Source organism: Burkholderia sp. AU38729 (assembly GCF_020419725.1).
Classification (GTDB): Bacteria; Pseudomonadota; Gammaproteobacteria; order Burkholderiales; family Burkholderiaceae; genus Burkholderia.
In genome coordinates, this window is the sequence record NZ_JAIZQO010000005.1 from 225868 (window position 1) to 281648 (window position 55781).

A 55781-nucleotide genomic window follows, 5' to 3' on the forward strand; every position below is an offset into this window, starting at 1 on the left:
AGCAACCATTCGTTCGCGGTCGAGCGCTACATCAACACGGTCAACGGGCCGCGCCTGTTCCAGTTCCGCAACAAGTTCGTGCAGAGCGGCAGCGGCGTCGAGGAGCAGTTCCTGATCTGCTCGGGCATCGACATCACCGAGGAGCGCAGCGCGCAGCAGCGGCTCATCGAGCTCGCGAACACCGACGTGCTGACCGGCCTGCCGAATCGCCATGCGATCAGCGAGCGCATCCACGCGGCGATCGCCGCCGAGACCGCCGCGACGCGCGGGCAGGTCGGCATCCTGTTCCTCGATCTCGACAACTTCAAGCGCGTCAACGATCACTACGGACACATCACCGGCGACCGGCTGCTGCAGGACGTGTCGGCGATCATCAGCGGCTGCCTGCCGTCCGGCGCGACGCTCGCGCGGCTCGGCGGCGACGAATTCCTCGTGCTGTTCGAGCACGGCACGCGGCCGCTGCTCGAAGCGACCGCGCAGATCATTCTCGAACGGCTGCGCACGCCGATTCATCTCGGGCTGATGGAGGTCTACACGAGCTGCTCGATCGGCATCGCGATGCATCCGCAGCACGGCGACTCGCTCGAGACGCTGATCCGCAGCGCGGATACCGCGATGTACGTCGCGAAGGAAGAGGGCAAGCATACGTATCGCGTGTTCTCGCTGGAGATGAACCAGAAGGTCGCGAAGTACATGTGGCTCGACACGAACCTGCGCAAGGCGCTCGAAGAGGAGCAGTTCGTGCTGCACTACCAGCCGGTCGTCGATATCGCGACCGGCGACGTGCACGGCGTCGAGGCGCTGATCCGCTGGCAGTCGCCCGATCGCGGGCTCGTCGCGCCGGTCGAGTTCATCCGCTTCGCGGAGGAGTCGGGCCTGATCGCGCCGCTCGGGCGCTGGGTGATGCGAACCGCGGCCGCGCAGGCCGCCGCCTGGAAGGCGAAGGGGCTCGGCATCCGGATCGCGGTGAACGTGTCCGCGCGGCAGTTGCAGGACATGAACATCGTGCACCAGCTGGCGTCGATCCTCGACGCCGCGGGCCTCAAGCCCGGCCTGCTCGACATCGAGCTGACCGAGAGCTGCTTCATCGAGGACGAGGATGCGGCCAACGGGCTGATGCGACAGTTCCGCCAGCTCGGCGCGGAGATCCATCTCGACGATTTCGGCACCGGCTATTCGTCGCTGTCGCAGTTGTCGCGCCTGCCGCTCGACGCGATCAAGCTCGACCGCAGCTTCATCACGGGCATCGACCGCAATCCGCGCTCGCAGGCGCTGGTGCGCTCGGTCGTGTCGCTCGCGAAGGCGCTGAATTTCGCGGTGGTCGCCGAGGGCGTCGAAACGCATGCGGAAGCCGAATTCCTCAAGCAGCTCGACGTCGATCATGCGCAGGGCTACTACTACGCCCGCCCGATGCCGGCCCAGGCGTTCGAGGCGTGGCTCGCGGAGACGAGGAAGCTCAGGCTGATCGCCTGAGCTTCGTTCACGAACAGGCGCCGCCGGCGAGCGGCGGCGCCCGTCGCATTACACCGTGCGCAGCTTCGACACGCGCCGGTTCTGCAGCATCACGAGGCGTTCCATGTACGCGAGGTCCTTCGGCTCGATCGTGAACGCCGCATGCACCCAGGCTTCCGTGATGTCCATCAGCTCGGAGCGCGTCAGCTGGAACACCCGCTCGCGTGCGCGCAGCATCGCGCGCACGCCGTTCAGCTTCGGCTTGGTCACGTCGATGAAGGTGCGCGTCGCGAGATACGCGTCGCCCGCGTCGAACGTCTGATCGACGAGACCGCGATCCTCGTACCACTCGGCGGCGTGCGCTTCACCGGTCGAGATCAGTTGCTCCGCAATGCCCCGATCGGCCTTGCGCGCGACGAGCGAATAGCCGCCCATGCCCGGGAACAGGTTGAACGCGATCTCGGGAAACCCGAGCTTCACGCCCTTCTGCGCGAGCACGTAGTGATGCGCGAGCGCGGCCTCGAAGCCACCGCCGAGCGCGCTGCCCTCGACCATCGCGATCGAGATCGAGCCGGTGCCGAAGCCCGTGTAGATCTCGTACACGCCGTCGATGCACGAGCGCGCATAGGCCATCAGCAGGTCACGCTTGCCGCTGCGGATCGCGTCGACGAAAAAGCTCAGGTCGCCGCCGACGTTGAACAGCTCGGGGACGAGCGAGCCTGTCACCCAGAAGTCGAACGGCAGGCCCGAATCGCGTGCGACGCGTGCGAGATGGATGATGTCGGTAACGAGTTGCTGGTTGAAGCACGGCCGCGGCTCCGATCGCAGCATCATCCACATGACATTACGTCCCTCTTCATAAAAGGCAGTCAGTTGCGTGAGTTCGCCGGCTTCATAAAACGGGCGGCACGCGGGATGGGATTGGAGTTGCATGGTATGTCCTCGTGAGATGTGGTTTTTGAAGACCGTCGCGCCCGGTGCCGAGCGGGAGGCGAGTGTCCCGCAGGGCGCCGGGCGCGAGGCATCGCCATTGTTGCGCGCGCACAAAAGTCGAATTGCGAGGAACCACGCACGACCGGGACGCGGGTGCCGGTCGCATCGGTATGGGCGGGGAAGGGGGCGGCGAGCACGGCCGGCCGCTATCGGGCGAAGGTGGGCGGCGCGTCGGCCGGTGCGCCGGACGGGGCCGGCAGGCATGTAAAGGCGGCCGGAAAGGGAGGGCCGTGCAGGTTCGCCGCGTTGCGCGAATGCGTGTAAACGGCCGATCCGGCGCGTGGCCGCCGGCGTTGTCCGCTTACATGCTGAAAGCGCTGCGGGGCCGCCGTGCGGCCCCTATGGAAGATGCGGACTGGCGCCGCGCCCGTGCGTCGATTAGCTTTAAAGGATCACGCCGCGCGTGGCGCCAGGCGTGCCGGGAGGGGACCATGACCACGTTCCAGAAAGTGTGGCAGTTGCTCGTCGGAAAGCCGCTCGACCCGCTCGATCCGCGTACGCGGCATGCGATCGCCGTCACGCCGCTGCTGGCCTGGGTCGGGCTCGGCGCCGACGGGCTGTCGTCGTCGTGCTACGGGCCGGAGGAGGCGTTTCTCGCGCTCGGCCAGCATCATGCGCTCGCGCTGTTCCTCGCACTCGCGACGGCGGCGACCGTGTTCATCATCGCGCTCGGCTACAACCAGGTGATCGAGCTGTTCCCGACCGGCGGCGGCGGCTACCGCGTCGCGACGTCGCTGCTCGGGTCGAAGCCGGGGCTGGTATCCGGCGCGGCGCTGCTGGTCGACTACGTGCTGACCGTCGCGACGTCGCTCGCGAGCGGGGTCGACGCGTTCTTCAGCCTGCTGCCGGTCAGCGCGCAGGCGTTCAAGCTCACGACCGAGATCGTGCTGATCCTGATGATGACGGGGCTCAACTTCCGCGGGATGCGCGAATCGATCATGGTGCTGCTGCCGATCTTCATCGGCTTCGTGATCCTGCACTTCGGGCTGATCGTGTACGGCGTCGCCGTGCATGGCAGCAGCCTCGCGATGGTGGTGCCCGACGCCGTGCACGAAGCGCACGGCATGTCGCAATCGCTCGGCCTGTTCGTGCTGCTCGCGCTGCTGATGCGCGCGTTCTCGCTCGGCGGCGGGACTTATACGGGCCTCGAGGCCGTGTCGAACAACGTGAACATGCTCGCCGATCCGCGCGTGCCGAACGGCAAGGTGACGATGTGGTACATGTCGACGTCGCTCGCGTTCACGGCCGGCGGCATCATCCTGCTGTACATGCTGTGGCACGCGAAGCCTGTCGACGGCCAGACGCTCAACGCGGTCGTGTTCGGCAGCGTGATCGACCATCTCGGGCTCGGCTCGGCCTTCGCGCGCCACGCGTTGCTCGCGGCCGTGCTCGCGTTCGAGGCCGGGCTGCTGCTGGTCGGCGCGCAGACCGGCTTCCTCGACGGCCCGGCCGTGCTGTCGAACATGGCGTCGGATTCGTGGGTGCCGCGCCATTTCCGCGACCTGTCGGGGCGCCTCGTGCGGCAGAACGGCATCATCGTCGTCGGGCTGTCGAGCCTGCTGATCCTCTTGTGGACGCACGGCAACGTCGACGTGCTCGTCGTGCTGTACAGCATCAACGTGTTCCTGACGTTCAGCCTGTCGCTGCTCGGGCTGTGCACGTACTGGTGGCGCCATCGCAGCCAGCAGGGCTGGTTCAAGCACTTCTTCCTGTCGGCGCTCGGGCTGAGCGTGACGGCGACCGTGCTCGTCATCACGCTGATCGAGAAGTTCACGGCGGGCGGCTGGCTCACGGTGCTCGTGACGAGCGCGGTGATCGCGCTGTGCTTCATGATCAATCGCCACTACGCCTATACGCGCGCGCAGCTCGCGAAGGAAGACGCGCTGTTCTCGGGCAAGCCGCCCGAAGTCGACGAGGCCACCGCACCGGGCAAGCCCGACCCGTCGCAACCGACGGCCGTGCTGCTGGTCGGCAAGCATCGCGGCGCGAGCATGCACGCGCTGCTGTGGGTCAACCGGCTGTTTCCCGGGCATTTCCGCAACGTGATCTTCCTCGCGGTCGGCGAAGTCGACGCGAAGGCGTACGACGGTCACGAACACCTCGAGCGGCTGCGCCACACGATCACCGAAGCGCTCGACTACTATGTCGCGCACTGCCGCCGCCACGGCATCGCGGCCGACTACCGGATCGCGTTCGGCACGAACCCCGTCGTCGAGTTCATGAACCTGGCTTCGTCGACGCTCGACGAATACCCGAACGCCGTGTGCTTCGCGAGCAAGCTGATCTTCCGGCGCGTGAATTTCCTCACGGCCTGGCTGCACAACCAGACGCCCGTCGAGCTGCAGGCGCGCCTGCACGTCGAGGGCAAGCAGATGGTGCTGCTGCCGATGAACGTCGGGTAGCGGTGCACGTCGTGTTCCCCGCCAGGTGACGACCAGGCGCGATGACGATGCGGATCATGTTTCGGCCCTGCGCCGCACCCGATAGCGTGATGTGGGGTGTGCAGGCGCGCATCGCGCATGCCGCCGGCCCGATTTCTGGTGCGGCGAAGCCACGACGGCCTCTGCGGCAGGCGCCGGCCGTTCCGTCCCCGCGCGGCGCGTGACCGGACGAAGGGGCGCCGGGCCGTACTCACGTCAGCATCGGTATCGCTTCGATCAGCGCGATGCCGAGCAACGCACCGATCGCGGCGCCGATCAGTCTCGGATGCCACCGTAGATGCAGCGCCGTCAGCAGTGCGCCGAACAGGATCAGGCCCAGTAGCGTGAACGCGATCACGAGGTAACCCATTTCGAAGTCGCTATTGATGATCGCCATGATGCCTCCTTCCCTATGCCGGTACGTCGTGTCCGGCAGAGCGTCGTTCCGTCGACGTTGCATGCAGGGATGATCTGAATGAATGATAGGTTGCGACGTGATGCAAAAAAGGCGCTCTGGCTCAGGGCACGATGCACGGCGGCGGCACATCGGCGTGGCGAAGCCTGCGCTGCACGCCCGGCGAGCTCGCCGCATCGCGCAGCCGGCTCGCCGCGGCGCGGCTTGACGCTCGCCGGCACGTCACCCACACTGGTTCGCACGACGGGCACGCGGCGTGTGTTGTCATGTGCGCGTCACGCGGATCGAACCATTCGCGCCGGCGCGCGGCCCTGGCGCCCGGCAACGAACGCGCGGAGAGCTTCGACGTGGTGCTTTTTCCTATCCGATGGACCGGCCGGCTACTCGCCTGCGCCATCGCGCTCGGCCCCGGTGCGGCCATGGCCGATGTGCGCGACCACGGCAACACGATCGACACGGGCGGCGGCGCGCCCGTCACGGTCGTCAGCGATGTCCACGAATTCGTGATCCAGCACGACGGCGCGCTCGACGAGCACGACGATTCGACGCTGCGCGCGAACGATGCAAACGGTATCGATGCCATCGCGCAGCGCTACGTGTGGTTCGACAGGAATCTCGAGAAGGTGGACCTGCTCGCGGCCGAGACGATCGATCGCGACGGGGTCGCGCATCCGGTCGGCGCGGACGGCATTCGCGACGTGCAGGAGCCGCGCTCGGCCGGCGCGCCGACGTTCCAGGACGGGCTGCTGCGCACCGTCGTGTTTCCCGGCGTCGAAGCCGGGTCGAGCACGCGCGTGGCGTTCCGCAAGACCCGCACGAAGCCGGTCAATCGCGGCTACTTCGGCTATACGGTGGAGCCGTCGCGCGAGCCGGTCGACCGCCAGCGGCTGATCTTCGACGTGCCGGCCGACATGCCGCTGTATTCAGATGCGCGCGGCTACGTCGCGCTGCCGCCGGTCACCGCGAACGGCCGCACGCGCTATGAATTCGACTATCGGCACGGCCCGTACGACCGCATCGAAAGCGGCGCGGTCGGCTACGCGACCTACGGCGACCGGCTCGTCGTGTCGACGCTGCCCGACTATGCAGCGTTCGCCGCGCGCTATCGCAACGCGGCCGTCGATCCGGGCGCGGACGATCCGGCCGTCGCGCAACTGGCGCGCACGCTCACCGCGGGTGTCGCCGATCCGCACGACCAGGCGCGCATCCTGTACGACTGGGTGCAGGCGAACATCCGCTACGTCGGGTTGTTTCTCGGTGAAACGGCCGCCGCGCCGCATCGCGTGACGGACATCCTGCGCAACCGCTACGGCGACTGCAAGGATCATGTCGCGCTGTTCGGCGCGCTGCTCGCGGCGGTCGGCATCCGCAGCGAGCCGGTGCTGCTCAATCTCGGGTCCGTCTACACGCTGCCGGCGGTGCCCGGTTACGGCGGTGGTGCGATCAATCACGCGATCACGTGGCTGCCCGATCTCGCGCTTTTTGCGGACACGACGACGGCCGGCATCGCATTCGGCTATCTGCCGCCGATCGTGATGGACCGTCCCGCGCTGCTGGTCGACACGGGCGTGCTGTCGCGCACGCCGGCCACGCAACCGCGCGGCCGCGTCGCACGGGTGGAGATCGATGCGGCGGGGCCGGGCGCCACGCGTTTTCATGCGTACATCGAGGACGACGGCTGGACGGCCGAACTCGAACGCAACCTGTTTCGCCGCGCGACGCCCGATGCCATCGCGCAACTCGCGAACAACCGGCTGCGGCAAAGCGGCTTGCGCGGCCGCGCGCAGCTGTCGACCAGCGACCGGCGCGCGACCGACGGGCCGTTCGACGTGACGATGTCGGGCACGCTCGATCATTTCGTGTGGCCCGACGGCACGACCGCGTTGCCCGCGCTGTCGAGCCTGACGGGCGGCATCGCGACGCAGGTCGAGAACTGGCTCGCCGAGCCCGTGCGCACGCAGCCATGGGGCTGCATCGGCGGCACGTTCGACGAGACCGGCCAGATCGCGCTGCCGGCGGACGTCGCGGTGACCGACCTGCCGGCCGATACGGCCGTGCACGACCGCTTCGTCGACTTCACGTCGCATTACGTATTCGACGCGGCCGCGCGCGTCGTGCAGGTCACGCGGCGCATGACGGCGGATTTCGGCCGTCAGGTGTGTACGGCGGACGAATTCACGGCGCTGCGCGCGTCGCTCGAGCGCATCGAACGCGACACGCAGGCGCAGATCGTCGTGCGGGCGAAAGGGCGTTGAACGGGCAGGGAAGGTGAATGCATCGATGCGATCGGTCGATGCGCAGGAGGGACATCATGACGGAACGGGATCACGAGATCGCCGATCTCTCGAAGGATTTGCTGGGCCGGATCGTGCAAGGCACCGTGGCGAGCGGTGCGGTCGTGGACGTGGAGCAGTGCGCGGCGCTTGCCGTGCAGTGCGCGACGGCGCTGATCGACACGTTGGAAGCGCGCAGCGACTGAGCGACGCTGCCCTCACGTCTGAAGGCCATTGAAACGACGCCTGGCGGCCGCGGCCGGCATCACGCGCGAAGCGTGACGCGTGCCACGTCACGCATTACGCATCGACACGCACCTCGCCGTCCGCGCGCACGGCGCCCGGCGGCTTGCCCACCACGCGCTTGAACGCGCGGCTGAACGCGGCGAGCGAGCCGTAGCCGAGCCGGTACGCGACGGCCTCGATCGTCTCGTGGTCGCGCGTGATCCATTGCGCGGCGAGCCGCATCCGCAGCTCGGTCAGGTAGCGCACCGGCGTCATCCCGGTGGCCGCGAGAAAGCGTTCGGCGAACACCGAACGCGACACGCCCGCTTCGGTCGCGAGTTCCGCCACGCTCCAGTTGCGGCCCGGGTCGCGATGCAAGGCGACGATCGCGCGGCCGAGCTTCGGCTCGCGCAGCGCCTGCACCCAGCCCGTCGCATCACCGCATCCGCATTCGACCCAGCCGCGCACGATGAACGCGGCGACCACATCCGCGAGCCGCGCGAGGATGCCCGCGAAACCCGCGCGCGCCGAGCACGCTTCGCGCTCCATCGCATCGAGCATCGGGCGGATTTCCGGGTAGCGCGCGAGCAGCGTGCCGACGTGCATGAACTCCGGCATCGTGCCGACGAGCGGCTGCATGCCGCCGAGATCGAGCTCCATGCACGCGCTGAAGATCAGCGCATCGCCGGCGCCCGGCTCGGTCGTCGCGCAACTGGCGGGCGACACGCCGGCCGACGCCACCGACGCGACCGTGTCGCAGATCTTCGCGACCTCGAAGCCGTTGATCTCGCGGCACGGTGCATCGGGGTCCGACACCAGCGCGTGCATGCCGCCGTGCGGCAGCAGGATCGCGTCGCCGGCTTCGAGCCGCATCGTGGCGCCCGACGCGTCGCGCAGCAGCACCGGCCCGCGCCCGACGAAATGGAACTGCGCGCGGCCCGTCACGTGGCCGAAGTTCAGCCCGAACGGCCGCGCGACCTGGATGCGGCGGTACTGGACGCCGCTCAGGCGCATCCCCAGCAGCAGCTCGCTGACGAGGTCGTGCACATCGGGAATAGGGGGCAGAAGGGGCTCGGACATAGCGAGATACGGACGATCGATCAACAAGAACGGATTGTATGTCATAGACCGTCCTGACGTGGTTCCTTACGATACGCCCTCATCAGTACTTTCCCTAACCGACACGGAACCACGCATGAATCCCGGAACCTCCACGGCCGCCTCGACGGCGGCCCCCCGCGAACCGGCCTGGGGCGCGGTATTCGCGATGACGCTCGGCGTGTTCGGGCTCGTCACGGCCGAATTCCTGCCGGCGAGCCTGCTGACGCCGATGGCCGACAGCCTCGGCGTGACCGAAGGCGTGGCCGGGCAGGCCGTCACGGCCACCGCGACGGTCGCGCTGGTCACGAGCCTGCTGATCTCGGCGCTGACGCGCACGATCGACCGGCGGCGCGTGCTGCTCGTGTTCTCGGTGCTGCTCGTCGCGTCGAACCTGGCGGTCGCGTTCGCGCCCAACCTGGCAATGCTGCTGGTCGGCCGCGTCGTGCTCGGCATCGCGCTCGGCGGCTTCTGGACGATGGCCACCGCTACCGCGATGCGGCTCGTGCCGACGGCGATGGTGCCGCGTGCGCTGTCGATCATCTTCAGCGGCGTGGCGGTCGCGACGATCGCGTCCGCGCCGATGGGCAGTTACTTCGGGCACCTGATCGGCTGGCGCAACGTGTTCTTGATCGCGGCCGCGCTCGGCGGCATTGCGTTCGTGTCGCAGATCCTCACACTGCCGTCGATGCCGCCGAGCGGCACGACGCGGCTGCGCACGCTGATCGACGTGCTGCGCCGGCCGACCGTCGGCCTCGGCATGTTCGCGACGATCCTCGTGTTCACCGGGCACTTCGCGTTCTTCACGTACCTGCGGCCGTTCCTCGAACAGGTCGCGGGCGTCGGCGTGAACGGGCTGTCGGCGATCCTGCTCGGCTACGGCATCGCGAACTTCGTCGGCACGTCGCTCGCCGGCCGCGTGCTCGAACACCGGTTGCGGCCGATGCTGATCGGCATGCCTGCGCTGATGGTCGTGCTCGGCGTCGCGCTCGTCGCACTCGGCCGCGCGCCGATGATCGACGCGGTGCTCGTCGCGTTGTGGGGGATGGCATTCGGCGGCGTGCCCGTCGCGTGGTCGACGTGGGTCACGCGCACGGTGCCCGATGAAGCCGAGAGCGCGGGCGGGCTGATCGTCGCGGCGATCCAGCTCGCGATCGCGACGGGCGCGGCGGCCGGCGGCGTCGTGTTCGACGCGAACGGGGCGGCCGGCGTGTTCGTTGCCGCGGCCGTCGTGCTGGCCGTCGCGGTCGCGACGATCGTGACCGGCGTGCCGAAGCGTGTCGGCGTGGGGTCCGCGCTGGCGGAATGAGTTGCACCGGCGGGCCGCCCGGCCCGCCGCTCAGCGCACCGGTGCGTGCGTGTCGAGCAACTGCCGGTGACGCGCTTCGGTCGCGTCGTCGGCGGGGAACATGCACTCCATGCGCAGTTCCTGCGCGGCGGCGCTTTGCGGCGTCCCCACCGTCGTGACCAGCGAGAAGTAACGCAGCACGACGCCTTCATGCACGAAGCCGATCGGGATGACCGGCAGCGATGGTGCGGCGGCTGGCGCCGGCGGCGTTTTCCAGTCGCGCGGCGCATCGGGGCTCGCGAGCAGGTCGTCGAGCAACTGCCGGGTGTCGTCGTCGATCACGCGGCCGACCGCTTCGCGCTGCACGCGCTGCAGCAGGCTGCGCGACACTGTCTCCCAGTCGGCCAGGAACGGCCGCATCCCCTGCGGATCGAACATCAGGCGCAGCAGGTTGCGCGGGCCGTCGCGCGCGGCCATGTCGATGAAGCAGCTGAAGAAGCGCGGCGCCGCGTCGTTGGTCATCAGCACGTTCCAGTGGCGATCCATCACGATCGCCGGAAACGGATCGTGCTGGCGCACGACCCGTTCGAGCGCGCCGATCACGCCCTGCATCTCCTGCGCATCCCACGGCGCTTCCGAATACACCGGTGCATACCCGGCCGCGAGCAGCAGCGCGTTGCGCTCGCGCAGCGGCACGTCGAGCGTTTGCGCGAGCGTCAGCAGCGTGTCGCGGCCTGGCACGCTGCGTCCGCTTTCGATGAAGCTGATCTGGCGCTGCGAGATGCCCGCGTCGAGCGACAGGTCGAGCTGGCTCACGCCGCGCACGTCGCGCCAGTAGCGCAGCAACTGGCCGAGTTCGTGCGGCGGCGCGTGCGGTTCGCGGCGGCTGGCGTTCATCGTGCCTCCCTGGGCGTTCCGTGAGCGACGCGATCGACTATATCGGACTCACGCGGCGTTCGCCTGCCACGCGAATGCGTCGAACGGCGCTTCGAGCGCGGGCTGCGTCACGCTGCCGACGTAGTTCGTGATCGTCGATGCGGCGACCACCGCGATCACTTCCAGCAACTGTTCGGCGCTGAAGCCGGCGTCGAGGAACGCTTGCCGGTCGGCCTCGGGCAGGCGGCCGCGGGTGTCGATCAGCTTGCGTGCGGTGGCCGACAGCGCGGCCAGTGTCGGGTCGCCGGGCAGGGCGCCGTGGCGGATCGCGTCGACGTCGGCGTGGGTCACACCCTGTTTCAGCGCCAGCGCGGTATGGAACGCGACCGGCCATTCGCTCGCGTTCGTGACCGCGTTGGTGAGCAGGAGCGTCTGGATCTGCGGCTCGGTGAGGCTGCTCGCGTGCACGCGCTCGAACAGGCCGATGAAGCCGTTGATCAGCACCGGCGACGCGGCCATGGCCGCCGCGATGTTCGGGACGATGCCGAAGGTTTGCTGGAGCTGCTGGAGGACGGGCTTTGAGGCGGCCGGTGCCGAGTCGATGGTGTGAAGCGGGTAGGCGGACATGATGTCTCCGGGGGAGGGGCGCCGCCGGATTGGCGGCGCGACACCCGAAGCGTAGGAGCGGCCGTGTCGCGCGCCAATTACATGCGATGTAATCATCCGATGCGCGCGAAGCGGTCAGCCGCCTTGCCTGACCAGCTCCGCCAGCGCCTTCATCGCCTGCAGGTACGGATACGGCCCGTGGCTGATGCGGGCCACGCCGTATTCCGCGAACTCGGCGAGCGTCGGCGTTTCCGTGACGCGCATCACGTTCACCGGCAGCGGCGACGCGGCCGTCAGTGCGCGAATGAGCGCCGGTGAGCCCAGCCCCGGCACGAACAGCCCATCGGCACCGGCCGCGGCATACGCGCGTGCGCGGGCCAGCGTGGCGTCGAGCAGGCGTTCGTCGTGCGTGTCGGCCGGCGCCGTGAAGAACACGTCGGTGCGCGCGTTGATGAAGTAGTCGGCGCCCGCACGATCGGCGGCCTGCCGGGCTGCCGCGAGACGAGCCGCCGCTGCGTCGACGTCGCGCAATTCGCCCGTCGCCGGGAAGCTGTCCTCGAGGTTGCAGCCGATCGCGCCGGCCTTGATGCTGAGCGCGATCGTTTCGGCGACATCTTCCGGCCGCTCGCCGTACCCGCTTTCGAGATCGACCGTGACGGGTAGGTCGGTCGCGCGCGTGATTCGCTCGAGCACGTCCATCATCAGCGCGCGCGGCATCTGCTCGCCGTCGCCGAAACCGTTCGCCGCCGCGACCGACCAGCTGCCGGTCGCCAGTGCGACGGCGCCCGCATCGGCCGCCGTGCGCGCGCTGCCGGCGTCCCATACGTTGAACAGCGCCAGCGGCTGGCCCGCACGGTGAAGCGAACGGAAATATGCACCCTTCTCATTGCTGCTCATGCTTGCGTCTCCTGGTTGAAAACCGGATCGGTTGTCGTGCCGAACGATACTGCCACCGTATCGAGCGCCGCGAGGAAATCGCGCGCGTCGAACAGCTCGCCGAGACTGCGCACGCCGCCCGACACCACGGTGTCGCCCGCGATCAGGCGCACGGCCGCCTCGACGATGATCGGTGCGCTGACCGCGTAGATGTCCTGCCCGGACGCCGTCGCGCCGTGCGTCGTGCCGCCCTGCACGACGATCGCGTCCATCGCGAACTGCTGCGCCGAGCGGCCCGTCTCGTCGGTCGGCTCGGGCGGCGGCGTGGCGGCATCGCGCACGTCGCGCAGCGCGACGGTGGCGAGCCACGATTCGATCGTATCGATGCGCAGGTGACGCGACAGTGTCATCACTTCCGAAAACGGCAGCAGCGTCACGTCGACGCGGCCGATCGGCGGCGGGAACGGCCATGCGCGTTCGCGTGCGGTCGACGGCACCGGTGTCGGCTTGCCGTTCATCTGCACGAGCCGCACCGCGCGATTGCGTTCGCCCGTCACGCGCGTGCCGCGCGTCGGGTGCCAGCGGTCGAGGCCGGTTGCGATATCGACGCGCTCGATCGGCTGGCGCGGGTCCACGACGGCCGTGACGAGCAGGTCGGCCAGGCCGCCATAGAACGCAGCGGCCGGCACGAGGGTCACGCCCGAGGCGCGCGCCCGCGCGTCGCTGTGTTCGGCCAGCGCCAGCACCGACGGCTGCTCGGCGGTCAGGTCGAGATAGGGGATGCCGGCCCGCAGCGCCGCGTCGGCCAGCGGCAATGCGGTATCGAGGTACGGGCCCGCGCAGTTGATGACCGCAGCCGCGCCGCGCAACGCGGCGTCGAGCGCGGCAGGATCGTCGATCGCGGCGACGCGTGCGAGCGCGAGCGCCGTATCGCCGCCGTCCTCCGCGAGCCGCGCGGCATCGCGCCCGATGCGGATCGCGCGCAGGCCGCGCCGGGCCAGTTCGGCGACGACGAACCGCCCGGTATGACCCGTGGCGCCATAGACTGCAACCGTCATTCGATCATCCATGATCTACTCCGATACAGAACGGTCTGTTTTATAGTACAGACCTGTAGCGTCGTCAAGCACGCGGTGCTATGATCGGATCACTGTTGCGGGAGTGGGCGGCCAGCCAGGCCGGGTCGGGATGAAAAAGGAAACGGGTACACCAGGGAGCGCGCCCGATACGCGCGAACGCATTCTGCAAACGGCCAGCGAGCTGTTCTACCGGGAGGGTACGCGCGCGGTCGGCGTGGACCTGATCGTCGCGCAGGCAGGCGTGGCGAAGACGAGCCTCTATCGTTACTTCACGACGAAGGACGACCTGATCGAAGCGTTCCTGCTGCGCGAGGACGCCGATTTCTGGGCGCATTGGGATGCGGTGGCCGCGCAGTACCGGCGCACGCCGCGCGAGGAACTGGATGCGCAACTGCAATGGATCGGCGAGCGCATTGCGCGCCCCGGCTATCGCGGCTGCCCGCAGATCAACATCGCCGCCGAATACGCGGACGGCAACCATCCGGCCCGCAAGGTGGCCGTCGCGCACAAGCAGGAACTGCGGCGCCGGCTGACCGAGCTGGCGGATGCGATGGGTGTCGACGAGCCGGAAACCTTCGCGCTGCGGCTTGCGACCGTGATCGACGGCGCGCTGAGCAGCGGGCAGGCGTTGCATGCGCATGGGCCCGTGGCTTTCCTGCAGGAATTCGCGCAACTGCTGTTGCCGAAGAAGGGCCGCAAGTAAGCCGCGTGGCCGCGGCGATCCGCGCGCCGGTCCGGTTCAGTCGCGCGCGGCCGGATCGACCGACAGCGCGCGCAACTGGCCGCGCAACTGATCGACTTCCCCCGGCGCGAACGGCCGTTCGATCTCGGCATGCGTCTGCTGCCACAGCGGAAACGCCGCGGCCAGCAGGTCGTGGCCGGCCGGCGTCAGTTCGAGCAGGCGGCTGCGCCGGTCGTCCGGATCCTGGATGATCGTGACCAGGCCGCGCCGCTCGAGCGGCTTCAGCGCGGCCGTGAGCGTGGTGCGGTCCATCGCGAGCAGCGACGCGACCGATTTCATCGGTGCCGGCTGGGGCCGGTTCAGCGACATCAGCAGCGAAAACTGGCCGTTGGTGAGCTCCAGCGGGCGCAGCACATCGTCGAAGATCCGCGCAAGATTACGCGCCGCGCGCTGCATGTGCAGGCACAGGCAGCAATCGCGCACCATCAGCGTCGTTTCGAAGGGGAGCTTTTCTTTTCGTGCCATGTTGCAATTGTGTTGATATCAACCTATCGTGTCAAGGTCGAGGCGCGGCAGCCCGTCGCGTCCGTTACCGGAGGGGACACATGAGTGCTCAACAGCAGTTGTATCTCGCGGTATTTCTCGGGACGAAGGATAGCCCGGCGATGAAGGCGTGGATGGCGCTGCCGGACGAGGAGCGGCGCACGCGCGAGCGCGACGGCATCGCCGCATGGCATGCGTGGGTCGACCGGCATCGCGACGCGATCGTCGAGATGGGCGGCCCGCTCGGCAAGACGAAGACCATCGATGCCGCCGGCGTCAAGGACACGGCGAACGCGATGAGCGGCTTCACCGTCGTGCGGGCGGCCTCGCACGAAGCCGCGGCCGCGCTGTTCGAAGGCCATCCGCATTTCACGCTGTTCCCGGGCGTGGCGATCGACGTGATGCCGGTGCTGCCGATTCCCGGCGCGTGAACGGCGGGCGAGGCTCGGCGCCGTGTATCGGCGATGCGCCGTGGCCGGCAGGTGGACGTTTTCCCGACATTCTGGATGGAGACTGGCGATGAAGCTTTACGGATTTGCCGGCACCCGCTCGCAACGCGCGCTGTGGGGGCTGAAGGAGCTGGATGCCGATTTCGAGTTCATCTCGGTGAACCTGCTCCAGGGCGAGCACAAGCGGCCCGAATTCCTGCGCCTCAATCCGGCCGGCAAGGTGCCCGTGCTGGTGGACGGCGACCTCGTGATTCCCGAATCGGCCGCGATCGTGCTGTATCTCGCGGACAAGTACCCGGGGAAGGCGCTGCTGCCGGTCGATCCGGCGCTGCGGGCCGAGGCTTACCGGTGGGTCATGTTCGCGGTGACGGAGCTCGAGCAGCCGCTGTGGCGGATCACGCGGCACTCGTTCATCTATCCGCCGGAGAAGCGTTCGCCGGCCGATATCGAACTGGCGCGCGACGATTTCAGGACGATGGCGGCGATCCTCGACAAGCATCTCGAAGGCCGCGAATTCATCGTCGGCGACTCGCTGACTGTGGCCGATTGCGTGACGGCTTACCTGATCGACTGGGCCGGCGAGTGCAACCTGATCGAACCGTTTCCGCAGTTGCGTGCGTATCTCGAACGGTTGTATGCGCGGCCGAAGGCGCCGCAGCGGATCGCGGACGCGCGCAAGGCGGCGTGAACGGGCGGCGGCCGGTCATGCGTTGGATCGGCACGGCCGACCGTTACGTTGGTGCGGTCGGCGAGCGGCAGTCTTGCCGCGTTTCATGATGATGAAGCGTGCGTCGCGAACGCGGCGCACGCAGGTGCTCACGCCACGTCGTCAGGCCCGCCAAGCATGCGGCACAGCATCGACAGGTCGCTGAGCGTGACGTGCGGGGTCGCGGCCTGCTGCTGCGCACGCTCCGCTTCCGGGTGCGTATCGCGCACCACCCACGCCGCCTGCAGCCCCGCGTTCAATGCGCCGACGATATCGAGGTGGTAGTCATCGCCGACATGCAGCAATTCCGCCGGTGGCACGTCGAGCGTTTCCGCCGCCGCATGGAAGATCCCGGGCTCCGGCTTCGCGACGCCGAACGCCTGCGCGCTGAGCGTCGCACGAAAGAATTCGCCGCCGCCGGTCAGCCGGAGGTCCGCGTTGCCGTTGGTCACCGCGATCAACGGAAACCGCGCGCTCAACCACGCGAGCGCCGGCAACGCATCTTCATAGAATTCAACCCGGTTGCGCGCGGCATAGAAGGCTGCGTACGCACGGTCGGTGAGCGCGACATCTTCGTTCGCGCGCTCCAGTGCAAGCCGGATCGAGCCGATTCTCATCGCGCGGAAGTCGCCGGCGAGATCGGGGCACAATCGTTCGTATTCCTCACGCAAGTCGCTGAGCGCCTGCTGCGTGGGCAGCACCCGCTCGGTACCGGGCGCGTGCTCGATCAGCCACGTGCGAAGCTCCCCTTCGGCCCGTACGACGGATGGCCCGAACGGCCACAGGGTGTCGTCCAGGTCGAACGAGAGCGCGGAAACTTGGGTGAGACGCATGGAGGTTGACGGGGCGTTTCGTTTACCAGGGCCACGGAATGGCGATTCCGGTGCCGTTTTCGAGGGCCTGCCGATACAGGAAGCGTGCGACGGTCAGGTCCTGCAGCGCGAGCCCGGTCATGTCGAAGACGGTGATCTCGTGCGGCGCGCGGTCGACCGTCGCGGTTCCCGCGAGGATGTCACCGATTTCCATGCGTGGCAAATCCGGCGCCCACTGGCACTCGCCGATGCTGCGCGCCTGGTCGTGATCGTCCACGACAATCCGCGCGCGTTCCAGCACGCCGGCCGGCAGCTCGCGCTTGCCGGCGGTGTCGGCGCCCACGCAGGTCAGGTGGGTGCCTGGCTGCACCGCATCCGCATCGAACAGCGGGCCGCCGCCGGGCGTTGCCGTGATCACCACGTCGCTGTTGGCCACCGCGTCGTTCCGGTCGCGCGCCACGCCGATCGTGCATCGTTCCCGGAAGGCCGATTCGAACGCCGGGTCGGGCTCGCCGCTGGCGCTCACGTACTGCACGGTGCACCGTTGCGGTAGCAGCCCGAGTGCATAGTCGAGCTGGACGCGCGCCTGCACGCCGGTGCCGAACACGCAGATTCGCGTGCTGTCGCGTCGCGCGAGCAGTTGCAGACCGAGGCCGCCGGCGGCGCCGGTGCGCGCGGTGGTGATCGCATTGCCGTCCATGATGCATAGCGGTCGGCCGGTGGCCGGGTCGAACAGCGCGACGGTGGCCTGATGCGGTTCGCCGCCGAGCCCGCGGTTGCCGGGCCAGAATCCGGCCGCCTTGAAACCGAGCAGGTCCTGATTCGCGACATCGCCCGACTTGATGCCGAACACGCCGCCGGTGTGCAGCTTCTCACGCACCACCGGGAACACGCGTCCGGCCCGTTGACTGTGCAGCACGAAGGCTTCGCGAACGGCCGCCGTCACTTGCGCGGCCTGGAGGGCGGGCGCGACGGTATCGCGGTCGAGAAGCAGGAGTCGGTCGTCGGTCGGCATGTTCGGGCAAGCGCTTTCGGCGCCAGGCAAATCGGGGTGGTTTAAATTTTGTCCAGATTTGGACAAATAGTCAATGAATCGACGGGGCGGCACGGGCGCGCGGTTTTGCTCACCACCCGTAGAAGCGCGGCCACGTCTGCGCGCCGCCGTCTTCGCCGATCGCCTGATATTCGGGATGTTGCGCACCGGTGGCGCACGCGTGATTCGGCAGGATGCGCAGGCGGGTGCCGATCGGAAACCGTTGCGCGATGCCGGCGTCGGGCGTGCCTGCACGCGACACGATCCCGTGCTCCTGGTTGGCGGCGCTCATCACGTAGTCGCCGAGCACGTCGCCGTGTTCGGTGCAAACTTGCCCGTAGCCGAAGTCGTGCGCCTGGCGCTGCGTGCCGCGGTCGCGGCTCATCGCCATCCAGCCGGCGTCGACGATCGCCCAGCCTTTCTCTTCCTGGTGCCCGATGACGGTGGTCAGCACCGACAGCGCGATGTCGGACAGGTCGCACACGCCGATGTTGTGCATCACGAGGTCGAACATCACGTACACGCCGGCGCGCACTTCGGTCACGCCTTCGAGATGTTCCGCCGCGAGGGCGGTGGGGGTCGAGCCGATGCTCACGACCGGGCAGGGCAGCCCGGCAGCCCGAAGGCGCTCCGCCGCCCGCACGGTGCGGCTGCGTTCCTGCTCGGCGATCGCCGCCAGCGCGTCGGGCGTGTTGTATTCGTAGCTGGAGCCCGCATGTGCCAACACCCCGCCGAGCACCATCCCGCCGTCGACCAGCGCGCGGCCCACGTCGATCAGCAGGTCGGCGTCGGGCGGAATCCCGGAGCGGTGGCCATCGACGTCGACCTCGATCCACACGTCGAAGCGCTCGTCGTGCGCGCGCCCGAATTCGGCGATCGCGTGTGCGGCCGGCAGGCTGTCGGCGACGAGCTTCAGGTCGCAGCCCTGCCGGCGCAGCGCGAGCGCCTGGCCCAGCTTCGCGGGCACCATGCCGACCGCGTAGACGATGTCCCGGATACCGTGCGCGAAAAACTGTTCGGCTTCCTTGAGCGTCGACACCGTGATGCCCTGTGCGCCGGCCGCGATCTGGGCATCGACGACTTGCGTGCTCTTGGTGGTCTTGACGTGTGGCCGGAACCGGACGCCGAGCGCGTCCAGATGCGCCTGCATGCGGCCGATGTTGTGCTGCATGCGGCCGACGTCGATCAGGGCGGCCGGGGTGTTGAGGGTTTGAAGGTCCACGATGCGTTGCCTCGGAGGGTTGCCGATGTGGACACTGTAGGGCTGTCGTTGAGTCTCGGGTTTAACGCGCTGCTAATCTTGCATTAAAGACTGTTTAATCAACAGGATCGCGTGGCCCGCGGCGCGGCTCACGCGTTGCCACGCCACGGCGGCGGGCTGAGCAACCGTGTCGCGGCTTCGAGAAACACCCGTTGCCGCGCGGAGCGGCCGGTGCGCGACGGCAGCAGCGCCGTCACGGGGGCCGGCGGCAGGTGCCAGTCGGGCAGCAACCGGACGAGCTTGCCGTTCGCCAGCAGCGGCGCGACGTCCCACTCGGAGCGCTCGACGATCCCGAGCCCCGCCAGCGCCCATTCCGTGATGACGGTGCCGTCGTTCGAGGACAGCGCGCCGGTCACGCGGATCACGGCGGACCGGCGCGGTTCGCCCTTGACGTCGCCGCCTTGCGAGAAGCGCCAGCGCGGGATGTCCTCGTCGTTCTCGCGCAGGCACAGGCAGTCGTAGCGGGCGAGGTCGGACGGATGGTTCAATTCCTTGATACGGCGCGCATAGGCGGGGCTCGCGCACAGAAAGCGGTCATTCGGCGCGAGCGGATACCCGATCCACGACGACGACTTGAGGCTGCCGACGTGAACGACCACGTCGGCGCCCGGCGCGCTGGTCAACGGGCTCTCCGACAGGTGGAGCGCGATGTCGAGCTTCGGATGCGCGCGCTGCACGTCGCGCACGATCCGCGCGACGTACTTGCGGCCGAAGCCGAGCGGGGCGACGACGCGCAGCGTGCCGCGCACGTCGCCGTGGTCGCCCGAGATGCTGACCGGCAGCGCCTCCACGCGCTCGAGGATGTCGACGGCTTCCTGGTACAGGCGCTGCCCTTCGTCGGTCAACGCGATCCCTTTCGGCTGCCGCACGGCGAGCCGGGCGTTCAATCGCGCTTCCATCCGCTGCAGGCGAATCGTGACCGCGGGCGGCGTGAGATCGAGCAGCCGCGCGGCCGCGGCCAGCGAGCGCGACGTGCCGATCGCGCGGACGAGTCGAAGGTCGTCGAGGTCGAGCATTTCGTGTCTCTTAATGCTGGGTGTGCCGAGCATTAAACCGCACATCGCGACGCGAATCCATCGGTGCGGCGGTGGATCGCGTCGGTCGCGCACCGAATCGGATTGCGTGGCCGCTTCGAATCACACGGCCCGCGACGCCACGCACCGTTACCGGCCGAGCCCGACAATCAGCGACCGGTGCGCGGCGACCCCGGCCATCACGCCCGACGCCGATGCGAACGTTGCGTTGGTCATCGGCGTCGACGCGTCGCCGGCCGCGAACACGCCGGCGACGCTCGTCTGCTTCATTGCATCGACGCGCACGACCGGGCCGAGCGGCCCGTCGTCGAACGCACAGCCGAGCTGCTGCGCGAGATCGCTCGCCATCGCCGTGTGCGCGCCGACGAACAGCGCATCGATCGGCACGACCTGCCCGTCGGCGAGCCGCAACGCTTCGATTCGCGGCGCATCGCCGAGGATTTCCACGACCGGCGACCGTTCGATGCGCACGCCGCGCGCATCGAGCAACGCGGCTTCTTCTTCGTTCGCCTCGACTACACCCTGCGTGAACCACGTCGTCGGGCCCCAGTCCGGAATCAGGATCGCCTGATGCACCGACAGCGGATGCGTGGCGAGCACGCCGAGCCGCTGGCCGCTCACCTCGTATCCATGGCAGTACGGACAATGCAGCACGCTCGCGCCCCAACGTTCCGCAAGCCCCGGCAGCGCGGGCAACGCGTCGCGGATACCGGTCGCGAGGATCAGCCGGTCGGCGCTCGCCCGGCTGCCGTCGGCGAGCGTCACGTGGAAGCGGCCGTCCGCATCGCGCTCGGCCGTGCGCACGTCGCCTGCGATCCGTTGCACGGTGGGGTACGCGGCGAGCTGCGCGGCGGCCTGCTCGACGATCTGTGCGGGCGGCTTGCCGTCCTGCCCGAAAAAACCGTGCGCGTGCGCGGCAAAGCGGTTGCGCGGCCGGCCGGCGTCGACTACGAGCACACGGCGGCGCGCCCGAGCAAGCTGCATCGCGGCCGACAGCCCCGCAAAGCTGCCGCCGATCACGATCACTTCATGATGGCCATGCATGCACCGACTCCTTTCCTGAACCTGCGTGAATGACGGACGTGCTCCGATGGTGGTCGTCTCGACTCAACTCAACCCAACTCACGAAACACGAGAAGTTGCATGATAGGGCGATGGTATCATTCACGCAACTTCAAAAGTTTCGAGAGAGGGGAGCGCCGCCCGTGAGAACCGATAGCCGCTTGTCGCGCATGCTGCATGCGCTGATCCACATGGATCAGGCCGACGGCCCGATGACGTCCGACGCGATCGCGACGATGTTGTGCACGAACCCGGTCGTCGTGCGGCGCCTGCTCGGCGGCTTGCGCGACTGCGGCTACGTGCAGTCGGAGAAGGGGCATGGCGGCGGCTGGGTGCTGAGCGTCGCGCTCGACGACATCACGCTGCTCGACGTCTATCGCGCGGTGGGCGAGCCGCCGCTGTTCTCCGATCTGGTGACCGACGACGAGGCCGAATGCCTGGTCGAGCAGGCCGTCAATGCGCACCTGTCGGCCACGCTGAAGGAGGCCGAGACGACGCTGCTCGCCCGCTTCGGCGAAGTCACGCTCGGCATGCTGTCGCGCGATTTCGAGGCGAAGCACGCGAAGCGGCGCAAGCCGCGCTGACGCGCCGCAGCATCGCGGCCGGGCGTCGCGCCATGTGCGCGCCGACGTGGCCGAAAACGCTGCACCGCGATGTTCTGTCCCCCAACTTCTGCCCGGTTCGCCCGCCACAGGGCAAAATACGGGTTTTCCGCACCCGCGAGGGCGCGACCGAATCACGCGCCGGGCGGCGGCGGTGCGCCATCCGCACGCCGCCGCCGGGCGCCCAGGCAAGAAACGCTCGCCACGTCGCGAGCCCACAGGAGTCCAGACCCCATGCCCGAATCCAACCTGTCCTTCTTCGGCCGGCTGTCGCTGGCCGTCGGCACGTTTTTCTCCGTGCTCGGCAACCGCGAGTTCGCGGCCGGCGTGCTGCGCGTGCGCGATGGCGCCCCGGCACCGGTCGCGCCGGCACCCGCCGCTGCTCCGGCCCCGGCGCCTGCCGCCGCGCCCGTGAAGGCGCCGGCACCCGAGCTGCGCGAAGCGAGCCCGCAGGCCGCGCTGCAACTGCTCGGCCTGCTGCAGCGCGATGCGCGCTTCATCGACTTCGTCGAGGAAGACATCGCCGGCTACGCGGACGCCGACATCGGCGCGGCCGCACGCCTCGTGCACGACGGCTGCCGTGCCGCGCTGCGCGAACACTTCACGATCGTGCCGGTGCGCGACGAAGCCGAAGGCAGCCGCGTGACGCTGCCGGCCGGCTTCGACGCGACGGCCGTGCGCGTGACCGGCAACGTGGTCGGCGCCGCGCCGTTCACGGGCACCGTCAGCCATCGCGGCTGGCGGGTCGCCGACGTGCGCCTGCCGAAGCTGACGGGCAGCCACGACGCGTCGGTCGTCGCACCGGCGGAGGTGGAACTGTGAGCGATCCGCGCTATTCGATCGGCATCGATCTCGGTACCACCCATTGCGCGCTGTCGTACGTCGACAGCGCCGCGAGCGACGGCGAAACCATCACGCAGCAGGTGCTGCCGATCGCGCAGCTCACCGCGCCCGGCGCGCTGGAGTCGCGCGACCTGCTGCCGTCGTTCCTCTACCTGCCGCATGAAAGCGAACTCACGCAGGGCGACCTGACGCTGCCGTGGACGGCCTCGCGCGGCTTCGCGGTCGGCGAGATGGCCCGCACGCGCGGCGCCGGCACCCCGATCCGCCTCGTGTCGAGCGCGAAGAGCTGGCTGTGCCACCCGGGTGTCGACCGCCGCGCGGCGATCCTGCCGAGCGATGCGCCGCCGGAAGTGGCGCGCGTGTCGCCGCTGGAAAGCTCGATCCGCTACCTGACGCACCTGCGCGAAGCGTGGGACCACACGCATCCCGACGCGCCGTTCGCCGACCAGGACGTGACGGTCACGATCCCCGCATCGTTCGACCCGGCCGCGCGCGAACTGACGGCCGAGGCCGCCCGCGCCGCCGGCTACTCGCGGATGACGCTGCTCGAGGAGCCGCAGGCCGCGCTGTACAGCTGGATCCAGAAGAGCCAGGGCGGCTGGCGCAAGCAGGTGCAGGTCGGCGACCTGATCCTGTGCGTCGACGTCGGCGGCGGCACGACCGACCTGTCGCTGATCGCGGTGGTCGAGCGCGAAGGCAATCTCGAACTGCATCGCGTGGCGGTCGGCGAGCACATCCTGCTCGGCGGCGACAACATGGACCTCGCGCTTGCGCACATCGTCGCGCGCAAGCTCGCGCAGCAGGGCACGCAGGCCGATCCGTGGCAACTGCGCGCGCTCACGTACGCGTGCCGTTCCGCGAAGGAAACGCTGCTGTCCGACCCGACGACCGACGCGGTGCCGCTCGTCGTGCCGAGCCGCGGCTCGAAGCTGATCGGCGGGTCGATCCGCACGGAGCTGACGCGCGCGGAACTCACGCAGACGATCCTCGAAGGCTTCTTCCCGCAAGTCGACGCGGCCGCGCGCCCGGTGAGCCGCGCCCGCGTCGGCCTGACGCAGCTCGGCCTGCCGTATGCGCAGGACGCGGGCATCACGCGCCATCTCGCGGCGTTCCTCGGCCGCCAGGTCGCGGCGCTCGACTCGCTCGACGGCGTGCAGCGCACGCTGCCGCAGGGCGCGACGTTCCTGCATCCGACCGCCGTGCTGTTCAACGGCGGCGTGTTCAAGTCGACGCTGCTCACGCAGCGCGTGCTCGATACGCTCAACAGCTGGCTCGCCGCGGAAGGTGCGCCGCCCGCGCGCCTGCTCGAAGGCGCGGATCTCGATCTCGCGGTTGCGCGCGGCGCCGCGTACTACGGCTACGTGAAGCGCGGCCGCGGCGTGCGCATTCGCGGCGGCACGGCGCGTGCGTACTACGTCGCGATCGAATCGGCGATGCCGGCCGTGCCGGGGCTCGAACCGCCGGTGCAGGCGCTGTGCGTCGCGCCGTTCGGGATGGAGGAGGGCTCGGACGCGGCACTGCCGCCGCAGGAGTTCGGCCTCGTCGTCGGCGAACCGGTGCAGTTCCGCTTCTTCGGGTCGTCGGTGCGCCGCCAGGACCAGGTCGGCACGCTGCTCGACTACTGGTCGCCGGAAGAGCTGCAGGAGCTGGAGGAAATCCAGGCGACGCTGCCCGCCGAAGGGCGCACCGTCGGCGAGGTCGTGCCGGTGAAGCTGCATGCGCGCGTGACCGAAGCCGGCACGCTCGAACTCGAGGCGATCCCGAGCGGCACGGACGAGCGCTGGAAGGTCGAGTTCGACGTGCGCGGCGCCGCCTGAGCGCGATGAAGCGCTATACGGTCGGGATCGACCTCGGCACGAGCAATACGGTCGTCGCATACGTCGAGGCCGGTTCCGACGCGATCCGCGTGTTCGACGTCGAGCAGCTGGTCGGCCCCGGCGCGGTGGCGGCACAGCCGCTGCTGCCGTCGGTGCGCTATCACCCGGCGGAGGCCGAGCTGCCGCCGGATACGCTGCGGCTGCCGTGGGCGGCCCACGCGAAAGCGAGCGCGACCGGTGCGACGCCGGCCGTGATCGGCCGCTACGCGCGCACGCTCGGCGCGCAGGTGCCGGGCCGGCTCGTGACGAGCGCGAAGAGCTGGCTGTCGCACGCGTCGGTCGACCGGCTCGCGGCGATCCTGCCGTGGGGCGCGGCCGACGGCGTCGACAAGGTGTCGCCGGTCGATGCGAGCGCGAGCTATCTCGCGCACGTGCGTGACGCATGGGATGCCCGTTTTCCCGACGCACCGCTCGCGAAGCAGGATGTGATCCTGACGGTGCCCGCGTCGTTCGACGACGGCGCGCGGGCGCTGACGGTCGAGGCCGCGCGACGTGCGAAGCTGCCCGCGCTGCGGCTGCTGGAAGAGCCGCAGGCCGCGTTCTACGACTGGTTGTACGGGCAGCGCGACACGCTGCGCGAGACGTTTGCCGCTGCGCGCCGCGTGCTGATCTGCGACGTCGGCGGCGGTACGACCGATCTCACGCTCGTCGATGTCGCGCCGGGCGGCGACGGCGAGCCGACCTTCACGCGCGTCGGCGTCGGCAACCACCTGATGCTCGGGGGCGACAACATGGACCTTGCGCTTGCGCGCCTGGTCGAGTCGCGGCTGACCGAGCCCGGCACGCGGCTGTCCGCCGCGAGCCTGTCGCAGCTCGTCGAGCGTTGCCGCGCCGCGAAGGAGCGGCTGCTCGGCGACGATGCCCCCGAATCCGTCAACGTCACGCTGCTCGGCGCGGGCAGCAAGCTCGTCGGCGGTGCGCGCTCGGCCGAGCTGACGCGGCAGGAAGCCGAGCAGATCGTCGTCGACGGTTTCTTCCCGCAGGTCGAAGCCGGCGAACTGCCGCGCCGTGCGCGCGCCGCGATCGTCGAATTCGGGCTGCCGTATGCGAGCGACGCGGCCGTCACGCGGCACGTCGCCGCGTTCCTGAACCGGCATGCGGAAGGCCCGCTGCCCGACACGCTGCTGCTCAACGGCGGCGTGTTCCGCGCGGGCGCGCTCGCCGGCCGTCTCGCGCAGACGCTCGGCGCGTGGCGCGGTGCGCCGCTCGACGTGCTGCACAACGCGCATCCGGACGTCGCGGTCGCACGCGGTGCGGTGGCCTACGGGCTCGCGCGTGCGGGGCATGCACCGCGCATCGGCGGCGGGTCCGCGCGCAGCTATTTCCTCGTGCTCGACGATGGCGCCGAAGGCGCGGCCGCGCGTGGCGTGTGCCTGCTGCCGCGCGGCACGGAGGAGGGCCACGAGATCCGGCTCGACGATCGCACGTTCGCGCTGCAACTCGGGCAGCCGGTGCGTTTCCACCTCGTATCCACGGTGGCCGACACCGCGTATCGGCCCGGCGATCTCGTCGATCTCGACGGGGGCGATTTCGTGCGGCTGCCGCCGATCGCGACGGTCGTCGACGCAAAAGTGGGCGGCGATGCGCGCGAAACACCGGTGAAGCTTACCGCGTCGCTGACCGAGGTCGGCACGCTCGAAATGCACTGCATCGCGACCGACGATGCGTCGCGCCGTTGGCGGCTCGAATTCCAGCTGCGCGGCGATGCGCCCGTGCAGGGCGACGACGCTGCGCTCGCGCGGCACCCGCGGCTCGATCAGGCGCTCGAACTGATCGAGCGCTCGTTCGGCAGCAAGGCCGCCGGCGTCACGCCGAAAGATACGCGCCGGCTGCGCGCGCAGCTCGAGCAGGTGCTCGGTGCGCGCGAAGCGTGGGACGTCGCGCTCGCGCGTGAATTGTTCGATGCGTTGCTCGCGCGCGCACGTCGGCGGCGGCGCTCGGCCGATCACGAACGTGCGTGGCTGAACCTGGCCGGCTATTGCCTGCGTCCGGGGTTCGGGCATCCGCTCGATGCATGGCGCATCGAGCAGCTGTGGCCGCTGTTCGACGACGGGATTCAGTATGTGACCGACGCTCAGGTGTGGTCGGAGTGGTGGACGTTGTGGCGGCGCGTGGCCGGCGGCCTCGACGACGATGCGCAGACGCAGGTGCGCGACGCGATCGCGTTCCTCGAACCAACCGACGACAAGCGGCGCAAGCTGCCGTTCGATCCGGGCAAGGTCGGACCGGCCGATATGACGCGGTTGTCCGCGTCGCTTGAGCGACTGCCCGTTGAACGCAAGGTCGAGCTGGCCGAGCGGCTGATCGCGCAATTGCAGAAGCCGGCGGAGCGCACGCTGTGCGCGTGGGCGCTCGGACGCATCGGTGCGCGCCGGCCGTTCTACGGCAGCGCGCACAGTGTCGTGCCGGCGGCAGTCGCCACCGGCTGGCTCGATGCGCTGTTCACGCTCGACTGGAAACAGGTCGAGCCGGCGGCGTTCGCGGCTGCACAGATTGCGCGGATGACCGGAGACCGTTCGCGCGATTTGCCGGACGACACACGCGAGGCCGTGATCAAGCGCCTGTCGGCCGCGAATGCGTCGGCGGCATGGATCGACATGGTCCGTGAAGCGATCGCGTTCGACGAAGCCGACACGGTGCGCGTGTTCGGCGAAACGCTGCCGGCGGGGTTGAAGCTGCTGGCGGGGTGAGCGCGTACTGCCACACGTTTAGGCACCGTTCGGAGAGGGTAGCGAAGATGCAAGCAACTTGGCTGGGCCGATCCGGCCGCCTGGTCGCTAGCCAACTATGCGCCGGAACAGGGCGCGATAGTCGCGGACGGATTCTGTTCCCGCCTTGTATGCCCCGGCCGGGTTTTTCTTTCGATTCTTTCAATGCCGCTAAAGGGCATTAGCGGCATTGTGTTTAACGTGTCAAAACACGTAGGCCGCGTTCTGAACCTTGATAGTCGGTGGAATTGTACTGACAATGTCAGTACAATATGGGTATCCAAGCACTGTTGTTGACCGGAGGCTCCTCCATGTCCGCTACCCATCGCCCCCCGACCAAGCGCGACACCCTGAACTTGCGCGTGCAGCCTGACGAACGCGACCTGATCGATCGCGCGGCCGCCGCACGCGGGCAGAACCGCACCGACTTCATCCTGTCCGCCGCCCGCGCGGCCGCTGAGGAAACCCTGCTCGAGGCGACGCTGGTGCGCGCCAGTCCCGACGCGTATGCCGCGTTCGTCGCGCGGCTCGATGCGTCACCGGCGCCGAATCCCCAGTTGCGGCGCACGATGCAGACGCCCGCGCCGTGGGACGGCTCGGGCGGCCCCGTCGCATGACGCTGCGCGCGCCCACCCCGATTACGCTGGAACATGCGCAGGCGGGCGCCCTGGACGCCTTCGATTCGGGTGAGCCGAACCTGGACGATTGGCTCAAGCGGAGAGCCCTGCGTAACCACGTGAGCGGCGCGTCACGTACCTTCGTGGTGTGTGATGACCAGCGCGTCGTTGCCTACTACGCGCTAGCGTCTGGTGCGGTGGATGTCGCGGCCGCACCCGGACGGTTTCGCCGCAACATGCCGGACCCCGTACCGGTCGTTGTGTTGGCCAGGCTCGCGGTAGACCGGGCCTGGCAGGGCCGCGGACTGGGCCGCGGGCTGTTGCGTGACGCCGGGCTACGGGTCATGCAGGCGGCCGACACCATCGGGATTCGCGGGCTGCTCGCACATGCACTGTCGGCCGACGCGCAGCGCTTCTATCTGCAGGTCGGATTCGAGCCGTCGCCGCTGGATCCTATGACAGTCATGATCACACTGACCGATTTGCGCGCGTCGTTGACGTGAGCGCGCATCGAACGTGCCCCGACCGACGCATGGCATTGCGCACTAGCTTGCTCCGGCTGATCGACATGACGCGTGCCGAGGACGGAGCCTGATATGCCCACCTGCTCTACCAACTGACCGCGACGGCCGAACAGACGTGCGTGTCGGTACCTGTGGCAGCGCCGTTTGCTGCGCTCGGTGGCAGCCGTACCGAGACTGCTCCGCACTGGCGTATCGAACAACAAACGTTGCGGGCTTTTCGCCTCTCGATGTCAGGTCTGCGGTTCCCGCGCACGCTGCGGTTTGGCCAATTCGATTGCAGGCACGTCCAGTGCGTTCTGCATGGCCGCCCGCTGCGCCAGATGAATCCCCGCCAGCATGCAGCGCACCGATCCACCGGCCAGTTCGATCGTCGGAACGTCGAGCGGCAGCAGCCGTGCCGAACGCTCGATCGTTGCGCGCTGCACCGGTGTGAGGCAGTCGTACGCGCGCCGCGACAGCGCGAGCACACGCCCCTCCTTGCCCGACAATTCCAGCGTATTGCCCGCGAAATTCGCGATCTGCGAGGCATCGAGCGCGATCACCGTGCGGCCCGTTTCGGCCAGCCGTTGCGCGATCTCGTCACGACGTCGGCGGTCGGCGATGAGTTCGAGGCCGACCATCGCGAACTCGGTCGCGACGCTCATCATCACGTTCGTGTGATAGATCGGGCGCCCGTCGGCATCGGCCGTATCGAAGCAGATCGGCTCGAAATTGAAATTCGTGCAGAAGCGTTCGAGCGCGACCGGATCGGCGCGGCGCGAACGCGCGGTGTACGCGATCCGCGCGACGTGGTCGAGCACCATCGCGCCGGTGCCTTCGAGGAACACGTCGTCGTATTCGAGGCCCGAGTAGTCGATCACGTCCTGCACGCGGTACTCGGCCTTCAGCATCTCGATCACGTCCGCGCGCCGCTCACGGCGCCGGTTCGCGCTGAACATCGGAAAGAGCGCGACGTGGCCGCCCGGATGCGTCGAGAACCAGTTGTTCGGGAACACGGAGTCGGGCGTGTCGCGCTCGCCGTGGTCGTCGAACACGTGCACGCGCACGCCCGCATCGGCGAGCGTCCGCGCGGCGGCCGTGACTTCGTCGCGCGCGGCGGCCGACACGGATGCCGCGCCGTGCGCGACGTCGCCGCCGGCCGTGCGCTGGAACGCGTTGTCGGCCGCGGTCTGCGGGTTCGGCAGGAAGCGGTGCGGCCGGATCATCACGACGGCGGCCGGCGCCTGGATCGATACGAGATTCATGGAAGGCAGGAGCGAAAGGCAAGGGGCCGGGCGGCGCATGGGCCGCCGGGGATGACGGTCAGCGCGCGAACGCGGCGACGGCTTCGGTCACGTATGCCGCGTGGCCCTGCGCGATTGCGGCCGGGTCGTCGATCAGCGCGAACAGGTTCTTCGGGTCGACGGCCGGCGGAATCAGCGCGATCTCGACGCCCGCGTTGTGCTGCTGCGCGAGCGCATACAGGTAGCGCAGCGCCGAGTAATCCTCGAGCGCGAAGCCGACCGAGTCGAACACCGTGACTTCATCCGCGCGTTCGCGGCCGCTCGTCTCGCCCTGCAGCACGCGCCACAGCTCGGTGACGGGGAAGTCGGCCGGCATCTGCTGGATCTCGCCCTCGATGCGCGACTGCGGCTCGAATTCGACGAACACGCGGCCCGCATGCAGCACACCGGCCTCGAGTTCGGTCTTGCCCGGGCAATCGCCGCCCACGGCGTTCAGGTGCATGCCGGGCTCGATCATGTCGGCCGTGACGATCGTCGCGTACGCCTTGTCGGCGGTGACGGTCGTCACGATGTCGGCGCCGCGCACGGCGTCGGCGGTCGACGCGGCGCGCACCACGCGCAGCGCCGGGTAGGCGGCGAGGTTCTGCACGAGCTTGTCGGTCGCGTGCGGATCGACGTCGAACACGCGGATCTCGTCGATGCCGAGCAGCGTGTGGAACGCGATCGCCTGGAATTCGCTCTGCGCGCCGTTGCCGATCAGCGCCATCGTGCGCGAATCGGGGCGGGCGAGTACCTGGGCGGCGAGCACCGACGTGGCGGCCGTGCGCAGCGCGGTGGTCAGCGTGAGTTCGGCGAGCAGCAGCGGGTAGCCGGTATCGACTTCGGCGAGCGCGCCGAACGCCATCACCGTGTGCATCCCGCGCGCGGCATTGACGGGGTGGCCGTTCACGTACTTGAACGCGAACAGCGACGCGTTCGCGACGGGCATCAGTTCGATCACGCCGTCGCGCGAGTGGCACGCGACGCGCGGCGACTTGTCGAAGTCGGCCCAGTGCAGGTAATCGGCGCGCAGCGTGTCGACGAGCTCGCGGAGGAACGTCGTGACGCCGGTCTGGGCGATCAGTCGGGCGGTGGCGGGAACGTCGAGGAAGCGGGTCATACGTCTGTCTCCTGTCGACCCGAGTTAGCGCTTTAGCGCTTACTCGGGTCCCATGCTTTGCAAGTGCTCAGTGCCGGTACGGGTGTCCCTGGCGTTCTGGTCGACCGCGCGGTGCTTCGGCGCGCGTCCCGGCTTGCTGGAAGCGGCGGTGCGGCACATCTCGCCGGTCGATAGCGTCATTATTTCGGCGAGTCGAGCCAACAAAAAGACGGCAAAAGTGGCAGATTTATCGATAGACTTGGCAAATTGCTGACCCGATATGGCAATTTGACCAAGTTGCGCGGGTCGGAATGCAAAGGCTCCGGCACGCTGGCGGCCGGTTCACGTTCAACAGGAAGGCCCGTTCATGATCACGCTCGACGACGTCGACCGGCAGCTCATCGCGCTGCTGCGCGACAACGCGCGACTGCCCGTCGTCGCGCTGGCGAAGGAATTGCGCGTCGCGCGCGCAACCGTGCAGAACCGGCTGACGCGGCTGGAGAAGAACGGCGTGATCGTCGGCTATACGGTGCGGCTCAAGCCGGCGGCCGAACGGCACCGGATCCGCGCGCTGATGTCGATCGCCGTGCAGGGCAATCGCGGCGCGGAAGTGGTGAAGGTGCTGCGCGGGCATCCGAACGTCGCGTCGATCCACAGCACCAACGGGCGCTGGGATCTCGTCGCCGAGCTGCATGCCGATTCGCTCGAGCACTTCGATCGCGTGCTCGGCGCGATCCGGCTGATCGACGGAATCGCGAATACCGAGACGAGTATTTTGCTGTCGACGCACAAGGCGTGACGCGGGCGGGCGGCGCCTGCGTCAGCGCTCAGGTTTGCGCAAGGGTCAGGCGCTGGTCGCCGGCGCCGGAAACACCGGCTCGCCCAGCGTCAGCATCAACCGGTTCGCCCACGCGAAGATCGCGACCGCGTGCGACAGGTCGAGAATCTCCTCATGTGTCAGCCCTTCGGCTTCCAGCGCGGCGATATCGCCCGCGTCGACCGTATCGGGCCGCTCCGTCAGCGCGATCGCATAGCGAATGATCGCGCGTTCGCGCGCCGTCGTGCCGGCCGTGGCCGGATCGTCGAACACCTGTTCGATCGCGTCGGTGCGTTTCGCGAGCTGGGTAAAGCGCTGCGCATGCACGGACGCGCAGTACACGCAGCCGTTCACGCGTGACACGGCCGTGCTCGCCAGTTCGCGCTCCGCGCGCGACAGCCCGCCGGGGCCGTACATGATCGCGTTGAATACGCCCGAGCGTTGCCGCAGGATCTCGGGAAGATGGACGAGCAGCAGGTAATAGTCGGACGTCTTCGCTTGCGGGTGGCTCGCTTCGAGCACGGCCAACTGATCTGGCGTCGCGGCATCGAGCGAAACGGTGTCGAGCCACGCCCGCCAGCCGAGCGTGTCGGACGTGAAGCCGTGCGTGGTCGTCGTCATGCGGCCTCCGTTGCGGCACGTGCCTGAAGCGCCTGCGCGGCCACCGCGACGCGCAACTGATACGCGACGAACGCCACGAGCTGCGACAGCGCGACGATCGCGGGCGTCGTGAGCCCGGCCGACTTCAGCGCGTCGAGATCGGACGGACGTGCATCGACCGGCGCGTGCGTCAGCAGGCGTGCATGCGCGAGGATCGCGCCGAGGCGGCGGGGCAAGGTGTCGAATGCATCAGCGTCCACACGTGCGATATCGTCGAGCGTGCCGCCTGCGTCGAGCAGTCGTGCGCGATAGGTGTCTGCCAGCACGCGAGCGTTCGATTTTTCTGCGACATACCGCGCCGCGTGCAGTCGTTCGATCAACGACAGATCGGGCAACGCGGGATCGAACAGCGCCGCTTCGCTCAGCCGCGTATGGCGCAGCACCTTGTCGCGTGCGCGACGCAGCGCGGCGACGGCGTCGCCATCGCGCAGGCCGGCCACCGCATCGATCGTATCCGGCGCATCGGCCGGCGTGATGGATTCAGTCATCGTTTCGGGTTCCCTTCGTCGTCAATGTGATCGATGAACGCGCGCTCATGCGTCGGCGTCGCGCCATTCGTCGCCTTGCAGTTCGGCGTTGGCGTACGCGACGAGCGCGTCGTAGTGGCGATCGCGGTCCGCGTCGAACAGGCGGCTCGCGATCCCGCGCGCGAGCCGCCTGGCGCCCGCGCTGATGGCCGGGATATCGCCGGACAGCTTGCCGTGGCTCAGGCTCGCCGCATGGTTGAAGCAGTGAATTCGCGTGATGGCCGCACATGCGCCGGGCTCGCGCTCCTGGAACGCGAACGCGGGGCCGAGATCGGGCGATTCGGCGAGCTCGTCGATCCACATGCCCGGCTCCGGTCGATAGCGATCCTTCCAGCGCCGCACCTGCGCGCCGAACGACGCGAATTCCGCGCGCGTCGTCCAGTCCGAATGAAAACCGGTCGCGAAGATCAGGAAGTCGACCGTGTAGCGTCCGCGCGGCGTCGTCACGTCGAGTCCGTCCGCGTGTTCCGCGAGCGTCTCGATCGGGCTGCCCGCATGAAAGTGCGCCTGTTCGTGACGCGACACGCGCAGCACGCTGTCGCGCGGTGGCGGCGTCTGCGACGTCAGCGCGTAGTGCATGAAGCGCCATTTCGTCGCGTCGTCGAGATCGGCGTAGCCGTGCACGAGGCCCGGGCTGCCGATGCCGGTCAGCTTGTTGATGCGCGGGATGTCCGTGCGGCGGAAGAACAGGTCGACGCGCGCGGCGCCGGCTTCGAGCGCGGTGCCCGCGTTGTCGAACGCGGACGCACCCGCGCCGACCACGCCGACCCGCTTGCCCGCGAGCGCCGCGAAATCGATCGGCTCGGACGAATGGGCCCAGCGCGTGCGCGGCGCGCGTTGCGCGACCGGTGGTACGTACGGGCCGCCGAGCCCGTCGCGGCCGGTGGCGAGCACCACGTGCCGCGCGAGCAGCGTCTGCGCTTCGCCGTTGCCGCGCACGTCGAGCGCGAGCAGGCCGTCGTCGCGCGGGCGCAGCGCGACGAGCGTGGTGTCGTTGCGCACCTGCAGGTCGAGCACGCGCCGGTACCAGCGCAGGTAGTCCATCCATTGCGTGCGCGGAATCTTGTAGAGCGCGTCCCACGCGTCGCGGCCGTATTGCGCTTCGAACCACGCGCGGAACGTCAGCGCGGGCAGCCCGAGCGCGGGCCCCGCGAGCTGCTTCGGCGAGCGCAGCGTGTCCATCCGCGCGAACGTGACCCACGGCCCTTCGTAGCCGGCCGGCGCGCGGTCGATCACGCACTGGTTGTCGATGCCGAGCAGGCGCAGTTCGGCGGATGCCGCGAGCCCGGCCATGCCGCCGCCGACGATCGCGACGTCGAGCACGCGTGTGCCGTCGGCCTCGCGCGGCGGCACCCACGACGGCGCGGGCAGGTCGAGCCAGCGCAGGTCCTGCGCGAGCCGGGCTTCGAGTGCGTGCAATGGATCGGTCGTCGTCATGCCGCCTCCGGGCGGGTCCGGCGTGCACGTGTCGTGCGGGTTGCCCCACGCGGCGCACGCTCGGCGCGCAGCCGGTCGCCGCGCAGCAATTCGTCGTGCGCGGCGGCGTCGTGGAAGATCACGTCGTCGAGCAGCGCGCGCGTCGTACGGTGCAGCGCGTCGAGCAGCGCATCGACCGCTGACGTGCGTGCCTTGCCGGCGGGCGTCGCGACGCCGAACGCGAACGGGATGTCGACGTCGAGCGGGCGCGCGACGACGCCCTCCACCGGCAGTGCCACGCCTGTTGCCGGATCGACGATGCCGATCCCGATGCCTGCACGCGCGGCCATCACCGCATTCAGCGACGCATTGGTTTCGATGAACACGCGTGCATCGACCCGCGCGGCCGCGAATGCCGCATCGATCCGCTGGCGCAGCCGGTGGCGGTTCGCGACCGTCACGATGCGGCGGCGCGCGAGGTCGCGCAGCGCGATGCGCGGCTGCGCCGCGAGCGGGTCGCCGGCCGGCAGCACGGCCACGCACGGTGTCTGAGCGATCCAGTGCACGTCGAGCCCCGCGTGCGCCATCGGCAGCGTGACGACGCCGACATCGGCCGTGCCGGCCAGCACCTCGTGCACGACATGCTCGGCCGATTCGCTGCGCAACTGGTAGTGGGGCGCCTGCGCGCCGTCGGGCAGCGCGGCGAGCGCGGCCGGCACGAGCGTGGCCGCGAGCGAAGGGGTCGCCGCGATGCGCACGGGCTCGGCGCTTTCATCGCCGAGTGCCCGGGCGCGCGCCTCGATCGCGCGCAGGCCGACCAGCGAGCGTTCGACTTCCTCATAGAGCAGGAATGCGCGCCGCGTCGGCGTGACGCGCGGGCCGTGCCGGTCGAACAGCGCGTAGCCGAGATCGGCTTCGAGCTCCTGGATCTGCCGCGTGACGGCCGGCTGCGAACGGCCGAGCAGTTCGCCCGCGCCGGTCACGCTGCCGGCCGACATGACCGCGGAAAAGGCTTCGAGTTGATGCAGCTCCATGACACCTTCCGATGATGCGATTTGCGCATTGTAGAAGTGTGAGCATGCGCGATTCATATAATGATTTTTGCTATCGACAGCGCGAAAACTGCGAAGCGCCCGATCGTCCCGATAGACGATTACGCGTGCTTGAACGTGGGTTGCGATCGGCGCCGTGAACGAAACGCCAATCGAATCAACGTGATGCGTTGCATGCCGATGCATCGCGCGCGGCAGGGTGTGCGGATGGCCGCTCGCAAGCCTCACCCGCTTCGCGCCGCGCGCGATATCGATATGCGCAAAACTTCGTTGGATCGTCCTGAACCGGGTGGTTACATGCCCTCACTCTTTTCGACTGACTGAAGCTGGGGGACGCATGAACGTTTCGGGGAACGACGCACGCGGCGCATGGCGGCGCGTGCTGGGCACGGTGGCGGCGCTCGCTGCCGCATGGGGCTTGTCGACGGGCGGCGCGCTCGCGGCGGGCGTGTCGGGCGAGCCGGTGGTGATCGGCGTGAGCGGGCCGCTCACGGGCCAGGATGCGCAGTACGGCGAACAATGGAAGCGCGGCTTCGATCTCGCGCTCGACGAGATCAACGGCAGCGGCGGCATTCACGGCCGTCCGCTCGCGGTCGACTTCCAGGACAGCCGCAGCGACCCGCGCCAGGCCGTGGCGATCGCGCAGAAGTTCGTCGCCGATCCGCGCATCGCGATCGAGCTGGGCGACTTCTCCAGCGCGACGTCGATGGCCGCATCGCCGATCTACCAGCGCGGGCAACTGATCCAGTTCGGCTTCACCAACTCGCATCCGGACTTCACGAAGGGCGGCGACTATCTGTGGAGCACCGCGCTGAGCCAGGCCGAGGAGCAGCCGCTGCTCGCGCGCTACGCGGTGAAGGAGCTCGGCTTCAAGCGGATCGCGGTGCTGTACCTGAACACCGACTGGGGCCGCACCAGCAAGGACATCTTCGCGAAGGCCGTGACGGGGCTCGGCGCGCAGGTCGTCGCGGCCGAAGGCTATCAGCCGGCGGAGAAGGATTTCCGCTCGACGCTCGTGCGCATCGGCGAATCGAAGCCCGATTCGATCGTGCTGATCTCGTACTACGCGGACGGTGCGCAGATCGTGCGCCAGGCGCGTACATCGGGGCTCACGCTGCCGATCGCGGCGGTCGGTTCGGTGTACTCGCCGAAGTTCCTCGAACTGGGCGGCACGGCCGTCGACGGCGTCTATACGGAATCGAACTTCTTCCCGGCCGAGCCGCGCCCCGAAGTGCAGGCATTCGTGCAGCGCTATCGCGCGAAATTCCACGCCGATCCCGATTCGTTCGTCGCGCGTGCATACGATGCGCTGATCCTGTCGGCGGAAGTGCTGCGCCGCTACGGCACGACGCGCCAGGCCGCGCACGACGGCTTCGCGAAAATCAGCGACGTGCCGAGCGTGATCTTCGGCAAGGTGCGCTTCGATCCGCAGACGCGTCGCGTTGCGGGCGCACGCACCGTGTATCTGGTCGTGAAGCAGGGGCAGTGGGCGCTGTGGGACGGCGCGAAACCGCAGCTCGCCGCGCGTTGAACCCGGCCCTGAACAGCATGCACGTAACGGACGCATCGTGATGGCTTCCTGGCTCGACTACACGCTCAACGGCCTCATCGTCGGCAACATCTACGCGCTGCTCGCGGTCGGGCTCGCGCTGATCTTCGGCGTGTCGCACCTGATCAACTTCGCGCACGGCTCGGTCTACATGGTCGGCGCGTTCATCGGCTGGCTGTGCCTGACGCGCTTCGGGCTGCCGCTGCCGGCGGCGCTCGCGGCGGTCGTCGTCGGCTGCGGTGCGCTCGGCATTGCGATCGAGCGGATCGGGCTGCGGCCGCTGCGCCACGCGGCACGCATCGCACCGCTGCTCGCGACGATCGGCATCAGCTTCATCCTCGACCAGCTCGCGCAGCTCGCGTTCGGCGCCGACCCGCGCGCGGTGCCGACGCCGCTGCCCGACTGGCATCTGCGGATCGCCGGCGCGACGCTCGGCTCGCTCGACCTGCTGATCGCGGGCATCGGCATCGCGGCGGCCGCGCTGCTGTACGGCTTCCTGCGCTTCACGCGGCTCGGCTGGGCCGTGCGCGCGACCGCGCAGGATCGCGACGCGGCGCTGCAGATGGGCGTCGACGTCGACCGCGTGAACCAGACCGTGTTCGCGATCGCGTGCGCGCTCGGCGGCGTGAGCGGGCTGCTGGTCGGCATGTACTACAACAGCATCGATCCGGCGATGGGCTTCCAGGCCACGCTGAAGGGCGTGGTCGCGCTGCTGATCGGCGGGCTCGGCAACGTGCCGGGCGCGATCGCGGGCAGCCTGCTGCTCGGTCTCGTCGAAAGCTACGGCGTCGCGCTGTTCGGCACCAGCTATCGCGACCTGTTCGCGTTCGGGCTGCTGATCGTGTTCCTCGTGTGGCGGCCGAACGGGCTGTTCAGCGCGAACCGTGCGCTGCCGCCCGAGCCGATGACGGGCACCTTCCTCGCGGCCGCGAAGGCCGTGCGCGTGCCGCGCCCGGTACTCGTCGTGCTGATCGTGGCGGCGGCCGTGCTGCCGTGGCTCGGCGCATCGCCGTACGTGCTGCAGACGCTGACCAACGCGTGGCTGTACGGGCTGCTCGCGCTGAGCCTGACGCTGGTGGCGGGTACGGTCGGGCAGATCTCGCTCGGCCACGCGGCGCTGCTGGTGATCGGCGCGTATGCGTCGGCGCTGCTGTCGTCGGATCTCGGCTGGTCGCCGGCCGTGACGATTCCGTGCGCGGGCGTGATCACCGCCGTGCTCGGCACGCTGCTCGTCTATCCGGCGTTCCGGCTGCGCGGGCATTACGTGTCGATCGCGACGCTCGGCATCGGCGAAGTGGTGAGCCTCGTGATCCTGAACTGGGACGGCCTCACGCGCGGCCCGCTCGGCATCACCGGCATCGCGCCGCTGCCGTGGGCGACGACCGCGCGTGCCGCGTACTGGTTCACGTTCGCGGTGCTCGTCGCGTTCGCGCTCGTGCAGGTGCGGCGGCTGCGCTCGCACCTCGGCCGCACGCTGCGCGCGGTGCGCGAGGACGACGTCGCCGCGCGTGCGCACGGCATCGCACCGAACCGCTACAAGGCGATCGCGTTCGCGGTCGGCGGCGTCGCGGCCGGCGTGAGCGGCGGGATCGCCGCGCACCTGTACAGCTACATCAATCACCAGACCTTCGATTCGCAGGTGTCGATCCTCGCGCTGACGATGGTGATCCTCGGCGGGCTCGGCAACGTGCTCGGCGGCATCGCCGGCGCGATCGCGCTGATCGGGCTGCCCGAGCTGTTCCGCTGGGCGGCCGACTACCGGATGCTGATCTACGGCCTCGTGCTGTTGCTGCTCGTCCGGTTCCGGCCGCAGGGCCTGCTCGGCACGGTGTGAGGAGGAACGCGATGACGACCCATCAACCCCTGCTCGACGTGCAGGGCCTGACGCGCCGCTTCGACGGCGTGACCGCGCTCGACGGCGCGAGCCTGTCACTCGCCGAAGGCGAACTGCTGAGCGTGATCGGGCCGAACGGCGCGGGCAAGTCGACGCTGTTCAACCTGATCGCGGGCGCCGACCGGCCCGATGCCGGCCGCGTGACGTTCGACGGCCGCGACATCACGGGCACCGCGCCCGAACGCCTCGCGACGCTCGGCATCGCGCGCACGTTCCAGCACGGCCGCGTGTTCGGCAACCTGAGCGTGCTCGACAACGTGCTGGTCGGCGCGCATGCGCGGCTGCGCGCGGCGCGGCCGGGCTGGCCCGCGCTCGGCGCGGCGGCCGAGGTGCTGCGCGCGCTCGTGCGGCCCGCGGCGGTGCGGCGCGAGGACGCCGCGCTGCGCGACGAGGCGCGCGCGATCGTCGCCGGGTTCGGCGAGCGGCTGACGCCGCGCATCGATCATCCGGCGCACAGCCTGTCGTATGCGAACCGGCGGCGCGTGGAGATCGGCCGCGCGCTTGCGCTGCACCCGCGCCTGCTGCTGCTCGACGAGCCGACGGCCGGGATGAACGAGACGGAGACGGCCGAGATGCTGCAGCTGATCCAGTCGCTGAAGGCGCGCGGCCTGACGATCCTGCTGATCGAGCACAAGCTCGAACTCGTGATGCGCGTGTCCGACCGCGTGATGGTGCTCGACAACGGCGTGAAGATCGCCGAAGGCGCGCCGCGCGACGTGCGGCACGATCCGCGCGTGATCGAGGCGTACCTCGGCCGCCGGCATGCGGGCGGCGCGCCGGCCGACCGCACGGCACAGGCGGCCGCATGACGGCACTTTCTTCCGGACCCGACACGACCATGACCGACGCGCTGCTGAAACTCCAACACCTGGACACGTTCTACGGGCCGGTGCAGGTGCATTTCGACGTGAACTTCGAAGTGGGCCGCGGGCAGATCGTCAGCCTGCTCGGCGGCAACGCGAGCGGCAAGTCGACGACGATGAAGCTGATCCTCGGGCTGATGCGGCCGCGCCGCGGCGTCGTGCGCTTCGACGGCGATGACGTGACGGCGCTCGCCACGCCGCAGCGCGTGCGGCGTGGGATCGCGGCCGTGCCCGAGGCGCGGCGGCTGTTCGGCGACATGAGCGTGCGCGAGAACCTGCTGATGGGCGCGTACACGCGTGGCGACCGTGCTGCGGTGGCGGAAGACTACGAGCGTGTGCTCGACCTGTTTCCGCGTGTGCGCGAACGGCTGACGCAGCGCGCGGGCACGCTGTCGGGCGGCGAGCAGCAGATGCTCGCGATGGCGCGGGCGCTGATGGCGCGACCGAAGCTGATCTGCATGGACGAGCCGACGATGGGGCTGTCGCCGCTCTATGTCGACAAGGTGCTCGAGCTGATCGACGCGATCAACCGGCAGGGCGTGACCGTGTTCATGGTCGAACAGAACGCGAGCCTCGCGCTGGAGATCGCGCATTACGGGTACGTGCTGCAGACGGGGCGCGTCGTGCTCGAAGGGCCCGCGAAGGCGCTGCTCGACGACGAGCGTGTGCGCGATGCGTATCTCGGTGGGGAGGCGGTGGCGGCGTAGCGGGCGCGGTGGCGGGGCAAAAAACGGTGATGCACGCCGGATTGTCAGGTAGATTGGCGCTCAGTCGCCATCACCGCCACCGGGAGCGCCGCACCATGTTGACCTATTCCGTTCAGAAAGTCGGTTACGCATTCGAGCAACTGGATCCGCAGGGCGCGACGGATTACGCGGCGTTCACGCAGGCGTTCGACGCATTCCCGTGGGCGGCGCAGCATGCCGAATGGGACGACACGCAGGAGGGCCCATTGCCGGCCCTCGTGCTGCAGCATGCCGACGATCAGCGGGAGTTGTGGGTGACCGCGCTGCGCGATGCGCATGCGGACGGCTTCCAACTGAATGCCGTCTCGATGCGGATGAAGAAGGGGCTGTTCGGGATCGGCAAGGGCAAGCTGGAGCAGCACGTCGATACGATCGACGTCGACACGCGCGCGGATGTCGATACGTTGTGCCGGCTGTTCTGCGATCGTCAGTATGACGAGCTGGATCGGCTGGTGGCGCGGCATGCGGAGCGCAACCGCTTCGATGACGACAGCCACGATTGAGTGCCTGCCGTGCACGCGCCTGAACCGGCGCAGTCCGTCGACTCATGCCTGCTTCGTACCGCTCCCCGCCGCGCGCGGAAACGTCAACACCACCGCAAACCCGCCCGCATCGGGAAACGCAAACCCGACGCGCCCCCCGTGCGCCTTCATCACTTCCTGCACGATCGCGAGCCCGAGGCCCGACCCCGTGCGCCGCTCGCTGCCGTCCGGCGCGATCCGCACGAACGGCTGCAGCGCCGCGTCCCAGTGCTCGCGTGGAATCCCGCGACCGTTGTCGGTGACGGTCAGCGTCACCGCATCGTCCGCGTTGCCCTGCGTCGCGACCGACACGACGATGTCGTCCGCATGCCCGTGCAGTAGCGCGTTGTGCAGCACGTTCGACAGCGCTTCCTGCAGGCTGATCGCGTCGCCGTCGATCCACGCGAGCGGCGCGTCGCTCGCGAACGCGACGGCGACATCGCGCTCGCCCGCGAGCGGAATCGCGCGGCCGAGCACGTCCTTCGCGAGCGCGACGAGTTCGACCGGTTGCAACGGCACGGCCTCGGTGCGATGAATCACCATCGCATGATTGAGCAACTGGCCGGTGAGCCGGCCGACGTCCGAAGAGGTCGCACGCAGCGCGTCGAGCCGCGCCGCGTGGCGCGCGGGATCGGCTTCGCCGTCGAGCAGCTCGATCTGCGCGTCGAGCCGCGCGAGCGGCGTGCGCATCTGGTGCGCGGCATCGGCGATGAAGCGCTGCATCGCGTTGATCCGCTCGGCGAGACGGTGCATCAGCCCGTTGATCGACCCGATGATCGCGTCGATCTCGCTCGGCGTGTCGACGGCCACCGGCCGCAGGTCGGCCGGGTCGCGCGCGGCGATGATCGTGCCGATCTGCGCGAGCGGACGCAGGCCGCGCCGGATCGCGAGGCCGCTCGCGCCGATCGCGAGCACGCTCATCAGCAGGATCAGCGTCCACACCTTGAAACTCATGTCGTTCGTGAGCTGCTGGCGCGCGTTGGTGGTTTGCGCGACCGTCACGAGCGCCCAGCCCGGCGTGCTTTCCTCGGGCATGTAGCGTGCAATGGTCGCAGTGCGGATCCGGTGCCCCTGGTACAGGCCGTTCGCGAACGCGGGGCCCTGCTTCGCGGCGGCGAGCGTCGCGGGGCTCGCGAGATCGTTGTAGCCGGCCACGACGATGCCGCGCGAATCGACGACCTTGTAGTAGACGAGGTCGTAGCGCGACAGCGTCGACAGCGCGGCCACCGGCGGATTCAGCGCGAGCACGCCACCCTGCACGTAGAGGTTTTCCGCGACCTGGATCGATGCGCCCGCAAGCAACTGGTCATACGCGCGTTCGGCCGCGACGCCCGCGTAGTAGCGGGCGATCGCCGCGAGCGCGAGCGCGCCGGTCGCGACGACGAGCGCGATGAAGAGCAGCGTGCGCCCGAACAGCGTCTTCGGGAACCAGTCAGTGCGCCGCAATCTGATACCCCATCCCGCGCGCGGTGCGGATCTCGACCGAGCTGCCCTGCAGCTTCTTGCGCACGCGGGTCACGTACTGCTCGACCGCGTTCGTGGTCGGCTCGTTGCCGAAGCTGAACAGCTGGTTCAGCAGTTCGTCCTTCGAGAAGATCCGCTGCGGGCGGCTCGCGAGGATCTCGAGCAGCGCGAATTCCTGGCGCGATAGCGACAGCGGCTGGCCGTCGAGTTCCGCGAGCCGGCTGCTGCGGTCGATCACGAGGCCGCCGAGCCTGAGCACGTCGTTCGCGTGGCCGCTGTTGCGGCGCAGGAGCGCCTGCACGCGCGCATCGAGCTCGCGGTAGTCGAACGGCTTCACCAGGTAGTCGTCGGCGCCGAGGCCGAGGCCGCTCACGCGGTCGTCGATCGCCGAGCGCGCGGTGACGAGCAGCACGGGCGTCGTGCTGCCCGATGCGCGCAGGTGGCGCAGCACCGTGAAGCCGTCCATGCCGGGCAGGTTCGCGTCGAGCACGACGAGGTCGAAGCGCTCGACGCGCAGCAGCCCGTGCGCGGTCGCGCCGTCGGTTTCGAGATCGACGGCGTGGCCGAGCCGCGCCAGGCGGCTGCGGATCGCCGCGCCGATTTCGGCATCGTCCTCCACGACGAGAATGCGCATGGTGCCGTTTCGCAGGTGGGTGGGTTAGGGGTTTTCCCGGGGCCGGGATGTCAGCATTTTCTCAGACTCGGTCGATAACCTGTGTCGAGCCGGACGATGCAAGGACGGCCATTAATACCAGAACCACAGGAGACGGCAACATGCAGCAGCAAACGGGTGCGACGAACGCGCGGTGCAGCGCGTCGCCGGCCGGCGCTCGCCGGTGCGGCGAAGCGGGCCCCGGCCGCCTGGCGTTTGCCGCTCGTGCCGCGCGTGCAGGGAAGGCCGGCGCATGACGACGTCGCCGCGCCGCCGCGCGTTGATCGCCGCCGGCCTCGGCGTGCTCGCCGCGCCTGCGCTCGTGCGCGCGAAGCCGCGCACAGTGCGGATTTCCAAAGGTTATGGCGTGCTGTACCTGCCGCTGCTCGTGATGGAGAAGCAGCGGCTGTTCGAGCGACACGCGGCGCGCCACGGCGTGCGCGACGTCGCGGTCGACTGGGTGCTGCTCGACGGCGGCAATTCCGTCAACGACGCGATGATGGCCGGCACGCTCGATTTCGCAGGGGCCGGCGCACCGGGTTTCATCGAGCTGTGGGCACGGGCGCGCGGCATTCCGAACGTCGAGGTGATCGGCATCAGCGGGCTGTCGACCACGTCGCTGTCGCTGAATGCGAACCGGCCGGGCCTCGCGTCGCTGCGCGACTTCACGCCGGCCGACCGGATCGCGGTGCCGGGCATCCGCACGTCGTTGTCGGCGGTCGTGCTGCAGATGGTCGCGAGCCGCCAGCTCGGCCCGAAGCATTTCGCGCAGCTCGATTCGATCACCGTGAACCTGCCGCATCCGCAGGCGATGCAGGCGCTGATTCGCCGCGAGAACGGCGTCACCGCGCACTTCACGTCGCCGCCGTTCTCGACGCTCGAGCTGCGGCAGCCGGGCATCCACCGCGTCGTGAGTTCGGTCGACGTGCTCGGCCCGCTGACGCTCGATGTCGTGTTCGCGCCGAAGCGGCTCGTCGATACGGAGCCGGCGCTGGCCAGCGCGTTTCTCGGCGCGCTCGACGAGGCGAACCGCCTGATCGCGCAGGACCCGCGCGCGGCGGCCGCGCTCTATGCGGCGTCGTCCGGCGTCGGCGTGTCGCACGACGACGTGATGCGGATGCTCGCCGCGCCGGACACGCGCTTCTCGGTGCTGCCGAACCAGCTGATGGACTACGTCGAATTCCTGTACCTCGCCGGCACGATCAAGGCGAAGCCGCGGGCGTGGCACGAGATGTTCGCGCCGATGCTCGACGACTACCGGTCGGGCTGATGCCGCCGCGCCCTTTCATCGAAACACCTCGTACCCGTGCGCTTGTCGCGCGCAGCGCCGATTCAACCGCTATGCAACCGTTTCACGCAAGGAGCCTCAAGTGAACGCCACCGAAACCCTGGACCCCGCGTCCGCCGAAGAGCAGCGCATCATGTCGAAGATGGCGCGGCGCCTGCTGCCCATCCTCGTCGTGATGTTCCTGATCGCGTTCATCGACCGGCAGAACGTCGGCTTCGCGAAGCTGCAGATGGTGCACAGCCTCGGGATGACGGAGGCCGCGTTCGGGCTCGCGTCGTCGCTGTTCTTCATCGGTTACCTGCTGTTCGAGGTGCCGAGCACGCTCGCGCTGCATCGCTACGGCGCGCGCGTGTGGCTCGCGCGGATCATGCTGACGTGGGGGCTCATCACCGTGCTGATGGGCTTCACGACGTCGATGCCCGCGTTCTGCGCGCTGCGCTTCGTGCTCGGCATCGCCGAGGCCGGTTTCTATCCGGGCGTGATCTACTACCTGACGCTGTGGTTCCCGCAGAGCTATCGCGCGAAGGTGCTCGGCATCTTCACGCTCGGCAGCGCGCTCGCGAACATGCTCGGCTCGCTGGTCGGCGGCGTGCTGCTGAGCCTGAACGGCGTGTGGGGGCTCGCGGGCTGGCAGTGGGTGTTCGTGGCGACGGGCATCCCGGCGGTGATCGTCGCGATCGTCGTGTTCCGTGTGCTGCCCGCGTCGGTGCGCGACGCACGTTTCCTCGACGACCGCGAGAAGCAGATCGTCGAGGCCGCGCTCGAACGCGAGAAGCCCGCGCAGGCCGAGCACGGCCAGCCGTGGAAGGCGCTGCTCGATCCGCGCGTGATGCTGTTCGCGGCAACCTACATGCTGATGTCGACGTCGCTGTACGGCGTGACGTACTGGCTGCCGACGCTCGTGAAATCGTTCGGCGTGTCGAGCAGCATGAACGGCTTCCTGAGCATGCTGCCGTGGGCGCTCGCGGTGCTGCTGTTGTTGTGGCTGCCGGGGAAGCTGCGCCGGGCGAAGAGCATCCTGCGCACGATCGCGATCGTTGCCGCGCTCGGTGCGCTCGGCTTTCTGCTGAGTCTCGTGTTGCCGTCGACGCCGCTGCGCTTCATCGCGCTGGTGCTCGGTGGCGCATGCATCCCGCTGCTGTATCCGTGCTTCTGGTCGATGCCGCCGCGCTACTTCACCGGCGCGCGGGCGGCGGCGAGCGTCGCGGCGATCAACTCGATCGGCAACCTCGGCGGCTTCTTCAGCCAGAACCTGATGCCGTTTGCCGGCAAGGTGACGGGCACGGCGTTCGGCCCGATGATCGTGCCGATCGTATGTCTCGCGCTGCTCGGGATCGGCGCGCTGGTCGCGTGGACGCGCTCGGAACGGGGGATGGTGGCGGCGCGCGCGTGAGGGGGCGCGGCGTTACCGCTTCATCAACGGGTTCCCGACGAACGTGAAGTCGGCCGTTGCGTGCGTGTTCGACAGCAGGTATTTGAGCGCGACGGCCGCCGCATCGGCGCGAGAGTGAGGCAGGACGGTGACAAATTGTAGCGTTGTGCCGAAGCGGATCATGCGGGCAATGTCGCCTTGGGCCGGCCTGCGGCCGAGCACGACCATGCAGCGAACGCGTCGTGGTCGGCAGGCTGACACCTTGCGCAACCTGCCGGTGCGTTACGATGCGTCGCAGGTATGGCGCATGGAGGGGCAATGAAAACGACGACGATGGATAGGTTGGGCGGTGGCATGTCGCGCCGACGCATGCGGCGCGAGTTCGTCGCGCGAGGCCTGACCTCGCGGGACGAGGCGCGGCGGACCGGTGAATACATCGATGCCGCGCACGTTCTTGCGGAACTCGAGCGCATGCTGGAAGCGGCGCGCGCGACGAAGGACGTCGAATAAGTCGGCGGATCAGGGGCGTACTTTACCGGGCGGGTAGCGATCGTCGCTGTTCGGTACCCGCCGCCCGCACCACCGCCGTCGCCGGGAACCTACCCCCGCGGCGCCCCAACCCCACCATGCGCGACCGTCACCTGCGCAGGCGCCAGCGGAATCTCCACCTCGACCGTCGTCCCTTCGCCGAGCGTCGTCGCGATCCGCAGCGTGCCGCCGACGAGATACGCGCGCTCGCGTAACCCGACCAGCCCGAACGATCCCGACTTGCGCGGCACGCCGGGATCGAATCCCGCGCCGTCGTCGCGAATCGTCAGCTCGATCGCATGGTTCGCATGCACGAGTTCGACGGTCGCATGCGACGCGGCCGCGTGCCGCGCGACGTTCGCGAGCGCTTCCTGCGCGATGCGGAACACCGCCGTCGCGTAAGGCTCGTCGAGCTGCAGCTCGGTCGGCTCGACGTGCAGCGCGCATTCGATGCCGTGCCGGTGCCGGAAATCCTCCACGAGCCACTGCATCGCCGCGGCGAAGCCGAGATCGTCGAGCATCAGCGGGCGCAGGTCCGACGCGATGCGGCGCGTCGCGGCCACCGCGCCGCGCGCCAGCGCGTGCATCGCCGCGATCTTGCGCGCCAGATGCGCGTCGTCCTGCGGCACGCGGTCGAGCAGCCATTCGAGATCGTTCTTCAGCGTCGCGAGCGTCTGCGCGAGTTCGTCGTGCAGCTCGCGTGCGATGCGGCGCTGCTCGGCTTCGCGTGCGCTCGCGCTGATCGCGGCAATCTCGCGCAGCTCCTCGCGCGACGCCTGCAGCGCCCGCTCGGCCCGCACGCGGTCCTCGACTTCGCGCCGCAGGTCGCGGTTCGACGCGCTCAATTGCGCGGTGCGCGCGGCGACGCGTTGTTCGAGCCGTTCGTTCGCGTCGTTCAGCTGCGCGCTCTTCTGCACGACGAGCAGATGCTGGTAGCGCGCGCCGGCCAGCGCGCGCACCGTTTGCGCATGCAGCCGGCCGTTCTCGAACAGCATCGCGAACAGCACGACACCGGACGCGACGAGGCCGTACGCGCGCCCCGCGTAGAAGCCGAGGTCGTAGCGCCCGTGATTCAGCATCGACGACAGCGCGATGTCGAACAGCCACGCGACGAGCACCGTCATCACCCACAGGTCGAGCACGGAATGGCGCCGCCGCCGCTGCCACATCAGCATCAGTGCGACCAGGTTCAGCCCCCAGACGATGGTGATCGCGTTCGTCATCGTCGCGGCCATCCGGTTGCCGTTCATGATGCGCGGCAGCAGGTCGTGGCCGGCCGTCGTGAGCAGCGCGAGCGCGACCGTCGCGCCGATCGCGGCCGCGATGCACAGCACGACGGGAATCGCCGCGCGGCGCTGCGGGGCCGGGATCGGCCCCGGCGCACGCGGCTTCGCGCGCAGCAGCGCGTACGCGGCGACCGCCAGCGGAAAGCCGCCGTGCCAGAACAGGTACAGCCAGGCGGTGGTCTGGTCGCCGCCGCCGAGCAGGCCGGTCGGTGCGAACAGCCCGGGAAAGGTCAGCATGTGGGTGCCGGCCATGAAACCCGTGAACAGGTAGCCGCCCGCGAGCACGAGCAGCGGCCGCTGGCGCAGGATCGCGTACTGGCCGAGCAGCAGGCCGGCCGTCACCATGTCGTTGACGACGATCGCCGACTGGTACACGGGAATGAACGCCCAGCCCGGCGCAAGCGGCCTGCCCGCGAACGGTGCAAGCGCGGCGAAGATCACGGCGGAGATGAGGACGGTCGCGAGCGCGAGCCGCCGCTCACGCCGGCCCGGCGGCAGCGACGACATGAACAGGCGCGACGCGTCCGGGTCGTCGTCGTCCGCGGGCGAGGGCGGGAGGCGGAAGGTGGCGGTCATGCGTCGCCGCTCGGGTCGAGTTCGTGGCGCACCGCGTAGCGGACCAGCGCGGCTTCGTGCGGCAGCGCCATCTTCTCGAGGATCCGGGTCTTGTAGGTGCTGACCGTCTTTGCGCTGAGCGCGAGTTCGGTCGCGATCTGCGTGACCGTCTGGCCCGCGACGATGCGGCGCATCACGTCGAACTCGCGCGCGGACAGCCGTTCGTGCGGCAGCGTCGCGGCCGGGGTGCGCAGCGTGAGCGCGAGGCTCTCGGCCGCCGACGGGCTCACGTAGACGCCGCCCGCGGCCACCTTGCCGACCGCCTCGACGAGCTCGGCGGTCGCGCTGTCCTTCGTCAGGTAGCCGGTTGCGCCGGCCTTGAACGCGCGCGCCGCGTACTGCGCCTCCGCATGCATCGTCAGCACCAGCGTGCGCAGCGACGGCGCGTGGCGTTTCACCAGCCGGATCAGCTCGATGCCGGTCGGCGCGGGCATCGACAAGTCGAGCAGCAGCACGTCGGCGGCGCCGCGCTCGACCAGCGCAAGCGTGGCCGAGCCGTCGCTCGCCTCGCCGACGATCTCGAAACCGCCGGCCGTTTCCAGGATGTAACGCAGTCCGTCCCGCATGACTGCGTGATCGTCAGCCAGAATTACCCTGATCATCTAGCGATCCTCTTCGGGATGACGCCGCGCACTGTTGTCCGGTGTTCGCCGCGACTGTTCTTCTGACCAATATATTCCGCCGAATCCGAAAACGATACACATCCGGGAAATTTTCGAGATAGCCGAGCGTGGAATGTGTACTGAAACGAAACAATCCCAGGGAGAAAGTACGCGTCGGAGCAGGCGGAAATCAGGGTATCCCCTGATTATTATTGAGACGGTGAAGAGGCGGCGCGGCGCGTCGCGAACCACCCCGCGAACCCTCCCGATTCGGGACTAAACTGGTGCCCGATGCCACTACAACTCCCTGAGGAGCCCCGCGATGATCGATCTTGCCGATATCCTGCCGTCCGCACTGCCCGCTGCCGTTGCATGGGCGGAAGCCGAGGCGGCGCGCGGGATCGCGCAGGGGGCGCCGCTGACGCCCGAGCAGGCCGACGACGCGCGCACGGTGGGCGTCGCGCAGCCGGAGCGGATCCGCGTGGTGATCGTCGAGCGCATGCCGTTCCCCGAGGTGCCGTCGCTGGCCGCGATCGCCCGCGACACGGGGCTCCTGGCGCCGGGGACGATCGGGCTCACGCTCGGCCATGCGGTGTACGTGCTGCGCGGGCAGGACACGCGCCGCCTGCTGACCCACGAATTCCGCCACGTGCATCAGTACGAGGCTGCCGGCTCGATCGGCGCGTTTCTCGCGCGCTATCTGCAGGAGATCGCGACGGTCGGCTACCACGACGCGCCGCTCGAGGCCGACGCGCGGCAGCACGAGTTCGATTGACCCGCCCCGCCGGCGCGACCGCGCGCACCGCCCGATGAACCTTCACGCTGCCACCACCGGCCCGGCGTTCGCACACCGGCGCGCTCCGCCGAGGCGCGCGCGATGAGCGGCACGATCCACGCGTGGATCGGCGCGATCGGCGCACATCCGCTGCTCGTGCTCGCGATCGTGTTCGTGACGGCGTGCGCCGAGGCGATCGCGCTGATCGGCACGGTCGTGCCGGCCGGCGCCGTGATGTTCGCGGCCGGTGCGCTGATCGGCGCGGGCGCGCTCGACGGCTGGACGACCATCGGTGTCGCGGCGGCCGGCGCCGTGATCGGCGACGGGATCAGCTATGAACTCGGGCGGCATTATCGCGGCGTGATCCGCAACGCCTGGGCGCGCTTCGGCTACGCGGCCGCCTTCGCGCGCGGCGAGGAGTTCGTGCTGCGCCATGGCATGAAGAGCATCGTGCTCGCGCGTTTTCTTGCGCCGGTGCGCGCGGTCGTGCCGGTCGTGGTCGGCTGCGCGACGTTGCCGCGCCGGTCGTTCTATCCGGTCAACGTCGTCTCGGCGCTCATCTGGGCGCCCGTGCACGTCGCGCCGGGCATCCTGTTCGGCGCGTCGGCCGCGCTGGCCGCGGCGATCAGCGTGCGGGTCGCCGTGATCCTGCTGGTCGTCGCGGCGCTCGTCGCGCTCGTGTGGATCGGCGTGCGGGTCGCGTTGCGGCGCGGCTGGCCGCTGTTGCGCCGTGCGCTCGTCGAAGGCGTGCACGCCTGCGCGCGCCGCTGGCCGCGGTTCGGTGCACGGCTGCACGACACGATTGCTTACGTGCGAGGCCTGCCCGGCGCGGTGCCCGTGCTCGCGCTGCTGTTCATCGGCTGCGTGTGGCTGTTCGCGGGCCTCGTGCAGGATGTCGTCGCGAACGATCCGCTGATGCACGCGGACATCGCGCTGTATGCGTTCCTGCAGAACCTGCGCACGCCGCCGGTGGACGCCACGATGCGCGCGCTTGCCGTGCTTCACGGGCACGACACGGGGCTGATCGTCGCGGCCGCGTTTCTTGTCTGGCTGATGATCCATCGCTGCTGGCTGACGGCCGCGTGGTGGCTCGCGACGGTCGGCGTCGCCGTCGTGCTCGGGCCGGTGTTCGGCGCGGGCATACCCGGCGCGACGCCCGCGAGCCTGCCGCCCGGTGCGCCGCATGTGCCGCTGCCCGATGCCGAAGCGGCGTTCGCGATTCTCGCGAGCAGCGGCCTCGGCTGGGTGCTCGCGCGCGACCGGCCCGCGCGGTGGCGGATCCCGGTCGTCACGGCGGTGGTGTTGTGGATCGTGCTCGGCGGCTTCGCGCGGCTGTATGTGGGCGACACGTGGCTGTCGGGCCTGCTGGGCGGCTGGAGTCTCGGGCTCGCCTGGTTCGCGCTGCTGGCCGGCGCCTATGCGTACTGGCGCGTGCGCGAGCACGTGCAGCCAAGGGGCGCGCTCGTCGCGGTGACGGTGGTGCTCGCGACGGCCGGCGTATGGACGGTTCCCGCGCAATGGCAGCTCGACCGCGCGGCGCGCCCGCATGTCGGCGACGTGGTCGCGATGACCGTCGACCAGTGGCTGCGCGGCGGATGGCAGCGTGTGCCGGTGCGGCGCACCGAAATCGGCGGCGACCGCGAGGAATATCTGCCGCTGCAATGGAGCGCGACGTCGGACACGCTCGACCGGCATCTCGCGCAGGCCGGCTGGCAGCGCGCGACGCCGTGGTCGCCGGCCACCGCGCTGCGCTGGCTGCTGCCGCAGGCGCCGGCCGAGGCGCTGCCGGTGCTGCCGCGCTACACGCACGGGGAAAGCACGCGCCGCGTGTTCGTGCGCGTCGATCCGGGGCAGCCGGAAAGCCGCCTCGTGTTGCGGCTGTGGCGTTATCCGTACGTGTTGCAGGACGCGCTCGGCATGCGGCCGTTGTGGTACGGCGCGCTGTATCGCGAGACGCTGCACCGGCCGGCGCGACTGATGACGATCGTGCGCACGACGACGATCGAGGATGCGGCGACGATGGCGAAGGCGCTGTCGGTCGAGCCGGCGATCGAGCATCCGCCGACGGGGATGGCGAACGCGCCGGCGGAGATGCTGCTGGTGTGGATGGTGCGGCCGTGAGCGGGCGGTGTGCCGCTTATGCGTGCACCGGCTGTGCAGGGACGACGGACAGGCGCAGGCCGACGGTCTTGAGCACCGCGAGCAGGGTTTTCAGTGTCGGGTTGCCATTCGGGGAGAGCGTGCGATACAGCGATTCGCGGCTGATGCCGGCTTCGGCCGCGACGGCGCCGAGCCCGCCGTACGCTTCCGCGACCGTCCGCAACGCGAGCAGGCCGGCCGCGCGGTTGTCGGGATCGTCGAGCGACTCCATCGCGACGCGCAGATAGGCCACCGCGAGTTCGCGGTCGGCGCCGAGTTCGGCGACTTCCGCGTCGTGGTGCGATACCGCACCTTTGAGCTTGGTCATGTTTGCCTCCGTTTCCAGTTCGACCAGTGTTCCTTGGCGCGCCTGATGTCGTCGGGTTGACTGCTTTTGTCGCCGCCTGAAAGCAACAGCACCAGTGCGCCGCCGTACCGCCCGAAATACACGCGATAGCCGGCGCCGACGTGGACGCGCAGTTCGATCACGCCTTCGCCGACGGGCTCGCAATCGCCGAAGTTGCCGGTCTGCACGCGGCGCAAGCGTTCGCGAATCCGTGCCTGCGCAAGCTTGTCGCGCACGGCGTTCAACCATTCGGTGAAGGGCTCGCGACCATCGTCGCGCTGGTAGCGAAGAAGTTCGAACTTGGAGAGCATTGTAACTTATAAGCTACAAAAAGGGAGTAGGGTAAATGGCGGGGTCGTGCGAGCTGCCGGGTGGTGCGCGCGGGGGCGTGCGCGCATTGCCGAGTCGGGGCGACACACGACATCGCACGCGCGTTGCTGCGCGTACGGTGCCTTCGAAGTGCGGGATGTCAGGCCGCGAAGCCGGCTTCCCGGACGAAGATCATTCTTTCATCCGGTGCGCAGGATGACGATTCGGCCGGATGGCCAAAGTCAATGTCCCGGCGACGGGCATGCGGTGGGTGGGGTGGTTGGGGGGCAACGTGAACAGCAAACCTGTCGGTGCCGGCGCGTCGCGCCAGGCGAGCCGACAGGCCATCTGACATTACTGCTTCGCCGGCACGGCCGTCGCGATCTTGTCGAGCGCCGCCGGGATGTACGTGTCGAGCTGCGCGGTGACCGATTCGTAGAAATCGATCGGCTTGCCCCACGCATCGGGCACGTCGACGTGCTTCCCGGACGCATACTCGGCCAGCGTGAACACCTTGCCGGCGGCCGACGGATAGAGCGCGAGCACCTTCTCCTTATGTTTGTCGGTCATCGTCAGGATCACGTCGGAATGCTTGACGTCGTTGGCGTTCAACTGCACCGAACGGTGCGCGGTCGTGTCGATGCCACGCCGCTTCATCAGGATCACGCCGTTTTCCTCGGGCTTTTCGTCATACGGATCTTCGTCGACCGCACGTGAAATCACCGCGATGTGCGCGTGGCGTTGCGCGATCAACTGGCCGGCGATCGCTTCGGCCATCACGCTGCGCCCGGTGTTGCCGGTGTCGACGAACGCGACCTTCTTCGGCTCGTCGGCGAACGCCGACGTCGCGCACTGGATGCCGACGCAACAGAGCAGGGCCAGCGTGTTGAGGGTGTGCCTTCTTTTCATGATGTCTCCGCGAGGGTGGGGAACCCCGGCGGCGCGCCGGGGCTTGCGGGAGATCATGACGGCCGCATGCGACGGAAAAAAATAAACGGCCGGTTTTTGCAAGACGACGTCGCTTCGTGGCAAGCGGGTTCGCTGACGGCGCATGCACCGCGCACCCGACCGGGGAGGCCGCGAACCACGGCCCCGATCGCGGCGCGTGACTGCTTCGTCGTCACGCCTTCATCGCCACCCGTTGCGCCGCAAACCCCGCCAGCGTCCGCAATGCATCGCGTGCCGACCGCAGGTAAAACGCCTGCAGATGAAACACATGCCAGCGCGCCGCATGAACCTCAAGCCGGCACGGCACGCCGCAGGCCCGCGCATGACGGGCGAGCCGCTGCGCATCCGACAGCAGCACCTCCTGGTCGCCGGCCTGGACGAGCATCGGCGGCAGGCCGCGCAGGTCGGTGTCGAGCGGGCCGCGGGCGGCCACGGAACCGGCGCCGTGATACCAGCGCAGCCCCTGTTCGAGCCAGCCGCGACGGATCATCGGATCGTCATGACGGCGCGACGCCAGTGTCGCGCCGCCGATCGCGGGATCGGTCACCGGCGAGATCAGCAGCAACGCGGCGGCGGCTGGCTCGCCGCGCTCGCGCAGCGCGATGGCCAGCGCGAGCGCCAGCGCACCGCCGGCCGAATCGCCGGCGATCACGATCCGGTGCGGCGCATGACCCTGAGCGCGCATCGCGTCATAGACGGCCAGCGCATCGTCGAGCGCGGCCGGGCTCGGATGCTCGGGGGCCAGCCGGTAATCGGGCACCCACACCGGCAGGGCGGCCTCGTTCGCCAGCCGCGTCGTCACGCCGCGATGCGTGTGCGGCCCGCCGAGGCAGAATGCGCCGCCGTGCAGATAGAGGATCGCGCCGCCCGTGTCACCGCGTTTCGGCGCGACCACTTCAACCGGCACGCGATGCGCGGACGTACGGTAGCGCAGTGTGCCGCCCGTACCCGGCATCAGCGGCGACAGCAGCGCGACGACGCACCGTTGCATGCGCGCGCCGAACGGCGGCCCGATCAGCGGCCGGAACGCGACGCGCAGGAAGCCGCGCAGCGATGCGGCGGTCAGTGCCTCCAGCCGGCCGGCGGGCGGCGCGATCACCACGTCGCGCGCCGGTGCGACCGACTCGGGCAACGGATGCGTGAAGCGGTACGCGCCCATCCCGGTGAAGCGCGTGATCCACCGGTAGGTCAGCGTGAAGCCCGGCCAGTTCGTGCTGTTGTGGCCCGACGCATCGACGTACCAGCTCTTGCAGCTGTTCCACACCGAGCCTTCGAGCCGCTGTTGCACATGCACGTTGAAGCGCCGGTAGCGGCGTGCATCGACGTCGATCTCGCGCGCGCCATCGCGCCGCATCGTGCGCAGGCAACGCATCACGTGCGCGATCTGGCTTTCGAGCATGTAGACGATCGAGTTGTGGCCGAGGTTGGTGTTCGGGCCGTACAGCATGAAGAAGTTCGGAAAACCGGGCACGGTGAGCCCGAGATACGCCTGCGCGCCGCGCCGCCATGCGTCGTTCAGGTCGAGCCCGTCGCGGCCGGTGATATGCATCGGCGACAGGAACTCGGTCGCCGCGAACCCGGTGCCGTAGATGATCGCATCGACCGGATGATGTACACCGTCGACGGTCTCGATGCCGTCCTCCGTCACGCGCCGGATCCGCTGCGTGACGAGTTCGACGTTGTCGCGGCTCATCGCGGCAAGGTAGTCGCTCGACAGCAGGATGCGCTTGCAGCCGATCGGGTAGTCGGGCGTGAGCCGCGCACGCAGCGCGGGGTCCGGCACGTCGCGTGCGAGCAGTGTGTGAAAGGGCTGGCCGACCGCGACCTTCATCAGCTTGTGCAGGCGCGTGAACGCGATCGCGCGCGATTCGTAGCGCAGGTAGATCGATGCGCGATGCAGCTTCATCGCCCACGGCAACCGGCGGAACAGCGCTTTCTCCCACGGGCGGTACGCGCGGTCGGGGCGCGGCATCACATAGGCCGGCGAACGCTGGAATACAACGAGCTGCTTCACGTCGCCCGCGATCGCGGGGACGAACTGGATCGCCGACGCGCCGGTGCCCACGACCGCCACGCGTTTGCCGGCGAGCGAATAGTCGTGATCCCAGTGCGCGGAGTGGAACGCGCGGCCGCGAAACGTGTCGATGCCGGGCAGGTCGGGCATCGCGGGGCGGCTCAGCTGCCCGGTGCCGCTGACGAGCACGGCGGCGCTGAGCGTCGTGCCGTCGGCGAGCGTGACGCGCCACAGCGCGGCGGCTTCTTCGTAGCGGGCGTGCGCGACTTCGGCGCCGAAGCGCAGGTAGCGCGCGAGGCCGTACTTGCGCGCGCAATGCTGCAGGTACGCATGGATTTCGGGCTGCGGCGCGAACACGCGCGACCACGCCGGATTGGGCTCGAACGAGAACGAGTACAGGTGCGAGGGCACGTCGCAGGCGGCGCCCGGGTAGCGGTTGTCGCGCCACACGCCGCCGACATCGTGCGAGCGTTCGACGATCGCGAAATCGTGGATGCCGGCACGTTGCAGCGCGATCGCCATGCCGATGCCGGCGAAGCCGGCACCGATGATGATCGCCGCGAGCGGTGCGGTGGATTCGGCGGCGCGAGCGGTATCAGGCGACGACATGGCGGGTTTCCTCGGGCTGGATGGCATCGTGCGCGGCACTCGCGGCAGGAACTGTGTCGAGATCCGTCGTCATC

At 69.1% G+C, this 55781-nt stretch carries 54 protein-coding genes (2 of these 54 only partly in view); 25 read left to right on the forward strand and 29 right to left on the reverse strand.

Features of this window, described 5'->3' with window-relative positions; translation table 11 throughout:
* Nucleotides 1-1473, forward strand: the 3' portion of a protein-coding gene (gene pdeR / locus LGM56_RS15560; RefSeq protein ID WP_089497678.1) for a cyclic di-GMP phosphodiesterase. 531 nt of this gene lie to the left of the window's left edge; only the last 1473 of its 2004 coding nucleotides appear in the window; its start codon lies beyond the left edge, outside the window; it ends in the stop codon at nt 1471-1473.
* A gap of 48 nt (nt 1474-1521) precedes the next feature.
* On the opposite strand, the gene LGM56_RS15565 is transcribed toward pdeR, so the two are convergent.
* Nucleotides 1522-2385 carry a crotonase/enoyl-CoA hydratase family protein gene (locus tag LGM56_RS15565; RefSeq protein WP_089497677.1) on the reverse strand — a complete coding sequence of 288 codons (864 nt, stop codon included), beginning with the start codon at nt 2383-2385 and terminating at the stop codon, nt 1522-1524.
* Nucleotides 2386-2876: 491 nt separating this feature from the next.
* On the opposite strand from LGM56_RS15565, the gene LGM56_RS15570 reads away from it, so the two are divergent.
* Nucleotides 2877-4847, forward strand: a complete 1971-nt coding sequence (locus LGM56_RS15570; RefSeq protein ID WP_089497676.1) for an APC family permease — start codon at nt 2877-2879, stop codon at nt 4845-4847.
* 229 nt (nt 4848-5076) lie between these two features.
* Here the strand turns inward: LGM56_RS15570 and LGM56_RS15575 are convergent, their stop codons facing one another.
* Entirely contained in the window at nt 5077-5262 is a 186-nt protein-coding gene (locus LGM56_RS15575; protein ID WP_089474198.1) for a hypothetical protein, read from the reverse strand.
* A gap of 365 nt (nt 5263-5627) precedes the next feature.
* Here LGM56_RS15575 and LGM56_RS15580 point away from each other — a divergent pair, with 365 nt between their 5' ends.
* A complete protein-coding gene (locus LGM56_RS15580; RefSeq protein WP_226205523.1) occupies nt 5628-7535 on the forward strand; it encodes a DUF3857 domain-containing transglutaminase family protein in 1908 nt (635 codons plus the stop codon).
* 56 nt (nt 7536-7591) lie between these two features.
* Nucleotides 7592-7759: a hypothetical protein gene (locus tag LGM56_RS15585; RefSeq protein ID WP_226205524.1), complete on the forward strand. Its 168-nt coding sequence runs from the start codon at nt 7592-7594 to the stop codon at nt 7757-7759.
* 94 nt (nt 7760-7853) lie between these two features.
* Here the strand turns inward: LGM56_RS15585 and LGM56_RS15590 are convergent, their stop codons facing one another.
* Entirely contained in the window at nt 7854-8903 is a 1050-nt protein-coding gene (locus LGM56_RS15590; RefSeq protein WP_226205525.1) for an AraC family transcriptional regulator, read from the reverse strand.
* A 70-nt stretch (nt 8904-8973) separates the two neighbouring features.
* Here LGM56_RS15590 and LGM56_RS15595 point away from each other — a divergent pair, with 70 nt between their 5' ends.
* A complete protein-coding gene (locus tag LGM56_RS15595; protein WP_226205526.1) occupies nt 8974-10185 on the forward strand; it encodes an MFS transporter in 1212 nt (403 codons plus the stop codon).
* A gap of 30 nt (nt 10186-10215) precedes the next feature.
* Here the strand turns inward: LGM56_RS15595 and LGM56_RS15600 are convergent, their stop codons facing one another.
* The 4 genes from LGM56_RS15600 to LGM56_RS15615 form a co-directional block, all read right to left on the reverse strand.
* Nucleotides 10216-11061, reverse strand: a complete 846-nt coding sequence (locus LGM56_RS15600; RefSeq protein WP_226205527.1) for a helix-turn-helix domain-containing protein — start codon at nt 11059-11061, stop codon at nt 10216-10218.
* A gap of 48 nt (nt 11062-11109) precedes the next feature.
* Nucleotides 11110-11667, reverse strand: a complete 558-nt coding sequence (locus LGM56_RS15605) for a carboxymuconolactone decarboxylase family protein (RefSeq protein ID WP_226205528.1) — start codon at nt 11665-11667, stop codon at nt 11110-11112.
* Nucleotides 11668-11781: 114 nt separating this feature from the next.
* Nucleotides 11782-12543, reverse strand: coding sequence for an isocitrate lyase/PEP mutase family protein (locus LGM56_RS15610; RefSeq protein WP_226205529.1), 762 nt, complete (start codon nt 12541-12543; stop codon nt 11782-11784).
* Nucleotides 12540-13592: a saccharopine dehydrogenase family protein gene (locus LGM56_RS15615; RefSeq protein WP_226205530.1), complete on the reverse strand. Its 1053-nt coding sequence runs from the start codon at nt 13590-13592 to the stop codon at nt 12540-12542. Before LGM56_RS15615 ends, LGM56_RS15610 begins: the two co-directional genes overlap by 4 nt.
* Nucleotides 13593-13710: 118 nt before the next feature.
* Between LGM56_RS15615 and LGM56_RS15620 the strand changes: the two genes are divergently transcribed.
* The gene (locus tag LGM56_RS15620; RefSeq protein WP_089497669.1) at nt 13711-14304 is read left to right on the forward strand and encodes a TetR/AcrR family transcriptional regulator; all 594 of its coding nucleotides are present in this window, start codon (nt 13711-13713) and stop codon (nt 14302-14304) included.
* Between the two features lie 36 nt (nt 14305-14340).
* On the opposite strand, the gene LGM56_RS15625 is transcribed toward LGM56_RS15620, so the two are convergent.
* Nucleotides 14341-14808 carry a MarR family winged helix-turn-helix transcriptional regulator gene (locus LGM56_RS15625; RefSeq protein ID WP_089497668.1) on the reverse strand — a complete coding sequence of 156 codons (468 nt, stop codon included), beginning with the start codon at nt 14806-14808 and terminating at the stop codon, nt 14341-14343.
* Nucleotides 14809-14888: 80 nt separating this feature from the next.
* On the opposite strand from LGM56_RS15625, the gene LGM56_RS15630 reads away from it, so the two are divergent.
* Both LGM56_RS15630 and LGM56_RS15635 read left to right on the forward strand, forming a co-directional pair.
* Nucleotides 14889-15257, forward strand: a complete 369-nt coding sequence (locus LGM56_RS15630; RefSeq protein WP_089497667.1) for a hypothetical protein — start codon at nt 14889-14891, stop codon at nt 15255-15257.
* Nucleotides 15258-15345: 88 nt separating this feature from the next.
* The gene (locus LGM56_RS15635; RefSeq protein WP_226205532.1) at nt 15346-15963 is read left to right on the forward strand and encodes a glutathione S-transferase family protein; all 618 of its coding nucleotides are present in this window, start codon (nt 15346-15348) and stop codon (nt 15961-15963) included.
* Between the two features lie 128 nt (nt 15964-16091).
* On the opposite strand, the gene LGM56_RS15640 is transcribed toward LGM56_RS15635, so the two are convergent.
* From LGM56_RS15640 to LGM56_RS15660, 5 genes are all read right to left on the reverse strand, one after another.
* Nucleotides 16092-16814, reverse strand: coding sequence for an HAD family hydrolase (locus LGM56_RS15640; RefSeq protein ID WP_226205534.1), 723 nt, complete (start codon nt 16812-16814; stop codon nt 16092-16094).
* Nucleotides 16815-16836: 22 nt separating this feature from the next.
* Nucleotides 16837-17808, reverse strand: a complete 972-nt coding sequence (locus LGM56_RS15645) for an ornithine cyclodeaminase family protein (RefSeq protein ID WP_226205536.1) — start codon at nt 17806-17808, stop codon at nt 16837-16839.
* A 109-nt stretch (nt 17809-17917) separates the two neighbouring features.
* Nucleotides 17918-19048 (reverse strand): DSD1 family PLP-dependent enzyme, encoded by a 1131-nt coding sequence (locus tag LGM56_RS15650; protein ID WP_226205538.1) that lies wholly within the window; start codon nt 19046-19048, stop codon nt 17918-17920.
* A gap of 128 nt (nt 19049-19176) precedes the next feature.
* A complete protein-coding gene (locus LGM56_RS15655) occupies nt 19177-20103 on the reverse strand; it encodes a LysR substrate-binding domain-containing protein (protein WP_089497662.1) in 927 nt (308 codons plus the stop codon).
* 147 nt (nt 20104-20250) lie between these two features.
* A complete protein-coding gene (locus tag LGM56_RS15660) occupies nt 20251-21165 on the reverse strand; it encodes an NAD(P)/FAD-dependent oxidoreductase (RefSeq protein ID WP_226205540.1) in 915 nt (304 codons plus the stop codon).
* 161 nt (nt 21166-21326) lie between these two features.
* Between LGM56_RS15660 and LGM56_RS15665 the strand changes: the two genes are divergently transcribed.
* The 6 genes from LGM56_RS15665 to LGM56_RS15690 all read left to right on the forward strand — a co-directional run bounded on the left by LGM56_RS15665 (nt 21327) and on the right by LGM56_RS15690 (nt 28333).
* A complete protein-coding gene (locus LGM56_RS15665; RefSeq protein ID WP_089497660.1) occupies nt 21327-21767 on the forward strand; it encodes an RrF2 family transcriptional regulator in 441 nt (146 codons plus the stop codon).
* A gap of 252 nt (nt 21768-22019) precedes the next feature.
* Nucleotides 22020-22607 (forward strand): DUF2760 domain-containing protein, encoded by a 588-nt coding sequence (locus LGM56_RS15670; RefSeq protein WP_069250834.1) that lies wholly within the window; start codon nt 22020-22022, stop codon nt 22605-22607.
* Complete coding sequence (locus LGM56_RS15675) at nt 22604-24445, forward strand: Hsp70 family protein (RefSeq protein ID WP_226205542.1); 1842 nt, start codon at nt 22604-22606, stop codon at nt 24443-24445. Before LGM56_RS15670 ends, LGM56_RS15675 begins: the two co-directional genes overlap by 4 nt.
* 5 nt (nt 24446-24450) lie before the next feature.
* Nucleotides 24451-27195, forward strand: a complete 2745-nt coding sequence (locus LGM56_RS15680; protein ID WP_226205544.1) for an Hsp70 family protein — start codon at nt 24451-24453, stop codon at nt 27193-27195.
* A 329-nt stretch (nt 27196-27524) separates the two neighbouring features.
* Nucleotides 27525-27830 carry a DUF1778 domain-containing protein gene (locus LGM56_RS15685; RefSeq protein WP_089497656.1) on the forward strand — a complete coding sequence of 102 codons (306 nt, stop codon included), beginning with the start codon at nt 27525-27527 and terminating at the stop codon, nt 27828-27830.
* Nucleotides 27827-28333: a GNAT family N-acetyltransferase gene (locus LGM56_RS15690; protein ID WP_071333118.1), complete on the forward strand. Its 507-nt coding sequence runs from the start codon at nt 27827-27829 to the stop codon at nt 28331-28333. Before LGM56_RS15685 ends, LGM56_RS15690 begins: the two co-directional genes overlap by 4 nt.
* Nucleotides 28334-28584: 251 nt before the next feature.
* Here LGM56_RS15690 and ctlX read toward each other — a convergent pair whose 3' ends face one another.
* Nucleotides 28585-29598 (reverse strand): citrulline utilization hydrolase CtlX, encoded by a 1014-nt coding sequence (ctlX, locus tag LGM56_RS15695; protein WP_226205547.1) that lies wholly within the window; start codon nt 29596-29598, stop codon nt 28585-28587.
* A 58-nt stretch (nt 29599-29656) separates the two neighbouring features.
* Complete coding sequence (locus LGM56_RS15700; protein WP_089497654.1) at nt 29657-30736, reverse strand: ornithine cyclodeaminase; 1080 nt, start codon at nt 30734-30736, stop codon at nt 29657-29659.
* Nucleotides 30737-31082: 346 nt separating this feature from the next.
* On the opposite strand from LGM56_RS15700, the gene LGM56_RS15705 reads away from it, so the two are divergent.
* Complete coding sequence (locus LGM56_RS15705) at nt 31083-31514, forward strand: Lrp/AsnC family transcriptional regulator (protein ID WP_006479718.1); 432 nt, start codon at nt 31083-31085, stop codon at nt 31512-31514.
* 45 nt (nt 31515-31559) lie between these two features.
* On the opposite strand, the gene LGM56_RS15710 is transcribed toward LGM56_RS15705, so the two are convergent.
* The 4 genes from LGM56_RS15710 to LGM56_RS15725 are packed head-to-tail and all read right to left on the reverse strand — an operon-like array spanning nt 31560 to nt 35169.
* On the reverse strand, nt 31560-32153 hold the full coding sequence (locus tag LGM56_RS15710) for a peroxidase-related enzyme (RefSeq protein ID WP_089497653.1): 594 nt from the start codon (nt 32151-32153) through the stop codon (nt 31560-31562).
* Nucleotides 32150-32680, reverse strand: coding sequence for a CMD domain-containing protein (locus LGM56_RS15715; RefSeq protein WP_226205549.1), 531 nt, complete (start codon nt 32678-32680; stop codon nt 32150-32152). The genes LGM56_RS15710 and LGM56_RS15715 overlap by 4 nt, the downstream gene beginning before the upstream one ends.
* 45 nt (nt 32681-32725) lie before the next feature.
* Nucleotides 32726-34156 carry an NAD(P)-binding domain-containing protein gene (locus tag LGM56_RS15720; protein ID WP_226205551.1) on the reverse strand — a complete coding sequence of 477 codons (1431 nt, stop codon included), beginning with the start codon at nt 34154-34156 and terminating at the stop codon, nt 32726-32728.
* Nucleotides 34153-35169, reverse strand: coding sequence for a LysR family transcriptional regulator (locus tag LGM56_RS15725; protein ID WP_226205553.1), 1017 nt, complete (start codon nt 35167-35169; stop codon nt 34153-34155). The genes LGM56_RS15720 and LGM56_RS15725 overlap by 4 nt, the downstream gene beginning before the upstream one ends.
* A 355-nt stretch (nt 35170-35524) precedes the next feature.
* Between LGM56_RS15725 and LGM56_RS15730 the strand changes: the two genes are divergently transcribed.
* The 5 genes from LGM56_RS15730 to LGM56_RS15750 all read left to right on the forward strand — a co-directional run bounded on the left by LGM56_RS15730 (nt 35525) and on the right by LGM56_RS15750 (nt 40742).
* Entirely contained in the window at nt 35525-36718 is a 1194-nt protein-coding gene (locus LGM56_RS15730) for an ABC transporter substrate-binding protein (protein WP_089497649.1), read from the forward strand.
* Between the two features lie 40 nt (nt 36719-36758).
* Nucleotides 36759-38570 (forward strand): ABC transporter permease, encoded by a 1812-nt coding sequence (locus LGM56_RS15735; RefSeq protein WP_226205554.1) that lies wholly within the window; start codon nt 36759-36761, stop codon nt 38568-38570.
* An 11-nt stretch (nt 38571-38581) separates the two neighbouring features.
* Nucleotides 38582-39439, forward strand: coding sequence for an ABC transporter ATP-binding protein (locus LGM56_RS15740; protein ID WP_226205555.1), 858 nt, complete (start codon nt 38582-38584; stop codon nt 39437-39439).
* The gene (locus tag LGM56_RS15745) at nt 39436-40200 is read left to right on the forward strand and encodes an ABC transporter ATP-binding protein (protein WP_226205556.1); all 765 of its coding nucleotides are present in this window, start codon (nt 39436-39438) and stop codon (nt 40198-40200) included. The genes LGM56_RS15740 and LGM56_RS15745 overlap by 4 nt, the downstream gene beginning before the upstream one ends.
* 95 nt (nt 40201-40295) lie before the next feature.
* Nucleotides 40296-40742, forward strand: coding sequence for a hypothetical protein (locus LGM56_RS15750; protein ID WP_226205557.1), 447 nt, complete (start codon nt 40296-40298; stop codon nt 40740-40742).
* Between the two features lie 42 nt (nt 40743-40784).
* Here LGM56_RS15750 and LGM56_RS15755 read toward each other — a convergent pair whose 3' ends face one another.
* Nucleotides 40785-42206, reverse strand: a complete 1422-nt coding sequence (locus LGM56_RS15755) for a sensor histidine kinase (protein WP_226205559.1) — start codon at nt 42204-42206, stop codon at nt 40785-40787.
* Nucleotides 42193-42858 (reverse strand): response regulator transcription factor, encoded by a 666-nt coding sequence (locus LGM56_RS15760; RefSeq protein WP_226205561.1) that lies wholly within the window; start codon nt 42856-42858, stop codon nt 42193-42195. Before LGM56_RS15760 ends, LGM56_RS15755 begins: the two co-directional genes overlap by 14 nt.
* Before the next feature lie 271 nt (nt 42859-43129).
* Between LGM56_RS15760 and LGM56_RS15765 the strand changes: the two genes are divergently transcribed.
* Both LGM56_RS15765 and LGM56_RS15770 read left to right on the forward strand, forming a co-directional pair.
* Nucleotides 43130-44146, forward strand: coding sequence for an ABC transporter substrate-binding protein (locus LGM56_RS15765; RefSeq protein WP_226205563.1), 1017 nt, complete (start codon nt 43130-43132; stop codon nt 44144-44146).
* Between the two features lie 100 nt (nt 44147-44246).
* Nucleotides 44247-45557 (forward strand): MFS transporter, encoded by a 1311-nt coding sequence (locus LGM56_RS15770; RefSeq protein WP_226205566.1) that lies wholly within the window; start codon nt 44247-44249, stop codon nt 45555-45557.
* Between the two features lie 12 nt (nt 45558-45569).
* Here LGM56_RS15770 and LGM56_RS15775 read toward each other — a convergent pair whose 3' ends face one another.
* Nucleotides 45570-45764, reverse strand: coding sequence for a hypothetical protein (locus tag LGM56_RS15775; protein WP_089497641.1), 195 nt, complete (start codon nt 45762-45764; stop codon nt 45570-45572).
* Between the two features lie 90 nt (nt 45765-45854).
* Here LGM56_RS15775 and LGM56_RS15780 point away from each other — a divergent pair, with 90 nt between their 5' ends.
* A complete protein-coding gene (locus tag LGM56_RS15780; RefSeq protein WP_319000766.1) occupies nt 45855-46046 on the forward strand; it encodes a hypothetical protein in 192 nt (63 codons plus the stop codon).
* Between the two features lie 89 nt (nt 46047-46135).
* Here LGM56_RS15780 and LGM56_RS15785 read toward each other — a convergent pair whose 3' ends face one another.
* The gene (locus tag LGM56_RS15785) at nt 46136-47926 is read right to left on the reverse strand and encodes a sensor histidine kinase (protein ID WP_226205569.1); all 1791 of its coding nucleotides are present in this window, start codon (nt 47924-47926) and stop codon (nt 46136-46138) included.
* Nucleotides 47923-48567: a response regulator transcription factor gene (locus tag LGM56_RS15790; RefSeq protein ID WP_089497638.1), complete on the reverse strand. Its 645-nt coding sequence runs from the start codon at nt 48565-48567 to the stop codon at nt 47923-47925. The genes LGM56_RS15785 and LGM56_RS15790 overlap by 4 nt, the downstream gene beginning before the upstream one ends.
* A 322-nt stretch (nt 48568-48889) precedes the next feature.
* Here LGM56_RS15790 and LGM56_RS15795 point away from each other — a divergent pair, with 322 nt between their 5' ends.
* Nucleotides 48890-49342: a hypothetical protein gene (locus tag LGM56_RS15795; protein ID WP_226205571.1), complete on the forward strand. Its 453-nt coding sequence runs from the start codon at nt 48890-48892 to the stop codon at nt 49340-49342.
* A 102-nt stretch (nt 49343-49444) separates the two neighbouring features.
* A complete protein-coding gene (locus LGM56_RS15800) occupies nt 49445-51463 on the forward strand; it encodes an LssY C-terminal domain-containing protein (RefSeq protein ID WP_226205573.1) in 2019 nt (672 codons plus the stop codon).
* Nucleotides 51464-51479: 16 nt separating this feature from the next.
* On the opposite strand, the gene LGM56_RS15805 is transcribed toward LGM56_RS15800, so the two are convergent.
* The 5 genes from LGM56_RS15805 to LGM56_RS15825 form a co-directional block, all read right to left on the reverse strand.
* Nucleotides 51480-51809: a DNA-binding protein gene (locus tag LGM56_RS15805; RefSeq protein WP_039354565.1), complete on the reverse strand. Its 330-nt coding sequence runs from the start codon at nt 51807-51809 to the stop codon at nt 51480-51482.
* Nucleotides 51806-52138 (reverse strand): type II toxin-antitoxin system RelE/ParE family toxin, encoded by a 333-nt coding sequence (locus tag LGM56_RS15810; RefSeq protein ID WP_048020341.1) that lies wholly within the window; start codon nt 52136-52138, stop codon nt 51806-51808. Before LGM56_RS15810 ends, LGM56_RS15805 begins: the two co-directional genes overlap by 4 nt.
* A gap of 352 nt (nt 52139-52490) precedes the next feature.
* Nucleotides 52491-53045, reverse strand: a complete 555-nt coding sequence (locus LGM56_RS15815) for a protein tyrosine phosphatase (protein ID WP_226205575.1) — start codon at nt 53043-53045, stop codon at nt 52491-52493.
* Nucleotides 53046-53256: 211 nt separating this feature from the next.
* Nucleotides 53257-55707 carry a flavin-containing monooxygenase gene (locus LGM56_RS15820; RefSeq protein ID WP_226205576.1) on the reverse strand — a complete coding sequence of 817 codons (2451 nt, stop codon included), beginning with the start codon at nt 55705-55707 and terminating at the stop codon, nt 53257-53259.
* Nucleotides 55694-55781, reverse strand: partial view of a GMC family oxidoreductase gene (locus tag LGM56_RS15825; RefSeq protein WP_226205577.1) — the final stretch only. The gene runs 1628 nt beyond the window's last position; the window shows 88 of its 1716 coding nt (coding positions 1629-1716); its start codon lies beyond the right edge, outside the window; its stop codon occupies nt 55694-55696. Before LGM56_RS15825 ends, LGM56_RS15820 begins: the two co-directional genes overlap by 14 nt.

What these genes read in the sequence shown, in the direction of transcription:
- LGM56_RS15565 (WP_089497677.1), bottom strand. Translation starts at nt 2,385, where the DNA reads ATGCAACTCCAATCCCATCCCGCGTGCCGCCCGTTTTATGAAGCCGGC.
- LGM56_RS15570 (WP_089497676.1), top strand. Translation starts at nt 2,877, where the DNA reads ATGACCACGTTCCAGAAAGTGTGGCAGTTGCTCGTCGGAAAGCCGCTC.
- LGM56_RS15575 (WP_089474198.1), bottom strand. Translation starts at nt 5,262, where the DNA reads ATGGCGATCATCAATAGCGACTTCGAAATGGGTTACCTCGTGATCGCG.
- LGM56_RS15585 (WP_226205524.1), top strand. Translation starts at nt 7,592, where the DNA reads ATGACGGAACGGGATCACGAGATCGCCGATCTCTCGAAGGATTTGCTG.
- LGM56_RS15590 (WP_226205525.1), bottom strand. Translation starts at nt 8,903, where the DNA reads ATGACATACAATCCGTTCTTGTTGATCGATCGTCCGTATCTCGCTATG.
- LGM56_RS15595 (WP_226205526.1), top strand. Translation starts at nt 8,974, where the DNA reads ATGAATCCCGGAACCTCCACGGCCGCCTCGACGGCGGCCCCCCGCGAA.
- LGM56_RS15600 (WP_226205527.1), bottom strand. Translation starts at nt 11,061, where the DNA reads ATGAACGCCAGCCGCCGCGAACCGCACGCGCCGCCGCACGAACTCGGC.
- LGM56_RS15605 (WP_226205528.1), bottom strand. Translation starts at nt 11,667, where the DNA reads ATGTCCGCCTACCCGCTTCACACCATCGACTCGGCACCGGCCGCCTCA.
- LGM56_RS15610 (WP_226205529.1), bottom strand. Translation starts at nt 12,543, where the DNA reads ATGAGCAGCAATGAGAAGGGTGCATATTTCCGTTCGCTTCACCGTGCG.
- LGM56_RS15615 (WP_226205530.1), bottom strand. Translation starts at nt 13,592, where the DNA reads ATGGATGATCGAATGACGGTTGCAGTCTATGGCGCCACGGGTCATACC.
- LGM56_RS15620 (WP_089497669.1), top strand. Translation starts at nt 13,711, where the DNA reads ATGAAAAAGGAAACGGGTACACCAGGGAGCGCGCCCGATACGCGCGAA.
- LGM56_RS15625 (WP_089497668.1), bottom strand. Translation starts at nt 14,808, where the DNA reads ATGGCACGAAAAGAAAAGCTCCCCTTCGAAACGACGCTGATGGTGCGC.
- LGM56_RS15630 (WP_089497667.1), top strand. Translation starts at nt 14,889, where the DNA reads ATGAGTGCTCAACAGCAGTTGTATCTCGCGGTATTTCTCGGGACGAAG.
- LGM56_RS15635 (WP_226205532.1), top strand. Translation starts at nt 15,346, where the DNA reads ATGAAGCTTTACGGATTTGCCGGCACCCGCTCGCAACGCGCGCTGTGG.
- LGM56_RS15640 (WP_226205534.1), bottom strand. Translation starts at nt 16,814, where the DNA reads ATGCGTCTCACCCAAGTTTCCGCGCTCTCGTTCGACCTGGACGACACC.
- LGM56_RS15645 (WP_226205536.1), bottom strand. Translation starts at nt 17,808, where the DNA reads ATGCCGACCGACGACCGACTCCTGCTTCTCGACCGCGATACCGTCGCG.
- LGM56_RS15655 (WP_089497662.1), bottom strand. Translation starts at nt 20,103, where the DNA reads ATGCTCGACCTCGACGACCTTCGACTCGTCCGCGCGATCGGCACGTCG.
- LGM56_RS15660 (WP_226205540.1), bottom strand. Translation starts at nt 21,165, where the DNA reads ATGCATGGCCATCATGAAGTGATCGTGATCGGCGGCAGCTTTGCGGGG.
- LGM56_RS15670 (WP_069250834.1), top strand. Translation starts at nt 22,020, where the DNA reads ATGCCCGAATCCAACCTGTCCTTCTTCGGCCGGCTGTCGCTGGCCGTC.
- LGM56_RS15680 (WP_226205544.1), top strand. Translation starts at nt 24,451, where the DNA reads ATGAAGCGCTATACGGTCGGGATCGACCTCGGCACGAGCAATACGGTC.
- LGM56_RS15685 (WP_089497656.1), top strand. Translation starts at nt 27,525, where the DNA reads ATGTCCGCTACCCATCGCCCCCCGACCAAGCGCGACACCCTGAACTTG.
- LGM56_RS15690 (WP_071333118.1), top strand. Translation starts at nt 27,827, where the DNA reads ATGACGCTGCGCGCGCCCACCCCGATTACGCTGGAACATGCGCAGGCG.
- ctlX (WP_226205547.1), bottom strand. Translation starts at nt 29,598, where the DNA reads ATGAATCTCGTATCGATCCAGGCGCCGGCCGCCGTCGTGATGATCCGG.
- LGM56_RS15700 (WP_089497654.1), bottom strand. Translation starts at nt 30,736, where the DNA reads ATGACCCGCTTCCTCGACGTTCCCGCCACCGCCCGACTGATCGCCCAG.
- LGM56_RS15705 (WP_006479718.1), top strand. Translation starts at nt 31,083, where the DNA reads ATGATCACGCTCGACGACGTCGACCGGCAGCTCATCGCGCTGCTGCGC.
- LGM56_RS15710 (WP_089497653.1), bottom strand. Translation starts at nt 32,153, where the DNA reads ATGACGACGACCACGCACGGCTTCACGTCCGACACGCTCGGCTGGCGG.
- LGM56_RS15715 (WP_226205549.1), bottom strand. Translation starts at nt 32,680, where the DNA reads ATGACTGAATCCATCACGCCGGCCGATGCGCCGGATACGATCGATGCG.
- LGM56_RS15720 (WP_226205551.1), bottom strand. Translation starts at nt 34,156, where the DNA reads ATGACGACGACCGATCCATTGCACGCACTCGAAGCCCGGCTCGCGCAG.
- LGM56_RS15725 (WP_226205553.1), bottom strand. Translation starts at nt 35,169, where the DNA reads ATGGAGCTGCATCAACTCGAAGCCTTTTCCGCGGTCATGTCGGCCGGC.
- LGM56_RS15730 (WP_089497649.1), top strand. Translation starts at nt 35,525, where the DNA reads ATGAACGTTTCGGGGAACGACGCACGCGGCGCATGGCGGCGCGTGCTG.
- LGM56_RS15735 (WP_226205554.1), top strand. Translation starts at nt 36,759, where the DNA reads ATGGCTTCCTGGCTCGACTACACGCTCAACGGCCTCATCGTCGGCAAC.
- LGM56_RS15740 (WP_226205555.1), top strand. Translation starts at nt 38,582, where the DNA reads ATGACGACCCATCAACCCCTGCTCGACGTGCAGGGCCTGACGCGCCGC.
- LGM56_RS15745 (WP_226205556.1), top strand. Translation starts at nt 39,436, where the DNA reads ATGACGGCACTTTCTTCCGGACCCGACACGACCATGACCGACGCGCTG.
- LGM56_RS15750 (WP_226205557.1), top strand. Translation starts at nt 40,296, where the DNA reads ATGTTGACCTATTCCGTTCAGAAAGTCGGTTACGCATTCGAGCAACTG.
- LGM56_RS15760 (WP_226205561.1), bottom strand. Translation starts at nt 42,858, where the DNA reads ATGCGCATTCTCGTCGTGGAGGACGATGCCGAAATCGGCGCGGCGATC.
- LGM56_RS15765 (WP_226205563.1), top strand. Translation starts at nt 43,130, where the DNA reads ATGACGACGTCGCCGCGCCGCCGCGCGTTGATCGCCGCCGGCCTCGGC.
- LGM56_RS15775 (WP_089497641.1), bottom strand. Translation starts at nt 45,764, where the DNA reads ATGGTCGTGCTCGGCCGCAGGCCGGCCCAAGGCGACATTGCCCGCATG.
- LGM56_RS15780 (WP_319000766.1), top strand. Translation starts at nt 45,855, where the DNA reads ATGAAAACGACGACGATGGATAGGTTGGGCGGTGGCATGTCGCGCCGA.
- LGM56_RS15785 (WP_226205569.1), bottom strand. Translation starts at nt 47,926, where the DNA reads ATGACCGCCACCTTCCGCCTCCCGCCCTCGCCCGCGGACGACGACGAC.
- LGM56_RS15790 (WP_089497638.1), bottom strand. Translation starts at nt 48,567, where the DNA reads ATGATCAGGGTAATTCTGGCTGACGATCACGCAGTCATGCGGGACGGA.
- LGM56_RS15795 (WP_226205571.1), top strand. Translation starts at nt 48,890, where the DNA reads ATGATCGATCTTGCCGATATCCTGCCGTCCGCACTGCCCGCTGCCGTT.
- LGM56_RS15800 (WP_226205573.1), top strand. Translation starts at nt 49,445, where the DNA reads ATGAGCGGCACGATCCACGCGTGGATCGGCGCGATCGGCGCACATCCG.
- LGM56_RS15805 (WP_039354565.1), bottom strand. Translation starts at nt 51,809, where the DNA reads ATGACCAAGCTCAAAGGTGCGGTATCGCACCACGACGCGGAAGTCGCC.
- LGM56_RS15810 (WP_048020341.1), bottom strand. Translation starts at nt 52,138, where the DNA reads ATGCTCTCCAAGTTCGAACTTCTTCGCTACCAGCGCGACGATGGTCGC.
- LGM56_RS15815 (WP_226205575.1), bottom strand. Translation starts at nt 53,045, where the DNA reads ATGAAAAGAAGGCACACCCTCAACACGCTGGCCCTGCTCTGTTGCGTC.
- LGM56_RS15820 (WP_226205576.1), bottom strand. Translation starts at nt 55,707, where the DNA reads ATGTCGTCGCCTGATACCGCTCGCGCCGCCGAATCCACCGCACCGCTC.